This window comes from Longibaculum muris, from assembly GCF_004343035.1.
Taxonomy (GTDB): domain Bacteria; phylum Bacillota_I; class Bacilli_A; order Erysipelotrichales; family Coprobacillaceae; genus Longibaculum; species Longibaculum muris.
Map to the genome: position 1 here is coordinate 1 of NZ_SMCQ01000019.1, position 57,671 is coordinate 57,671.

Consider the following 57,671-nt stretch of genomic DNA (forward strand, 5'->3'; position numbering starts at 1 on the left):
TGCATATCAAAAAAGGGAAAACACCTTATATAATCAAGGTTTTTCCCTTTTATAGTACTCATTTATTCAATATATCTGCTTCGAAAGTCAAGATTCTTTACACTTTTAATATACCGTGTCAATATGAACCATGTATGAACATTATTTGTAATTGTTGTGAACTTATAATGAAATATCAATCCCTTTTTGGTGAAGATTGTCTAAACATTCTTTAAGATAAGCTTCGTTATGTTCTGGATATATAGGTGAAGATACTTGGATATCTTGACAGAAAGTCATTTCAGAAACTTCGTATCCTAGCTGTATCCCTCTATAACAAGGATCTTTCCACAATGGATTAACCTGATAGCCTCTTTTTTCCATTTCTTGAATAACTAACAAATGAAATTGATATAAATATTGATAAGGATGGGTATAAACATAATCAACAGTTTGATGTTTTCTTTTCCATCCCTTTCCTCGCATTGCACATATTTCTCGATGTTGTCCTAATAATTGTTGATATGGTAAATATGCAATTAAATCTTGATGCCAAAGGCGCATAAACAGTTCCCCCTCTTTTTTCTTATTCTATACGTTTTTTCTTAAAAAAATACGCGAAAAAGAAAAAAGTCCTCAAGGACTTTAAAAAAAGTGAAAGAGATGCTTTGGGGAAACATCTCTTTCTTAGGGATATATGATAGATTTGAGGGGAATCAATACTATCGTATTTGTCTTTCGACATCTAATAATATAACCTAGAAATATGTCTTTTTTGTGAACTTTTAAAATTTATGTGGTTTATTTAAAATTTCATGACAATGACGACACCTTGGCTCATAGTGTTCAACAGCTCCAACTAAAACAATTGGATCTTCAAAGGATGCTGGTTTACCATCTACAAGTCTTTGTGTACGGGTTGCAGGAGCACCACATTTTGCACAAACAGCAGTTAATTTTGTAACAAATTCAGCACGTGTTAAAAGTTCAGGTAAAACCCCAAATGGTTCACCTCTAAAGTCTTTATCCAACCCCGCTACCATGACACGCAATCCACGATCAGCTAAATATTCACAAACATCAACAATATCATGATCAAAGAATTGTACTTCATCCACTGCCACAACATCTGTATCTGGTTTAACATATTTTAAAATTTCTTTAGAATCATTAACCACAATACAAGGAACTCTTGTTCCAGCATGTGAAACAATTTCTGTTTCCGAATAACGATTATCAATTTTTGGTTTAAAAACAATAATATTCTTTTTAGCAAAGGATAATACATTAATACGTCTGATGAGTTCTTCTGTCTTTCCCGCAAACATACACCCACATATGACTTCAAGCCATCCTTCACGATATTGATTATACATATGATATCAACCTCCACGATATCTTATTATACTATAAAAGAAATCATAATTGTACATATTTCATTCATAATTCATCTCTATAATGAATTCAGGTGATAAAAATGAAATGGTTGAGAAATTTTATGTATGGTAGATATGGTGTTGACCAGTTGGGAAATTTTTTATTTATTCTCTATATTATTTTAGCGGTGATTTCTTTTGTATATCCTCCGGTTATATTTATTTGTTATCCAATTATTATTTATACATTGTTTAGAATGTTCTCTAAACAATATTATAAACGTCGTGCAGAAAATGATTGGTATTTACAAAAAACAGCAGGAATAAGAAAATTCTTTAAACGTCAACAAAATAAATGGAAATATAGAAAAACGCATAAGTATTTAAAATGCCCACACTGTCATCAATACCTTAGAGTTCCTAGAGGTAAAGGTGAAATTACAGTAACTTGTCCATCATGCCATCAACAATTTGATCAAAGAACTTAAAAAGACTGTAGTGAAATAACTTTTAGAAGTTATTTTACTATAGTCTTTTCATTATGTTCTTAAATCTTTTGTTGGTTCTAATGGATTGACTTGCTGATCACTTCTTGCAGGATTAGCAAATTTACTATACTGTTTCAAGAAAACAAGACGAATATCAGCTAATGCCCCATTACGGTGCTTAGCAACAATAATATCTGTAGCGCCTTGAGTTTCTGCTTCCTTTTTAGGATCTTGATAATCTTCACGATGAATAAATGAAACAATATCAGCATCTTGTTCAATCGCCCCAGATTCTCTTAAGTCAGATAAAACTGGTCGTTTATTATCACGCTTTTCTACTGAACGTGATAACTGACTTAAAGCAATAACTGGAACTTCTAACTCTCTGGCAATCATCTTTAATTGACGTGAGATATCAGAAACTTCCTGTTGACGTGATTCACGACTATTTGCTGGTCCTGAAATTAATTGTAAATAGTCAATAATGATCATTTTCAAGCCTTGTTCACGTTTTAAACGACGACACTTAGCAGCTATTTCACCAACTCTAATTCCTGGTGTATCATCTATATAAAGATTACATTTAGAAACTTTATCAGCCGCAGCATAGTATCTTTCGTTATTTTCTTTCAAAATACTTCCTGAACGCAATGATTCAGCATTTAAACTTCCAGCCGAACAAATAATACGTTGAATTAATTGTTCAGCAGGCATTTCTAATGAAAATACAGCAACTGCTTCATCTGATTTATAAGCAACATTATAAGCCACATTTAAGGCAAAAGCTGTTTTTCCAACAGAAGGTCTTGCTGCTAAAATAATCAAATCACCTTTTTGAAAGCCTGATGTTAATCGATCTAGATCATAATATCCCGTCTTAACACCAGAAATTTTTCCATCAGCCTTTTGTAACATAACCAAGCGATCTGTTACTTTTTGAATAACTGATTTAACATCTTGAAATTCACCAGCATTACGATCTCTTGTTACATTTAAAAAATTCTTCTCTGCTTCACCAATAAAATCATTAATATTTCCAATATCACCATAAGCATGTTCAATAATCTCAGTTGACTCTTGAATCAATCTTCTTAATAATGATTTTTCATTTAATATCTTTAAATAATACTCACTATGAGCAGTTGTTGGAACAGATTCACTTAATTGTAATAAATACTCAACCCCACCAATTTTATCCAATAACTTCTTATCAATTAAATAAGATGTTACTGTTGTGACATCAACAGGATTATTTTGACTATCAATAGATTGCATAGCCTCAAAAAGAATGCGATGGCTATCCAAATAGAAATCATCTTTTGTTGCTAGGCTTAATATATTTTGACAAGCGTCACTTGATATCAGCATAGAACCTAATAAAGATCTTTCTGCTTCTATATCATGGGGATATTCTCTGGCCATCTTGCTCACTCCTTATTTTTCTTGTAAATGCACTTTAATTGTTGCAATAACATCCTTATACAATTCAATTTCTAATCTTGTATATCCTAATGCTTGAATTGGTCTTGCATTAATAAATTTTCTTTTATCAATCTTAATATCATGTTTTTTCAATAATTCTTCAGCAATATTCTTTGTTGAAACACTACCAAAAGTCTTTCCATCTTTACCTGAAGATAAATAAAACTCCAATGTAATTCCTTCTAAAACAGCTTTTAATTCTTCAGCTTTCTTTTTATTTTCTAAATCTTGTAAACGTTCTTGTTCCTTATTTTGAGCAACAATTTCCTTACCATGTGCAGTTGCTAAAACAGCCAACTTATTTTTAATTAAAAAGTTTTGCCCATAACCATCAGCAACATTCACAATTTCGCCTTTCTTTCCTACTTTCTTTACATCTTGAGTCAAAATAACTTTCATTATACTTCACCTCTATCATCTAAATATTCTTTAATTTTTTCTTCTAATAAAACTCTTACTTCTTCAATACTTTGATTTTCAAATTGTGCAGCAGCCATACTAAAATGACCACCACCACCCATATTCTCCATAATAATTTGGACATTAATATCCTTAGCACTTCTTGCACTTAACGCTACCATTGTCTTAGAAACACGACCAATGGTAAAAGAAGCCTTAATGCTGCTTACTTCAAGCATAGAATTACTTGCTTTAGCTAACATCGTACGTGAATATTCTTGATTTTCTTGACCACATGCTATCAATATATAGTCATTATATTGATATGCTTCTTGAGTAATTGATAATTTCTTTAAAGTATCTTCATAAGAATCTTCTAAGAATTCATAAGCTTGAGTTACATTAGCTTGTAATTCTTTTAACTGCGCAGCTGACTGGAATGTACGAACGCCTACTCTTTGTTTAAAGTTGTTCGTATCAACCAACATACCTGCATACATAATAGTAGCATCTAATTCATTAATATTCAAATCCACATTTTGGTAATCACACAATTCAACAACCAGTTCAACAGTACTTGAAGCCGCTGGCTCTAAATAAGTTAAAACTGGTGCTTCAATAAATTCTTCACCACGACGATGATGATCAATAATCACTTTATTTCTAACACGCTCTAACAAAGCACTTGAAATAGCTAAACTTGGTTTATGATTATCCACAATAATCAATAAAGTATTCTTGTTGATACGCTCCATTGCTTCCGTATAAGTCACTATCAAACCTTTATAACGTTCATCTGATTTAACAATCGTCACAACATCTTTGGTTTTTTTCTCAATTGAATCTAAATCAACAACAATATTTGTTTTCTTCCCATAAGCCTTAGCAATCTTAGCAACACCTAAAGACGCTCCAAATGAATCCAAATCCGAATTTTTATGTCCCATAATCAGAACTTGACTCGAATTTTTTATCAATCCAGCTAACGATTGTGCAATAACTCTGGCACGAACTTTACTACTCTTTTCAAAAGTATCACTATTGCCACCAAAGAATTTTACATTATCATCACCTGATTTTACAGCAACTTGATCTCCCCCACGAGAATAAGTTAAGTTCAAAGCTGCCGATGCCATATCATCAAGTTCTCTTAATACTCTTGAATCACGGCCAATTCCAATACTTAAAGTCATAACTTCATCTAATTCTCTAGACATCTCTTTAAAAGTATCTAATATTGCAAATTTATTTTCTACTTGTTTTTTATAAATTCTTTCATTAAAGAAAGCTAAATAACCACCTGATTTAAACCGCCTAATAATAATCCCATTAGAATAAGCCCAATCAACAATAACCTGTCTTGATTTTGCTTGAATCATCGCCATCTTCGGTTCATCAGCATTTTCCAAAGTTTCTTCATAATTGTCAATTGTAATATAAGCCATACAAACTTGCTGATCTAAATAATCTTGTTGTAAAGATAAAAACTGTGTGACATCTTTTAGATAAATAAGTTTTGTTTCTTTACTGTTATAAGCTTCAAACTTCTTACCTTTAATATCTACAACCTTAATATCCTCATCTTCAAAAAGTGAAGCCAAATGAGGTTGCCATTCTAATAACTTAACTCCAACAATATTAATATTCATTTCTTTAAACAAATCACTTGTCCAAACAACATTTCTTGTTTCATCATATTGAATCAAAGCAATACCACCAAAAATCAAAGCATTCTTAGCATCAACATCTAATGCATCAGCAACACTCATATTATTTGTTTCCACAAGATACGTGAGATAAGCCAAGACAATGAATAGGAAGATATTCTTAATTAAGGCATAAACTGCAAATGCAAATAACATTGGTCCATTTAACAAAAGATATAAACCAAATAACAAAACACATTCTCCAATTAATAATGCTAGTATAATATTTCTAGCTTGAAGAATCTTTCTTGCCATTATTCATCCCTCCTTTAATCATTGCTATGTCTATTATACAATATATTTTCTCTTAAATCACTAAATATATCAACGATTCCAATAACCACATAAAAAGTATTAACCATTGGAATAAATAAACCCAACAACACAAACATCATAAATTTAGCTTTTTCCTTCACAATCAACAACCAAGATAAAAAAGCCAATCCTTGTAAAGCTAAAACCACAACACAAATTGTATATAGATAAGTTAAATAAATACTATCAACATAACCAAATTTTACTAACCCATAAGAAACCACGAGACCAATTGATAAAATCAATCCCACAGGTTTACTTAAATGCATATTTGCAATATGAAATGAACCCGGAAATTGAATATTTAAACGCATTAAAATAATCTGACACATTAAAACAATCACATACATTTCCATGACTGATACCATTAATAGAAAAAGTGGTGCCAAAGCTATAAAAAACTCTAATGATATTCTATTTGATAAAGCTGATATAGGTTGAATCATGGTTATATACATATCTCTCATCTCAGCAATGAGATCAACCCCTAATAATCCTGAAAAAACTTCATAAATCAAAATATTATTAAGGAAAGTCACTGCTAATGTTCCAAATAAAATTGTTTCTTTCTTAGCTTTACGTTTTAAAGCCTCACCAATAAATAAACCAGCTAAACATGACTCAATTGATGAAATAACAAAGAAAGGCAATCCCATCATAGCAATAACAAACATTGAAACAACACAGACAATGATATTATCTTTTAAAGAATAAGTATAACCATACCAAACAAGAGGAACACTCATCACATAACAAATCAACACATCAAACATACTTCCAGTATATGTATTAAACAACGATAACGCTCCAAAGATTGCTGCTATCATTGCTCCTTGTACCATTTTCTTTGTATTTGTTCTACCCATAATATCGCCCTTTCTCAACATATAAAGTATAGCATATTATAGCACAATTTAAGAAAATTGATACTCCTTATTAACATAAAGAAAAAAAGGAATATTTCTATTCCTTATGAGCACCTTGTTCTTGTTGATAAGCTTCTTTATCAGCCATTTTTACCCATGGCATCCATAAGAAGTAAGGTAATATAATATTAACAACAATAGCTAATGCTAAAACTTTCCATCCACCTTCTAAAAAGGCTCCTATTCCAAATGGTAACCCAAAGACAAACGTTGTACCATTGAGATGTGGTACCAGACCACTCGCAATTGCTAGATAGGCAACTGCTAACATCAAAACCCCATTAGTTAAGAAAGGAACAATAAATTTAAAGTTTAAGATCAATGGCATCCCAAAGTTTAAAGGTTCACCAATCCCAAAGATTGCTGGTCCAATTCCCAATTTACCAAATTCTCTAAATTGTTTAGATCTTGCACGTAATAACAATAAACATAAAGCAATCTGATATCCACCAAAACAGAAGATATTGTAAAAAGCATTTCCAACAATATTAGGTCCTGCTACTCCAGTTGAATAAGCTGCAAGATTTGCTGCATCTAAAGCTAACCAAATTGGATTATAAAATGGTGATAAAACATTTTGACCATGAATTCCAAAGAACCATAATACTTGAGCAAAGAAAGCAATAAATAAAACCGCCCAAATACTTCCTCCTAATGATTGCATAGGAACTTGTAATAATGTATAAACAGCTTGATGTAAACATTCAACACTTGTCAAAGAGAAAGCATAATTCACACCCATAAATAAAACCGCAACAATCACAAAAGGAATAATTCCTTCAAAAACATTAGATACCATTGGTGGAACACCTTCAGGCATTTTAATTGTTAAATGATGAACCTTACAATAACGATAAATAGCAACACTCACACTCGCAACAATAATAGCTGTAAATGCACCTTGAGCACCTAGCCAAGTTGTTGGAATCGCTGTAACTTCATCAGCAGTTGCCCCTAATGGTGTTACAATCAAAAAACTTAAAAATGCAATGGCCGCAGCAGTCATTCCATCATCATTCTTTAAATATTGATTTGCTAAGTTTTTAGCAATGAAAAAGACCATATAAACAGCTAATAAACCCATTGTATAAGTATAAACAGTATTAAAGACTTTAGATAGACCTGAATTTTGAATAAATGTAGAAATTGGTCCTAAAGGAACAACAACTAATAATAAAGCAAATGAACCAACAACCGTAATTGGTAATGTTGCCATCATTCCCCCAGATAGTCCTTGTAAAAATCGATTGGTTGAAATCTTATTAATCATTGGACTAATCTTTTCAAAAAAACTCTCAAACTTTTCCTTCATATTTTTTCTCCTCAAATATAATATTAGTAAACACCATCTAGAATCTGTCTACTTTAGAAACGTTCTACAAGTATTATAAGTGAAAATAATACAACTTACTTGTTCATTTGAGATGTAAAAATATAACAAATTTGATTTTTTCTCTCATATTCAACTCTTTTTTACTGATTTTGACATCAAATATCTTTGTTCCTTTTCATAATTTTCTAAAAGGACTTTACGATATTGCTTAGGTGACATACTTTTTATTTCTTTAAACTTCTTAATAAAATAACTACAACTATCAAAACCACATTCAACACTAATACTTAATATAGATAAATCCATATCAAAAAGTAATTCACAAGCTTTTTCTATACGATAATGATTAATATATTCAATTGGTGTATAACCTGTATTTTCTTTAAAGTATCTTGAAAAATATTGATGGTTATAATTGACAAGTTGGGCTAAAGATTGACTGGTAATTTTTTCCTGATAATTCTTTTCTATATATTGTAAGACTTTTTCTACAGCTAATAAATTATGTTTGTTTTGTTCTAGAGGAATTAAATAATTATTTTCGATAAGATCTTGAAAAATATATAATAAGTTGAGTTTAATGCTTAATTGAGAACTGATTTGTTGATTTTTGTATTCATTTAAAATATTGAAAAAGGTGTTTTGAATCCGTAAATCAGAACAGATAACTGGATTCTTAATTGTTAATTTTCCTTCAATAAAAGGATTAATATATTGACAAGATACATAATCAGCTAAAGCAAACTCTAATAAATGGCGGTCAAATACACATGTCAAATAACGACTTTTTTCAATCGCAATCATATAGTGAAGAATATGCGGTTCTAAAGCATACATTTCCCCAGCATTGATGATATGTGATATTCCATCTACAAATATATTAATTTTTCCTTCACAGACATAAAGCCACTCTATTTCATCATGCCAATGTAAAAAACAGACTTGCTCATTAACCTCGCCACTTTGATCAAAAAATTCAAAGGGAAACAATCTGTCACCATGACTATGTTTTTCTCTAAAACTTTTCATAATAAACCTCCAAATCAAATTTGTTATATTTTTCTGTATAATATATGCAAGAATATTTATATTTTTTATTATATTATTTTATTACAAATTAGCAAAGGAGAAAATAAAAATGATAAAAAGATATAGATATGGTCAACCAATATCTACTGATACTATTGTTAAATCAATTCCTATTTGTGATGAAAACATTGCATTTTTTCAATTGGAAAACAAGGAAAAAATGACTTTTACTTATACAATGGATGATAATGATATTATCTATGGATTAGGTGAAAATATGCGGGGAATTAATAAGCGTGGTTTTACTTATATTTCTAGATGTATGGATGGTGCTAAACATACTGAAGATCGTAATAGTTTATATGCTGCGCATAACTTCTTTATTATTGATGGAAAAAAACAATTAGGGGTCTTTTTTGATGCTGCTGGAATTGTTAGTTATGATATTGGAGAAACTGAAATTGATCAATTGATTATTACTTGTGATGATAATGATTTTGATATTTATTTAATTGAAGGAGATAATCTTAAAGATATAGCTAAACAATTTCGTCAATTAATTGGACAAAGTTATATTCCACCAAAATGGGCATTAGGTTATCATCAAAGTCGTTGGATGTATAAAACAGAAGATGATTTTAGAAATATTGTTAAGCAATATCAAGAAAATCAGATTCCATTAGATGCTATTTATTTAGATATTGATTATATGGAAGATTATGAAAGTTTTACAATTAATCGTGAGAATCTGCCTCATTTTGAAGAACTTGTTCAAGAATTTAAAGAACAAGGTGTTCATATGGTTCCAATTATTGATGCTGGAATTAAGGTGAAAGAAGGATATCATGTTTATGATGAAGGGGTTAAACAAAATCGTTTTTGTAAGGATAAAGATGGTAAGAACTTTAAATGTGGTGTATGGCCTGGTTATTGTCATTTTGTTGATGTATTGAATGAAGATAATCGTCATTGGTTTGGAGACCAATATCAATTCTTATTAGATAAAGGGATTGATGGGATATGGAATGATATGAATGAGCCTTCTATTTTTTATACTGATGAAAGATTGAATGAAGCATATAGTTTAGTTGATGAATTAAGAGATAGTGAATTAAACTTATTTACTTATTTTAAAATGCGTGGTCAGTTTTCTAAGTTATCTAGTAATCCAAAAGATTATCAATTGTTTTATCATGATATTAATGGTCAAAAAGTAAGACATGATAAGGTTCATAATCTTTATGGTTATAACTTAACAAGAGCAGCAGGTGAAGCTTTTGAAAGATTTTCACCAGAGAAAAGAATTTTATTGTTTTCACGTGGTTCAATGATTGGTATGCATAGATATAGTGGAATCTGGACTGGTGATAATCTTGCTTGGTGGTCACATTTAAAATTATGTATTCAACAAATGCCTAATATTAACTTGTGTGGTTTTCTTTATAGTGGTGGTGATTTAGGTGGCTTTGGTAGTGATACCAATGAAGAATTATTAATGCGTTGGGTACAATTTGGAATCTTTACGCCATTAATGAGAAATCATTCCCAAAGTCAACGTGCACAAGAACTTTATGCATTTAAACATACTGAAATATTTAAAAATATGATTGAAATAAGATATGCTTTTATTCCTTATTTATATAGTGAACTTGTGAAAGCAGCATTATCTGATGAAAGTTATTTTAGACCATTAGCTTTTGATTATGAAGATGACAAACAAGCAAGACTTATTGAAGATCAATTAATGGTTGGTGAAGCTATTATGATTGCTCCTATTTATGAACAAAATGGTCGTGGACGATTTGTTTATCTTCCTGAGAATATGAAGTTAATAAGAATGCGTTCATTAAGTGATTATGATGAAATTGAGTTAGAAAAAGGTAATCATTATATTCATGTAGGATTTAATGAAATGATTTTCTTTATTAAACCAAATCATATTGTTCCATTTGCAAAACCAGCTTTAACAACTCGTGATATGAACTTTGATGAATTATATGTACTAGGCTATGTTCAAGATGAAATTGAATACACTTTATATGACGATGATGGATATACAAGAGATATCAATCAACCTGAACATTTCCATAAGATTTATGCTTCAAAAGAATATTGTGACTGTAAAACTAAAAAAGTACAGTATAGATAAACCTCCCAAAAAACATCTTGATTTACAAGATGTTTTTTACCGTTTTAAACATAATACTAACTGACCTAACAAACTATAATCTCTTAATTGATGATTATTAATAAGCTCAATAGTTGGCATATATTCCTCTGGAATATAATGCATAACACTTTCTTTCAATTTCTTCATATCAGTAACTGCACGACAACATACAACAATTGTTTCTGGTGCAATGACACAACTCATAGATGCCATAACTTTACTTAAATGCTCAATGATTTCTTCTGGAGTTCTATTAACATGAATATCTACATTTTCAATATTATGAGGTAAGAATTTCACTTCCCCAGCAAAATTTTTATGACCTTTAATCAATTGACCATCTATAATTGTTCCAACTCCACAATCTAATCCTTGAGGATAGAATAATAAGGATACCAAGTTTCCTTGTTTCATTGAATAATAATATCCTGTTATTGCAGTATTAACATCATTACCAAAAATAATCTTTTGTTTGTAATGTGCTTTTATTGCTCCAATATCTAAATCATTTAAACCATTGATAACTGGTAATCGTATATAATTTTCTTGAATAATTCCTGGTGATGAAAATCCTATCTTTGTAATACTTGGATATAATGCTAGAATTGTATCAATAGTATTAAAGATATCATCCATTGTCATGATTTCTTTGACAATATCATTTTCCATAAGTATTTCATAGTTTGGAGCATAAACCCGATAAGCAATAACAATATTTTCTTTTGTCCGTATAATCGCAATTGATAGAATTGTTTCATAATATTCTATATCTGTTTTAAGTGATAATGCTTTTTTCTTTTGTTTTGCTTTTTTATTTGCTAGAGCATAGTCTATTTGATGAAAAATGGCTGCTACATCATATGTTCCAAATATTTTTGCTGGAATTGTTAAGACTATTTGTTGTTCTAGCATCTTTTGTATTTGAGGAAGCATATATGATATTTGTGGAGCTAATAATACCACATCATAATCGTCAGCTACTTCATATATTTTTGTATATGCTACAGCTTCAGCTTCATAATTAAAGTTCATAATATTAGAAGCTTCGTTAATTTTTTCAGCAAAGAACATCGTTGTTAATCCACCACTGCAACTTAATAATATTTTAATTTTTGGTTGATTCATAAGTTTTTCTATTGTATCAATGAGTTCATAAAACAAATCAATCGCATGTTTAAAGTTCTTCATTTGAAAATGAAGATATAATTCAATCTTTTGAGTACTTTTATGAATCACTGTTAATTCCATTATATTTAAAGGGTGAAACATAACAGAGCCTAACCCATATTCTGTTTCAATCATAACTTGGTCATCTGCTCGACTATAAATACGACACCCTTCTTTTTGATAATTCAAAATCCATAATTTATAAACTTGACAATATACCTCTTTAAAAAAATCATCTATCATGTGATTCACCATCCCTTGTCACCTCTATCTTAACATGAGATGAAAGAGAATAATTTTTATAAAGTTATTTAGAAAAGACTTCTTCAAAATCTATCAAGAATCTATTGATTTAATGAAAAAAATTTATCAAGAATTTTAAATTTTTTTGTAATAAAAGCCTTTGGATGAAATTACAGAGGTTTTGAATATTTTAATAAATATATTATCGTTACATTATGATTTCACAATTAATTTATTAAATTTATAAATAAAGTTAGTTCTTATTATAAATCATGCTGATTACTAATTAGCATCCCATATCACATTCCAGATTACAAGTATCATTTGTCATTCATTCTAAAATTTTGATGTTTTGTCTTTTAACAATAATGATAGCTTTGTTTCTGCCCTTTTTATATGAATATTGCATATATAACTGACATTTTTCATTTTAATATTTAAGCGAATTTTGAGTACCATTTATACAAAATAACACCACTCAAACAATATAAAATTTAAAAGCGTTCCTTGGAACGCTTTTGGAACGCTTTTTTAAAATATATTCCATATTGAATATTTATTTACAATAATAATATTTTTATTTCAATTGATTAATTTTAGTATTGTTACTTCTTGCTAGATTATTCCACTTATTTATAATTAATATCATATTCATACTAGTATCATTTAAATACAATTATCTTTATGAAAAAAGAAAAAACCCTTGAGTTATCAAGGATTTTAAATATCAATTATTCACCAACGTATGGTAATAATGCCATTTGTCTAGCACGTTTAATAGCAGTTGCTAATTGTCTTTGGTATTTAGCGCTTGTTCCAGTTACACGTCTAGGAATGATTTTACCATTAGCAGATACGAATCTTTTTAATAATTCAACATCTTTGTAATCGATGTAATCAATCTTATTTTTTGTAAAGTAGCAAACTTTCTTTCTACCCATTCTTTGTCTTTTGAATGCCATAAGTCTTATCCTCCTTAAAATTGTATATCGTCTTCCATGATATCAAATGAATCAAAAGAATTATCAAAATCTTTTTCTAAATCCACTGTTTTCATATCATAGAAATTATCTTGTGCGACTTGAGGTTGTTGCTGTTGTGCTTTTTCTCTGGCAGCTTTTGTTTCTAAAAACTGAACACTGTCACAAACAACTTCCACAACATATACCTTTTGCCCTTGTGCATTGTCATAACTACGAGAACGTAGTCTACCTTCAACACCAACTAAAGATCCTTTAGAACAATATCTTTCTACATTTTCAGCAACTTTGTTCCAAACAACACAGTTAATATAATCTGCTTGTTGACCATCTGCTGAATTATAGTTACGATTAAGTGCTAAAGTAAAACTTGTTACTGCAGCACCTGTATTTGTTCTTCTTAATTCAGGGTCTCTTGTCATTCTTCCAACGAGTACGACACGATTAATCATATCTACGCACCTTCTTAGTCTCTTCTAAGAGTTAAGTGACGTAATACATTCGCATTAATACGTGATAAACGTTCGAATTCAGCAATATTTGCAGGAGTAGTTGTTGTATCTACAACGACATAATATCCTTTAGTGTAATCTTTGATTTCATAAGCAAAATCACGTAATCCCCATTCGTTTACATTATCAACGCTACCTTCACCATTTGATAAAATGTTTTTGAAGTTTTCAATTAATTGATTTCTAGCATCTTCTTCAACGTCTGGTTTTACAATAAACATAATTTCGTATTTGTTCATTTTTTTACCTCCTCCTATGGTCTAATGGTCTATATCTTTCATATAGACAGGCAGTAAATAAATTTACATGCTTACAGATTATAGCATATCATTTTTAAAAATACAATGAATTTATCAATAAATTTTATATTTTTAAATCAAAATATCAACAGTCATTCTATAGAGATTATAGCACTCTTTTTTCAATCACATAATAATCATCAAAAATATTCAAAATCACATAAGTAAGTGGCAAAGAAAATCTTTTTCTTCCACAACTTCCTGGATTGATATATTGAACATTACTCTCTTTATAACATGCAAATTGATGAGAATGTCCATAAATATAAAAATCAACATCTTGCTTTTTACCCAATTGATGCACCATATAAAAGTGATAACCACCAATTTCAAAATACTTTTCCACATCAAGCTCAAGTTGATCATTATTCCCTTTAACAGCTATAACTGGTGCAATTTGTTGTAAAGCCTCTAATACTTCTACTTTCATGATATCCCCAGCATGTAAAATATAATCACAAGTTTTTAAATCATCAACAACTTCCGCTCTTAAGACATTATGGGTATCAGATATAATTCCTATTTTATATTTCATAATCATCATCCTTCCCTTATTATTTATTCATCTTAATAAAATATTAATTATTCATTCATCTTTTTCTGTTATAATGGATATCAATGAGGTGAAACTATGAAACGTAAGAAAAAGAAATTAAAAAAAGGGGTTATTGTTTTTTTAGGTCTTTTATTGTTGTGTGGTATGGTAGGATGTTATTTTATTGTTCAAACCCATAATGATATAGAAGAATATAATGTTGAAGGATTATCAATTCAGCATCAATTTTTAACTATCAACCCTTATTCAAGAAGTGGTAAATCCCTACATAAAGTTAATGGAATTGTCATTCATTATACCGCTAATCCTAACTCCACAGCACAAAATAATCATGATTACTTTGAAAGTCTTAAAACTAAAAAAACAGCTTCTGTCTCTAGTCATTTTATTATTGGACTAAAAGGTGAAATTATTCAATGTATTCCACTTAACGAAGTTTCCTATGCCTCTAACAATCGTAATCGAGATACAATTTCTATTGAATGTTGCCATAAAGATGAAAGTGGAAAATTTAATCAAGCGACTTATCAATCTTTACAAAAATTAGTCAAAGCTTTAATACAAACCTATCATTTAGATAAAGATGATGTGATTAGACATTATGATGTTACAGGAAAAATCTGTCCTAAATATTTTGTTGATCATCCTGATGCTTGGAAAAAATTTTTAAATTCTCTAGATAATTAAAATGAGATGAACGAATTCATCTCATTTTCTGCATCCACCTATTTCTCGACACCCAACTTGGGCGAAATAGGTTTTATGTCGGCTCCATGACATCATAACAGAAATAAAATAAATGTCAACTACGAATTATAGGGATGGACTCTTAAAAGTTCATCCATTTCTTTTATTGCTGCTTTTTTAGACAAAGATGAATAATTAAACAAACCAAATCCTTTATATCCATTTAAAGAAAGAATCTGAACCTGTTGAGAAATATTATCATCAGCTAGCTTCCAACCTTGATCAACATCATATTCATCACCAGCCCGATAAAGTGCAAGTCCTGCATAAAGAGCAACATCCTGACAACGTTTTAATCCTGCAAATTGCTTAGCGCGTTGACTAAACATTTTTGTTTGTGACTCACCATATTGGTCACTCCAATAAATTTGTGGCATAACATAGTCAACATAACCTTCTTCCTTAAGCCAAGTATCTACATCTGCCCCTTCATTTATACAATTTTCATAATTACCTTGAGGACTAATCCCAAACGTTACATCTTTATTTATTGCTTTAATACATTGATAAACATCACTTATCAATGTATTAACATTATCCAACCGTTGATTCTTAGTTGTTTTCCCATGGGTTCCCTCAATATAAAAATAATCATCAAAATGAATTCCATCTATCGCATAATTTTCAACAATTTCCTTGACTCCTGCAACAATATAATCTCTAACTTCTTGACTAGCTGGATTTAAAATATATTTAAAAGGTTCATAACCAATAGTTAACTTTGTATCTTTTAACCATGCACTTTTTGGTGATTGACTCATAAACTGTTGATATGTTGTTTGATTTAAAGAAATACGATAAGGATTAACCCACGCTTCAATCATTAATCCTTTTTGATGGGCAATCTTTGTCATTTCTTTTAAAGGATCAAAAGATAAAGATGTTTTTTGACAGATAACTTGAGATATAGGAAATAATTTTGATTGATAAAGAGCATCACTAAAAGGACGTACTTGTACAATAACAGTATTTATTTTATATTTTTCAACTCGATTAATAGCCGTCTGAAAATCTTTAGTAAAAGCTTTTTGAGAATCATAAGAAAACTTTGCTAAGTCTGAATAAGAAAACCAGATTGCTCGTTTATCAAAAGAAGATAAGGAACATGCTGGCTTTGGAAAGAATACATAAACAATGAGACATACACAAACAAGTACACTTATAACTAATAAACTATGTTTGTTCTTTTTCACAACACCACCCCTTTCATCATATTCAAGAAATATCCAATAAGTCCTCTGGGGTTGTTATTTTCTTATTTTCATAATCTCCTACAATAACATAAACACTCTCATCACTAAAATGCTCAACCATTTGGGCATCATCAGTTGCCTGATATCCTTCAAGCATTGCCTTTGTATAAGCATCTAAAATAACTTTTGTATCAAATGCTTGTGGTGTTTGTGCTTGCATTAATTGTGATCTTTGTAATGTTTCTACAACTTTTCCATTAATCACTTTTTTTATTGTATCTTTACAAGGAACCATTAACAAACAAGCTTTATGATATTTTAAACATTCTAACAATGAATCAATATATTCTTGTTTTACATAAGGTCTTGCTCCATCATGAATCAATACTTGATCATATTTCACCTTTTGTAAACCTTCAAATACACTATCTTGTCGTTCTTTTCCTCCATTAACAAATTCAATACGTGCATCATTAGATAACTTCATAAAATCTTTTCTTTCAAATGACTGTGTCACGACAATAATCTGACCACATTTTTTATCACTTGTAAAACGTTGTAAAGTCATTTCATAAACCGTTTGATTCCCAAAAGAAAATAACATCTTATTATAATCCAAACCAGTTCTTGTTCCTTTACCTGCACACAAAATAATCACACTATACATCATTCATCACCTTCTTTTCCATTATAACAAGAAAGACTTCGTTTGTCGAAGTCTATCAATCGATATTCATTTGTTTTTGATATTGATAATGATTAATGATAGCACAAAGCATTAAAGGAATCATAAATGTCAAAATCATAACAACCAAAATCATAAAATCCATTAACCCATGAAGATATAAAGATAATAAAATATTAAAAAGATAAAATAAGCCTAACAATAAAATCATTCCATACAACAAAATAATTTCTTTTCTTAAAATCTTCTTTAAAGCATCATTTTCATAACCAATTCTTTTTAAAGTCACAACAAGCTTTTCTCTTTCTATCATTTCTGTTGAAAAACGAAAAAGTATCGTTAATGACAAAAGACAATGTGTTGCTAAAAAAGAAACATATATCAAAATCATATACAATGTATTATCAATCCCCATAACAAATAACCCAATCATTAAAACATCACTTGCTATTTGAAAAACAATATGATTTTTCATAAAAATAATATCTCGTCTTAAAAAACCTAAATAAACTAAAGAAAGATAAGAATCTAATTTTTGTTGAATCCATTGATTCATATCAGGAATGATTACTTGACCTAAGAATTGATATAAACCTATCATCCCAATCATTGAAAATAAAATCGTTGAAGATGTTTCTTTTCCATAAATATATAATAAAACAATAGGTCCTACAAACATCACTAAAATAAGACCTTTTTTCATCTGTTTGCTAAAATGAAAAGGTAAAGAAAGTGGTTGCTTTAAAGAAGCTCTATCACCTTGAATAAGCATAACAATTGAGCTTCTATAAGCATAACCAAGATTTAATATTGTACACCAAAAGACTTCAAAAGCCATCATAGATAAAGTTACATTCATTCCTTCTTGAGAAAATGTTATAGTTAAAGGTAATAGCGATAATAAAAGATAAGAAAGCAAAAAAGCAATCGGAATAGCAAGACAAAATAAAATAACTGTCTGAGATAATAGAAAGACTGTTAATTGTCGAAAAGTTGCCCCACATACTAGTTGAATTGCAAGCTCCTTAGATTTTTTCTTAACATAAAAATCATTAGCAAAGAAAACACTTAGTAAACAAATAAAAATAACAAAAACACTTAAAGTTGTTACAATACTATTATGACTATCAATAAAAGTCATTCCAATTGAAGGAGAACAGGCTATTTGAAAAAAGACAAACATAAAAATTGTTGTTAAAACAAAGGTTAACCAATAAAATAATGAACGTTGAAAATCATCTTTAATAGATTGGAAAGCATTTTGAATCATTATTGAAAATGTCTCCTTGATTCAGCAGAATTTAATTCAACAATCTTTTGAAAATATTCATCTTGTGTAAGACTTTCACGTTTAATCATCTGTTCAATATAACCATCTTTAATATAGACTAATCTCGAAGAATAAGAAGCAATAAAAGGATCATGAGAGACCATAATAATTGTTGTTTGATAATCCTCATTGAGTTTCTTCAACAACATCAATAATTCATGAGAGTTTTCACTATCTAAATTACCAGTTGGTTCATCAGCAATAATAATTTGTGGCTGATTAATTAACGCTCTAGCAATCGCAGCACGTTGTCTTTGTCCCCCTGAACATTGGTAAGGGTATTTGTTTAAAAGTTGTTCAATATTTAATTGTTTAGCCATCGCTTGGACTCTTTGGATTATTTGTGTTCTATCGATATGTGCCAAGGATAGTGGCATCGCTATATTTTCAAAGAGTGTATGAGTATCTAATAGATTAAAGTCCTGAAAAACAAACCCTAAGTTTTGATAACGAAATTTACCTATTTCATGTGAGGACATTGTTCTTATATCAATATCATGAATCCTTACCCAACCAGAAGTTGGCATATCAATGGTTGAAATATTATTGATAAATGTAGACTTCCCACTTCCACTTGGTCCCATGATACAAATAAACTCACCACTTGTAACAGTAAAATCAATCCCATGTAATGCTTCAAATTCATTTTCACTATGTAATCCATAAATCTTTGTTAAATTCTTTGCTTGTAATATATATTCACTCATTTTATTCACCTAATTATAACTCTATCATAAGTTATAAAAGAACGAAAGAGTAATTTCCTTCGTTCTTTTATTTATCTATTTTTAGAAACAATATATTTCTTCATTTTTGCTAATAAGGCTCTTGCTCCAATGGAAGAATCATAATCTTCTAAAATATCATTAATCATCTTTTGGGATAATTCAATAGGTGAATTTTGAATTAAAATATCTTTTAAGTCTTTTTTCTTTAAAGGTTGATAATGAATGACTTCATCAATCCGATTTAAAAATTCTTGAGAAAATGATTCTTTTAATGTATTTTTAGACATCATTGCTTTTTTAAAACCAACTATGGATTGACTATTGGACATTACATTTGATGTCATAATAATGATTGTATCCTTAAAAGATATTTTATGATGATGATTATCTTTTAATAAGCCTTCATCAAAAACTTGTAGGAAAAGATGCATGACTTGGGGATGCGCCTTTTCTATTTCATCTAATAAAAGAATACTATTAGGATATAGGATAAGATCATGAAGCAATGAAGATTGATCATCATAACCAATATAGCCAGGTGGAGATCCAATAATTTTAGAAACACTGGCTGGTTCACTATATTCCGACATATCTAACTTTACAAAATGACGATGAAGTAAACGAGCTAATTCTCTAGCTGTTTGGGTTTTCCCTATTCCACTACTTCCTACTAATAAGTAAATGCCTTTAGGCTTGGTTGGATGGGGATATTTGGCAAGTGATTCTAATGATTCAACAAGTGTTTCAATTGCTTGATCTTGTCCTTTAATCACATTTTGCAATTGTGCTTGTAAATGTTGATAAGATAATTTAGTTAGTGTCATTCCTGTTATTTCTTCAATAACACATTCAATATGTTCTCTTTGTAACTCATTTTGTTTTAAAAATACGGCTTTAACACAAGCTAGATCTAAGACATCAATAGCTTTATCAGGGAAAACACGAGATATCAGATAGTCATCACATAAGTCAATGACATCATCGATGCATTGTTGAGAAATCTGGATATGATGATAATCAACATACTGTTGTTTTAATCCTTGTAAGATAGCTCTCGTTTCTTCTTTGGTATTCTCATTTAATTTAATGACTGCAAAACGACGATTCATAGCTTGATCTTTTTCAAAATACTTATAATATTCTTCTATTGTTGTGGCACCAATAATGGTTAAATCTCGTCTTGCTAGATAAGGTTTTAAAATATTAGAAGCATCAATAGCTCCCTCTGCTCCACCAGCCCCTATTAAATTATGAATTTCATCAATAAATAATATTGCATCCTTAGCTAAAATAACCTTATCAATAATCTTCTTAAACTTTTCTTCAAATTCACCACGATACTTTGTCCCAGCTACAATACTAGAAAGACTTAATTCATAAATCACTTTATTTTTCAAGGAATCTGGAACTTCATGATTATTAATCTTAATAGCTAATTTCTCAACTAAAGCGGTCTTTCCTACTCCTGCTTTACCAATTAATAAAGCATTGTTTTTCTCTTTTTTACAAAGAGTTAAAAAGAGTTGTTCTAACTCCTTGTCTCTACCTATCATTTGTCTTTCTTGTTTTTTTACTAATTGATTAAAGTTTGTTAATTCATGAATTAAATCTAATTCATGTAAAAGGGATTTTTCTTCACTTAATTCCTTTTTGACTTCATCAAAAGGAACATGATATTTATTAAGTAATTCAACGGCAACACTTTCTTTTTGCATCAGCATAGCAATACATAATGTATTTAAAGAAACTTTACTTTCTTTTTTCACTGTACTCATACTCATCGCATCTTCTAAAATCTTTTTGACGACTTCACTATACTCCATATAAAAAGGTTGTATATCTTTTTCACCAAACAACCTAACAATATCATCATAGATCATTTCATCAGTAACTTGATAGACTTTCAATATCTTTGAAAATGGGCAATCTTTCATTTTCAAAAGAGACAAAAGAAGATGTTCACTTCCAACACTACTATGTCCTAAATCAAAAGCAATACTTTCAGCAATCACAATTGCTTTCTGTGCTTTTTCATGAAATTGTGTGAGCATACTACACCTCTTTTCCTTTCTATCATATGAACTCTATTTGAAATTATTAACCATTTCCATCTATTTAATCAAATTATTCAAGAACCCAAGATAAAAAAATAAATCAAATATATTTTTTTATTTTTTTGTTAATTTTTTCCCCACTTTTATAAAAAATATGTCATAATATATATGTCAGGAAGATATATTTTAGCAGTTCAATAAAATATTAGTTTTTTGTTCTTTTAACATTAAATAGCGCGAGCTTTCCAATTTCCCAATTAAATATGTTAAAAGAATTTGAGACTCCTTTCTGAAAAGAAAAATCACCAATAACTCGGTGATTTTTTTATTGCTTAATATTTTCTTTAAATTGTCCATAGACAATATAACGATTATCTGTTCCATTATAACAAGTACTTAACATAATAAATGGTTTTTGTTTTTCACTTATTGGAGATTGAACAGAGGCAATCTTTTGAATCTCTTTTACATATTTAGGATAATCAATGCCTTTTTGATACATTGAACTTGTTGATTTAATAACAGCTGATGCCACGGCATCATAAACATTCACACTACCATCAGGTAAATAAATATATATAGTTGAATGCTTTTTATAATAATCTTCTTTGACAAAATATCTTAAGTCATGAAAACGAGATCCGTTTTTCATATTATGACCATAAATAATAGTATTATCATCACTAAAATCTTTCTTATTTATTTCATCTATAAAGACTGAACCAGCTTTATTTTTTTTCTTATATATATCTGTATAAAGATATGTATCATTTGTTTTTCCTTTAAGGATGGGTTCATCAATTTTTGTATCTGGTATATATAACCAACCAATAACATCTGGATTTGTTGCTTGTAATGCTTTAAAATTAACTGCTCTTTGAATTGGATTTTCTTCCTTTTCTACAACATATTCATCAATCAAATTTTCAGATTCTTTTTCAATAGAATAATATTCATAGAAAATCTTTCCTAATTGAAAAGCCGAATAAGCAAAAACACAGACACAAATAACAAGAATAACTTTTCTTATTTTATCTTTCATTAAACATTAAACTTAAAGAACATGATGTCTCCATCTTGCCCTACATATTGTTTCCCTTCTTGACGAATCTTACCTGCATCTCTTAAAGCATGTTCACTCTTAAATTCCATTAAATCATCATAGCTATATGTTTCAGCCTTAATAAATCCTTTTTGGAAATCAGTATGAATAATTCCTGCCATTTCTGGAGCTAACATACCTTTTTTAAAAGTCCAAGCACGAACTTCATCCGCTCCAACAGTAAAGAAAGTATTAAGTCCAAGTAAAGCATAAGCTTCTTTGATTAATTTATCCAAACCACTTTCATCAATACCTAAATCTTGCATAAACATAGCTTTTTCTTCTTTATCTAATCCAACTAATTCACTTTCAATCTTAGCACAAATAGGAACAACATCGCATCCTTCTTTTGTCGCATAATCTTTTAACTGTACATAATAAGGATTACTATCAGGATTTTCTAAATCTTCTTCACCTAAATTTGCTACATAGATAAGTGGTTTCATTGTTAATAAAGTATATTGTTTAACAATATCAATATCTTCTTTAGAAAAATTCATTGTTCTAGCTGGTTTCCCTGCATCTAAGATTTCTTTTAAAGGTTCTAAAACCGCCATTTCAGCTTTAGCTTCTTTATCACCAGATTTAGCTTTCTTTTCAATCTTTGCAATTCTCTTTTCAACTGTTTCAAGATCGGCAAAAATTAATTCTAGATTAATTGTTTCCACATCTCTAATTGGATCAACATCTCCATCAACATGTGTAATGTCTTTGTCTCTAAAACAACGAACAACTTCACATATTGCATCAGTTTCACGAATATTTGCTAAGAATTTATTTCCTAAACCTTCACCACGTGAAGCTCCTTTAACCAAACCAGCAATATCAGTAAATTCAAATGTTGTAGGAATTGTTTTTTTAGGATTAAAAATTCTTGTTAATTCATCTAAACGATGATCAGGAACTTCCACCACTCCGACGTTTGGATCAATAGTTGCAAATGGATAGTTTGCTGCTTCCACTTGCGCATTTGTAATTGCATTAAATAATGTAGACTTCCCAACATTTGGTAGTCCTACGATACCGGCTGTTAATGCCATAAATTATCACTCCTTAACTTCCTATACATTTTATCTAAAAACATGCTAAAATACAAGTTATTTCTATTTGTCTTAAAGGATTGTTTTGGTTATAATAGAAGCGAAAGGGTGATCATATGGAACAATTTTATCAAACAACATTGGATTATATCAGAAAACATCCTCAATTAAAAAAATCAGTCATCTTTATGACTCAATATTTCCCATATATCACTTTTTGTCTTTATCCTTGTGTCCTTGTTTATCTCTATTTAAACAAGAGTCCTTATTTGAGCGCTGCAATCTATAAACCATTAGGGGCTTTTCTTTTTGTGACCATTTTTAGAAAGCTCATAAATCGTCCACGTCCTTATGACTGCATGAATATTGAACCATTGGTTGGTCACAAACATGGTGAATCTTTTCCAAGTCGTCATACCTTAAGTGCTTTTATTATTGCTTTGATTTGTTTTTATGCCAATATATATGTTGGCATATTTGCTTTGATTGTGGCAATGATATTAAGTGGATGTCGTATTCTTGCTGGAGTTCATTTTATAAGTGATGTTTTGGCAGGAATTGTCATTGCGATTGTTTTTTTCATTATTTAATTCAAATTTTTTAATTATTTGATTGACAAAGTTTATTTTTATATTATACTGTACTTAAAATATTTTAAGTATCATCAAAGGAGGTGCAATATGTTAAGTAAAGAATTCCAATCTGTCTATAACATCTTTAAGATGAACTTCTATGCTTCAATGTGTGCTAATTCAAAAGAATTAACTATGCAGGAAGCATTTAGTTTGGATATCATTTATATGTTAGGTCATCCTACAATATTAGAATATGCGAAATATATGGGGATTTCTCAACCCAATGCAACATATAAAATCAATCAATTGATTGAAAAAGGATATTTGATTAAAGAAGTAAGTAAGGAAGATAAAAGATCTTATCGTTTACAAGTCACAAAGAAGTTTTTAGCTTTTTATCGTGATAATGATCGTTTTATAAAAAAAGTCCTTGGTGATATTGAAAATATTTTTACGTCTGATGAAGTAAAATTACTAGAAAAAATGTTACAAACAATTAAAGTGGAAATGACACAAGGAGAAAAAAATGATTAAGATTTTAACAGATTCTACATCTGATATTGATTTAAACCAAGCTAAAGAATTAGGAATAGACATTATTCCATTGAAAGTCATTATTAATGGTCAAGAATATAAAGACCGTATTGATTTACAACCCGATGAATTTTATCATCTTTTAACAACAAGTACGACTTTACCAACCACATCTCAACCATCCCCACAAGACTTCTTAACTCACTATGAGGAAGCTAAAAAACATGGGGATAGTGTTATTGTAATGACGCTATCAAGTGTTATTAGTGGAACTTATCAAAGTGCCAATATTGCGGCTGGGATTGCAAAATATGATGATATTTATGTTATTGATAGTTTAGCAACGACTCAAATGTTAAGATTACTTGTTTTAAAAGCTGTTACTTTACGTGATCAAAATATGGATGTTAAAGATATTGTCAAAACTTTAGAAGAATATAAACATCGTATTCGTATTTATGCTTTTGTTGATACTTTAGAATATTTATATAAAGGTGGACGTTTATCTAAGACAGCCGCTACTGCAGGAACATTGCTTAAATTTAAGCCAATTATTGGATTAAAAGATGGAAAATTAGAAATGTTTGCTAAGGCAAGAGGAACACAAAAAGCAACTGCTAAAATTATTGACTTGATTCATGAAGATGGAGACATTGATTTTGATGAACCTATCTGTGTTGGATTTACTGGTAATGATGATGGTTTAGATAAATTTGAACAAATTCTAAGAGATGAATTTGGTTTTGGAGAAGTTCTTCATGGTTGTGTTGGTCCAGTTATTGGGACACATGCTGGTCCAGGTGCACGTTTAATAAGTTATGTCAGAAAGGAAATTTAGTTTCCTTTTTTTATTTTCATTTTGTAAAAAAAGCGAATATTTTTTACAAAATTTGATATGATGTAAAACCGAGGTGGAATATATGTTAGATATTTTAATTAAAGCTTTTGGATTTATACTTATTATTGTGATTGGATTTTTATTAAAATCAAAGGGAATATGTAAAAGAGAACATGGACAATTTTTATCAACGATCATTATGAATATTACATTACCTTGTGCACTTTTATCTTCAATTAATAATTTAAAGATTACTCCTGTTTTATTGATTGCTTTAATCATTGGATTCATGGGTAATGTTATTACGAATATCATTGGTTATCTTTCATCAAATCATGAATCACCTATGAATAAAGCTCTATCAATGATTAATACTTCGGGATATAATATTGGAACATTTACTTTACCCTTTGTCCAAACATTCTTTCCAGCAAGTGCAATTGCTTATGTTTGTCTCTTTGATACTGGTAATGCTTTAATGTGTTTAGGAGGAACATTTACAGCCGCAAGTACTGTTGTTTCTTCTGATCAAAAACCCACTTTTTATAGTATTATTAAGAAATTATTTTCTTCTATTCCTTTTTGTACATATATTGTTTTATTCTTTTTATCTTTATTTCATATTTCAATTCCAACCCAAGTTTTAACGATTACCAGTATTGCGGGAAATGCCAATGCATTCTTAGCTATGTTAATGATTGGTATTCTTTTAGAAGTGAAACTTGATTTTTCACAAATGAAAACAATCTTAAAAATTCTTATCAATCGTTATACAATTTCAATTATTCTTTCATTGATTGTTTATTTTCTTTTACCTTTAGATAACATTGTTAGAAAAATGATTGTTTTATGTTTATTTGCTCCTATTTCAGCAGTTGCTCCTGTTTTTTCAACAAAACTTGGAAGTCATTCACCAGTTCCAGCAGCTGTTAATTCATTAAGTATTATGATAAGTATTCTTATTTTAACTTGTTTAATTGTTATTTTTGCTTAATAGATTATATATTTAAAAATGAGATAGGGACTATCTCATTTTTGATATTTCATATGTCTAATATACCATTCTTTTAATAACGTATTTAACATATCATTTAATTGGATTTGTTCTTCAGTTGATAACATATCAAACATATCTTCATCATTTGTTTTTTTATTGGTTATTTTCTCATAACCTTTTTTTGTAAGAGAAATAATGTATCTTCGTTTATCACGTTCATCTTTATAACGCTTTATATATTCTCTTTGTTCAAGCTTGGCAATAATTTCACTCATTGAACCAGCTTCTATATCAAGAATTTCTTGTAATTCTCGTTGGGATATTTCTTTATGTTTTAATAGAATTTCTAATATGTTCTCTTGACTTCTTTTTTTACCTGTTTTATGGGTTAAGATATGTCCACATTTAATGAGTTTATTGGTTAAATCTTGTTGAAAATATTTTTGTCCTTTTTCACATTGTAAGTTAGATAATAAACAGTTTTTTGAACATATTGGACATTGATTATTCATAAATCTGGACTCCCAATTGTTTCATTTCTTTTTGAATTAAGAACATAGTGATTAAAAAAGCCACCAAATCAGCAATCGGTACAGCAATAAAGACTCCATATAATCCAAAAATCAATGAAAGAATTAAAATAAATGGAATCAATAATAAGCATTGTCTTAATAAATTTAAAAAGCTAGATTGTTTAACCATCCCAATAGCTTGAAAGAAATTGGCACACATTGTTTGACAACCAACAATAGGTAAACAAATAAACCATATTCTTAAAGCTGTACTTCCTAGTTTAATAATTTCTGGTTCTTGATTAAACATTGAAATAATCATACCTGGGAAAAATTGAATAGCTAAAAAACCTACTACTGAAATTATACTTGAAGCAATAATTGTATATTTTAATGTTTCTTTCACACGATCAACTCTTTTAGCACCAAAATTATAACTAATGATAGGTTGCTGTCCTTGGGTCATACCAATTAAAGGCATCAACATTAAAGTTTGAACACTGGTAATAATACCTACTGTAGAAATTGCTGTATCTCCACCATATTTCCCTAATGTTCCATTAATCACAATATTTAATAAACTCGTAGAAAGCTGCATCAAAAAGGCAGGTAAGCCAGTTTTAAGAATCATATATGTTAAATGTTTCTTGAGTTTTAAATGCGCTAAACGACATTGAATCATACTACGCTTACCAAATAGGAAAGTGAGTTGCCAAACCATACTTAAAAATTGTCCACCAATCGTTGCTAGAGCAGCACCTTCCATCCCCATATGACATTTCACAATGAAAATATAATCAAACACAATATTAAATCCTGCTCCTAACAATTGTGAAACCATTGCATTTCTAGCATTTCCCTGTGCTCTTGAGAAGTTATTTCCACAAATCGCCACACACTGAAAAACTGCTCCATATAAGATAATACTTAAATATGCTCGTGCATGTGGTAAAACAGCCTCACTCGCTCCTAATAATATCAAAATAGGATTCATAAAAAGATTCCCAAAAACCATAAAAATAAGACCAAAAAGAACTGTAATCATCAAGGCATTTCCTTGATAATACTGAGCTTCATCATCTTCCTTAGCACCTAAAGCAATTGAAAAACGAGTTGCTCCACCAACTCCAGCCATTAAACTCAATGCCATTAAAATAAGCGTTACAGGATAAGATATTGTTATTCCAGCAAGTCCAAGTGAACCCAATTGTGGTGCATTTCCAATAAACATTCTATCAACAATATTATAAATAGCATTAACAATCATTCCTATCATTGCTGGAATCGAAAGTTCTATTAACAAAGGTAAAACTTTGCCATTTTCCATTTTATCTTTATTCATATAATCATCTCCTACATCAGCGTTATCTTAAACTTTCTTTAAATATTTGTCAAGGTACCTTACTATTAACTAAAGAAAAAAGACAAATCTTGTCTTTTTAACCTTCTAAAACTTTAACATAATATGTTCTATTTCTAGGACCATCAAATTCACACAAATAAATTCCCTGCCATGTTCCTAAAATTATTTTTCCTTCACTAACAATAAATGTCTGACTTGCATTAAAAATAGTTGACTTCATATGTGCATGTGAATTTCCTTCAAAATGATGATAATCAGGATGATTAGTTGGAAAGGCTCTTTCAAAGCCATTCAACATATCTCTCACAACATCTGGATCAGCATTTTCATTGATTGTAATACCGGCAGTGGTATGTGGTGTATATACCACAATAATCCCATCTTTTATTTGTGATTTTTTTAAATCTTCTTGAATTTGTTGAGTGATATCATGCATTTGCATTCTTTTAGAGAATTGATATTGATGTTTAAATAACATAGTCTATCCAATCTCCTTTGCATACCATCGATCACAGGCATAATGTGGACCTTCAGTAATTGGGACAGCTAATGGAACAAAACCATTTTTAACATAAAATTTATTGGCTGCAACCATGTTGGCAAATGTTTCTAAATAAATCAATGTATAGTGTTTTTTAGCAAATTCTATTGATAAATCAAGTAGTTGTTGAGCAATTCCTGTTCCTCTTATTTCTTTTCGACAATACATTTTTTGTAGTTCACAAACATCATAGTAGCCATCAACCGGACCAATTCCACATCCCCCAACAACATGACCATCTTTTTCTACAACTAGATATTGATAAAAATGAGAGCTATATGTTTCATAAAATTTGTCAAGGTTAGGATCTTCCCAGGCACATCCAGGTTTATCGGCACCAAATTCAATTAAACAATCTCTAATAAGTTTTTCTACTTCTGCATTGTCTTTAGGTTCTATTTTTCTAATTTTCATCTGCTGGAATCACCTTTTTTAAACGTTTTTCAAAATCTCGACGAGAGAACATAATAATTGCTCCACAACCTAAACACTTGATTTTAATATCAGCACCCATTCGAATAATTTTCCATTGATTAGATTTCTTACATGGATGTTGCTTTTTCATTTCAACAATATCATTTAAATTATATTCCATAGATATTTACTCCTCTCTATTATAATAAGCTTTTAATGTATTCTCCAATAACATAGCTATAGTCATAGGTCCTATTCCACCTGGAACAGGTGTTATGTATGAAACAATATCTTTAACATCTTGATAATCGACATCACCACAAAGTTTATCATTCTCATCACGATCCATTCCTACATCTAAAACCACTGCCCCTGGTTTGACATAATCCTTAGTAAAGAATTTTGCTTGCCCAATTGCGGCAATTAAAACATCCGCACGTTGACAGACTTCCTTTAAATTTTCAGTACGTGAATGAGCAATTGTAACTGTTGCATTTCTTTGTAAGCAAAGTAAAGAAACTGGTTTCCCTACAATATTACTTCTTCCTACAACTACCACTTCTTTACCTGTTAAATCATAATGAATCTCATCTAATAAAACCATCATCCCCTGTGGTGTACAAGGTACCAGTCCATCTTGTCCCAAGAATAATTTTGCAACATTGATTGGATGAAAACCATCGACATCTTTTTTAGGATCAATTAAATCTAAGATTTTTTCTTCATGAATATGTTGAGGTAATGGCAATTGAACTAAAATTCCATCAACTGTTTCATCATGATTTAATCTTTCTATTACTTGAATAAGTTCATCTTCTAAAACAGATTCATCTAATCTCATTATTTCTGATAACATGCCTACATAAGCACAAGCTTTTTCTTTATTACGTACATAGACTTGACTTGCTTGATTATTTCCTACTAATATAACAACTAATTTAGGAATTCTTTTTCCTTCATTTTGTAACTGTTGTATTTTTTGTTTAATTTCATCTTTACGCTTTAATGATACATTTTTTCCATCAATATTCATTCAGAACCCCTCCTTCTGATTGACATTATTATAATTGAAATTCACTTTATTGTAAACCAAAATAGAACATCCCTAAGATTCCATGAACACATTTTCTTTATAACCATAAATTATAAGAGGAAGTGATCTTATGAATTATAAAGAAACAGTCTATCGTGTTTCTTTTTTAACCATGATAGTTAATTTTATTTTATCAGTATTTAAATTCCTTGCTGGTCTTTATGGTCATTCGCATGCAATGATCAGTGACTCTATTCATTCATTAAGTGATGTTATGACGACTATCGTTGTAATGATTGGTGTTCATTTCTCAAGTATGCCTTCTGATCATGAACATCCTTATGGACATGAACGAATGGAATGTATTGCAGCCATGATTTTATCTATTTTACTTATTTTTACTGGTTTACAAATTGGTTACAATAGTTTCCTATCCATCATTCATCCCCAAGCATTAACTCCTAGTTTCATTGCACTGATTGCTGCATTTATCTCTATTTTCACCAAAGAAATCATGTACTGGTATACGCGTTATTATGCCAAACGAATCCACTCTCCGTCATTAATGGCTGATGCCTATCATCATCGTAGTGATGCTTTATCTTCTATTGGTAGTTTGATTGGGATTAGTGGTGCTATGCTAGGTGTTCAATGGTTGGATCCATTAGCGGGAGTTTGTATTAGTTTATGTGTTTTAAAACCTGGTATTTCGATTTTTTATGACGCTACTGTGAAAATGGTGGATCATAGTTGTGATGATATTGTTTATAATCAATTAATTGATTTTATTTTAAAACAAAAGAATGTTATTTCAATTGATTCATTAAAGACAAGGTTGTTTAGTGAAAAATATTATGTTGATTTAGAAATTGGGGTTGATGAAAACTTCTCATTAAAAAAAGCTCATCAAATTGCTCATGAAGTCCATGATGCCCTAGAAAAAGCGTTTCCTGATATTAAACATTGTATGATTCATGTAAATCCAAAAGCAAAGTGACATTTTTCTACTATTTCTTATGACTTATGATAAAATGGAATTAAGAGGTGATGGTCATGAAAAAACTACTTATTTTTTTAACTTGCTTATTAATGTTTTGTCCCTCTCGTGTATTTGCGGATACAGGCCCAAAGCCTAGTGTTAAAATAACAATCCATGGCTTACAAGAAAAAGCCTATGTGACACTTCTTTCAAAAGAAGCAAGTTCTGGACCTTTTGGTGTTTATGAGAATGATGAAGAAACTGATCATTTTAACAATGAATTTGGTCCTGATGAAGTTTGGAAAGCCTTTATTAATTATCAGGATAAAGATGGTTTTTACTTTATTTCTTATTTTCAAGAATGCACGGATACATTTCAATGGAATTACTATCCACCAAATGAATTTAAAGTGCTTATTTATTTTCCTGAATCTCAAAGTTTTATAACCAGTTCAAAATCATATGAACGTTATGCATTTGAAAGTTTTTACACCATTTCATTAGATCAACAAGCATCCTTCCCGACACAAAAAGGTATTCATGAAATTGATATGGATATCAAAAAAGAAATCTTCTTTAATGAAGTCACATATCATTTTATAGAACGTGTTGTTGTAACTATTCTTATTGAATTACTGATTGCGCTTTGTTTCCAAATCAAGAAAAAAAGAGAATTAAAGATTATTGTGTTAACCAATATAGCGACACAGATATTACTCAATTTTATGTTACAAATGTTAAGTGTCTATTATATATCAGTCTTTGCTTTTCTATGTTATACACTTTTAGAGATTGCGGTTATTTATATCGAAGCCAAAATTTATCAAAAATATATGAAAGACCATAGTAAAGGTGAACTCATAGGTTATGCTACTGTTGCTAATATTCTTTCCTTGTTGATTGGATTTGCTATATAAAAAAGCCAAGATATGTCTGTTTAAAGATATATCTTGGTTTTTATGTAATTTATTTTATTCTTTTAATAATATCTCTTGCGATTAAGATACCATTAGCCCCTGCTTGAGCAAGTCCTCTGGTTAATCCAGCACCATCTCCGCCAACATATAATCCATCAATTTCACTTTCAAAACCTTCTCTCACTTTTGGTCTTGCTGAATAGAATTTTGCTTCTACACCATAAAGTAAAGTATGTTCATTGGCAATTCCTGGAGTGACATGATCAAGTGCTTCAATCATTTCAATAATTGATTTCATTGTATTGTATGGAAGAACCAATCCTAAGTCTCCTGGTACAGCCTCAGGTAATGTTGGAATTGTATAACCTTCTTTTAAACGTTTTTCAGTTGTACGTCTCCCTCTTTTGATATCACCATATCTTTGTACAATAATACTTCCATGTGATAACATATTGGCAAGTCTTGCAACTTCATGAGCAAATTCATTTGGTTCATTAAATGGTTCACTAAAAACATGAGAAACAAGTAATGCAAAGTTTGTATTAGGACTTCCTAATTTTGGATCATGATAAGCATGTCCATTTGCTAACATTGTTCCTGAATGATTTTCCACAACCACATGTCCACTTGGATTTGAACAGAAAGTACGTACTTTTGTTCCTACAGATGCATTGTATACAAATTTACCTTCATATAAATTCTTATTAATTTCATCCATAACAATATTGTTTGTTTCTACACGTACACCAATATCAACTTGATTATTATATAAATCCAATCCTTGATTCTTTAAAACTTTTGTTAACCAAGTTGAACCATCTCTACCTGGTGCTAACACAACATAAGATGCTTTAATTTCTTCACCATTTTCTAATACAATCCCTTGTACACGATTGTTTTCTACAATAATATCTTTAACAGCTGTTTTAAAAGCCATATCAATATGTTCTTTTAATTCATTAGACATTTCTGTCATAATTCTTAAGTTTTCTTCTGTTCCAAGGTGTCTTACTTTTGCACGAAGAAGCTTTAATCCAACTGCATATCCACGTCTTTCAATATCTTTAATCTTATCTGTTGTAGGATCAGTGATTTCATGAGTTGCTCCATGTTTTAAATACAATTCATCAACATATTGAATCACTTCTTCTACTTCTTGGTTATCTAAGTAATCCGTTAACCAACCACCAAATTCACTAGTAATATTGAATTTTCCATCTGAATATGCTCCTGCTCCACCAAAACCTGAAGTTATTGAACATGCTGGTAAACATCCTGGTTCATGTTCTTTAATTTGTGGACAGCTTTTAATTTTCTTGTCTTTTATCGGACAATGACGATACATAACATCATGACCTTTATCAACTAAAAGAACTTTTAAGTCTGGATTTTTCAAATACAATTCATAACTTGTCATAATTCCTGCTGGTCCAGCTCCAACAATAATAACATCATAACTTTTTTGCATAAAAAAACGCCTCATTTCTGGGCATAAAATGAATTATCCTTACTTATTATATTCATATTTTGAAACAATTGTCAACGAAAACAAGTTTCGACTTCTGATAACTTGTTTTCGTTAACTTTTATTGAAATTGCTTAGCCAATTGCTGATAAGCTGCATTATATTTTCGTTTCTGTAACATCGTAAAGAAATACTTATCAAACAATAAATCAAGCTTCTCACGAAGCATCTGCATAAATTCCTTCATTGGCATTTGTGCTTGTTCAACACCATTTACATAAAAATAAATAATATTATTTATAATCTTTGCAGATTTCACATCATGATTATCTTGATAACTCCAACCATCTAAAAGTGATGCTAATAAACTTCTGATTCTTGATTCATAAACAGCTCTCATCAAAAACGCATGTTCATCTTTTCCATCAGTAAAATCATCATAGAAAATATAATGTTTTATCCATTCTTCTTGAAGATGAGAATAATTGTTTTGATAAAATTCATATTCTTGAGATAATAAATCTGTTAAATCTAATGAACTTAAAATTTTATGATGAAAATCATGAACCAAATAATATTTTTTAGATTTCTTCCCTTTCATAAGCAAACCAGCTTTTTCAATTCCCATTTTTCCAATAACTTCATAAGATTCATCTATTGAGATTGCTTGATCCTCCATAGCAAAATATTGAGGATTTTTTTGTACAAATTCTGAATCATTCAAGTACAAATAAAAATTAACATCTTTATTTGTAATAATAGTAGGCATAGGCATATCTTGACAAGATAAAAATTCTAACAAATATTTATTTCTTTGTTGAACAGATTGTTTTAACCAATTTGATAGATTTGGCATATCAATTAAATGATTTAAAAAGTTAAGAAAATCTTCGGTTTGTTGTTTGATAATATGTATGTTCCAATTCTTTGCATAGTCTAGTTGAATAAGTTCATGATATTGATTTTCATCAACTGATATGTTTAGTTTAGTCAATTGGCTTAAAGGACTCCAATCTTGAATAGGACAATTATAGATAATTAATTCAGTTAATTGATGAAGCCAAGAAAGTTGACTTATATCAGTTAAAGGATTTTCACTTATATCTAAACTTTTTAATTGTTGGAGGTCTAAAAGAAATGATATGTCTTTTAATTGTGTATTTGCCAGAACAAGTTTTTTTAAAGATTGACAATAAGTTAATGGAGAGAAATCTTGTATGGTAGAGTAATGAGTTGCATTGAGATTTGTTAAATTTGAAGCATAGGACAAAACATCAATTGAATCTATTATACTAAAGTCATGAGAATAGTATGGACAATATTTTGTAAAATCTAAGACTTTGATTTTTTGCATATCTTCAATTGTAATAGGTGAAAGAGAAGAACGTGAAAAACAATTATTGATATAGTAACGTAAACGATTGTTTTTTATAAATAGTTTTTGTCTTAAATCTTGTTTATCGATATTTTCATAAAGATATTGTTTATATTTTTGTGGATCTTGACTTAAAATAGTTCTGACACATTCACGAATATCTTGATTTTGATGATTTTTAAAAGCAAGTATTTCATCCAAGTTTTCATCTAAATAATAAGATAAGATAGATAATGAACGAAGGATTATTGGAATATTATTTAATGATAATAGAGTTTTGATTTCTGTCTTATAATGCATGATTGAATCTTTTTGATAGGTTTCAATAATTTCTAGCCAATATAAATACATTTCATAATCATCAATATTTAAGAATAATTGATGAAGCATATTTTCACATTGTTCATCCCCTTGATAACAAAATAAAGCAGCTAAATTCAATTGTTGTGCTTGATTAGCATTCGTATAATATTCATGTAATTGATTGAATGAAATTTGTGATAATCCTTTAAATTTATAGAGTGAGTATAATGTTTTATCAAAGTCATCAGATAAATGTGCAAGAACATTCTCTTGATTTCCTAAGAATTGAATCCCAAAATACTGTGTATCATATCCACTCAATGTTTCCTTCAAGAAAGCTCTATACCATTCATCAAAGGAAGCATAGAACTGTGGTAAATAATCTAGATGATCCAAATCAATACTTACCATTTGTCCATAATATTCACCTTGACAATATAACCCATGTAAAACATGGCAATCAGCTACCAACAATAATAAACCATTTCCATAATCATACCCTTGTTTAATCATATTTTGCCATTCTTGAATTGTTGTATAGGGCGTTAAGCTTGGCTCTTTATCATTATAATAATAAAAAGCAATTTCTAATGGCTGTAAACCACTTGATGGACCAAAACCTCCATCACCAAAATGCATTAAGAATTGTTGATATTCTAAAGGAATTTGAACTTGATATTGATGTTCATATTTACGAATATCATGTTGTGTGAGTGCTTGATAAAAAGATACATCTATTCCTTGTGATAATAATTCATTTATTTTTGATTGCATGATAAACACCTCTTTTTTTATTATGTATCAAATAAAAAGAAAAAGCCAGTATTCGTACTGGCTAAACAAGAAATAATGCAACAATCAGAGGAATCGTAACAACAGATAATAATGTTGTCATAAAAACAGTTTTTGCTGCTAAAGAAATATCCCCATCATATTCAGTTGCAAACAATACAGCACTATTGGCAACTGGCATTGATATCATAATTAAAGTAATACCTAATATTAATGGATCACTAATAAACATATTTAAAATTGGATAAGCAATAATAGGGACAATAACCTGTTTAATAATTGTATAAGGATATATACGTAATTCACTAAAAACTTCTTTTAATGGAATATTGGCAAGTGTTGAGCCAATCAGAAGCATTGCCATTGGTGTTGTAATATCTCCTACCATTGTTATTGTGGAGGCTAAAACATGAGGAACATGAATACCTGTAAAATATATTAGTAAAGCAACCAATGAAGCAACAACTCCAGGTGATAATAAATTTTTTGGATCAAGTTTCACTTTTTGCCCTGTTCCATAATTCATAATCATAACGCCACCAGTAAAAACAAATAAATTAAATATCATATTAAATATTGCAGTAAAAAAAACTGCTTCATTTCCAAATATTGCTTTCATTACAGGAAATCCCATAAACCCAATATTAGAAAACACTGTCATAAATATGTATAACCCTTGTTGTGGTAAAGGGACTCTCATAATCTTAACAATGATATAACCTAAAATTGGCATAATTAAATAAACAGCAAAACCAACTAAAAATACAAATAAAATATCATTAAGTCCTTGTGTCACAGTTGTGGACAAAACAGATGAAACAATCATTGCTGGTGTTGTTACTGATAGTAACAATGTTGTAAGTTTTTTATTTAAATCAACATCTAATAACTTAATCTTAAATAAGAAATACCCCAAAGCAATAACTAAAAACAATTGTATCATCTGCATTAATATAACCCGAATATCCACAACTTATCCCCCTAACCTTTTAATCCATTTGCTTGTCTTTCCATATTTTCTACTACAACATCATAGATTTCTCCAAGTGTCGCAGCATATTCTAAAACCTTCCAAGGTTCATTAGTATGATAATGAATCTTAATTAATTCATCATCACCTACAGCCAATAAACAATCTCCTTGAAAATTTTCAGTAATATAATCATTAATTTCATCTTCATTTAAGTTTTGACCTTCAATTAATAATTGTGTGTCAAATTTATATTCTAACATTATTCTTCTCCTTCAAATAAGCAAGCCCCATTCGTTTCAATCACATGCTTATACCAATCAAATGATTTCTTCTTATATCGTTTATATGTTCCATTTCCTTCATCATCACAATCTACATAAATGAAACCATAACGTTTACTCATTTGTTTTGTTGATTCACTGACAATATCAATACATCCCCAAGATGTATATCCCATTAAATCAACTCCATCTATTTCTATAGCATTTAACATTTCTCTAAAATGAGCATCAAAGTAATCAATACGATATTGATCATCTACTGTTCCATTGACTAATTCATCTTTTGCTCCTAATCCATTTTCAACAATAAATAATGGTTTTCTATAACGATCATATAAATCTACTAATGAAATTCTAAGTCCAATTGGATCAATTTGCCATCCCCAATCAGAACTTGGGATGTGTGGATTTTTAATCGCAATCATAGTATTAGCAGCAGTTGTCTTTAAGCCATCAGCATTCTTAGCCACACAGCTACTAGAATAATAACTAAATGAAACAAAGTCAACAGGATATTGTTTCATGATATCCAAATCTCCTTCTTCCATCTTGATATGGATACCTTCGTTTTTGAATTTGGCAAGCAAATATGCAGGATATTCTCCAAACACTTGTGTATCACTATAACAGTATGTGCTTCGCATATCTTGTTGAGCTTGTAAGACATCTTCTGGTTTACAAGTATAAGGATAATATGTTAATTTTGTTAACATGCATCCTACTTTTGATCCTGGAATCTTTTCATGACAGATTTTTGTAGCTAAAGCACTTGCTACGAATTGATGATGCATTGCTTGGAATATCACTTCTTGGAAGTTTCTTCCTGGGAATCTATCTTCGACTAATCCTCCTGTTGTATAAGGATGTCTAATCATTGAGTCAACTTCATTAAATGTTAACCAATATTTGACCTTATTCTTATATCTTTCACAGATAACTTCAACATATCTTACAAACATATCAATGACTTCTCTTGAAGCCCAACCATCATAATTTAAGACAAGATTAATTGGTGGTTCGTAATGTGACATAGTGACTAATGGTTCAATGCCATATTTTAAACATTCATCAAAAACATCATCATAGAACTTCAAACCTTCTTCATTAGGTTCCTTATCATCCCCGTTAGGGAAAATACGAGTCCATGCGATAGACATACGATAAACCTTAAATCCCATTTCAGCATACATCTTGATATCTTCTTTATAATGATGATATCCATCACTGGCATGTCTTTTTGGATATAAAGAATCATCAGTTGATTTCAAAGCATCTTCAATATCTTTTGTTGTGATAGAATTGTGTGCTTTATAATCTTGAACATCTACATCTAAATGATGTCTAGCACAATCTGAAACACTGATTCCTTTACCTCCTTCATTCCATCCTCCTTCATATTGGTTGGCAGCAGTAGCTCCACCCCATAAAAAACCTTCTGGAAATTTTCTTACCATAATTCTTCCTCCTCATCTTTAAGTTTATTATAATCAAACCAAATATCCCTGCACATTATTTTCAAAAGATGAAACAACTTTACAATATTAAACCCTTCTTTATTTATTAATTCAACGAATATCAAATAAAATCTAACGGATTTCTAATAGATTATATAAATCTCTATTTTATTATTTACGAATAATCAGAAATTTCATCTCATTTCACTTTCAAATCGAGGACGATTTGCAGGAATCGGGGACGTTTTGTACTTGATATACTATTTTATTTCCTAATTTCCTAAATTAATATATTAAGACTATTCTTTTAATTCAGATTCAACGGATTTCAAATAAAAAAAGGACCTAAGTCCTTAAATTAAATGATTACTTTTAAGTTGTTCTTCAATGATATGTTCATCAATAATACAACGACATTCCCCTAATTCAATAGCTGGTTTTGTCTTTCCATGATAATCACTACCACAAGTTGTCATAATATTGTACTCTTGTCCTTTTTGATAGAAGTATTCTACTGTTTCAGGACTATGATAGTTGCTAAAGCATTCAACACCATCATAACCAAGTTTCATCATATCATCAAACACTTCAAATTGACCCTTTAAATTGTTACCAGGATGTGCTAAAACAGCTTTTCCCCCATGTTTATGAATTAATTCAATCGTTTCTTTTAATGATGGATATTTAATTTCTGTATAACATGGTTTCCCTTGAGCATAAAAATCCCAATAGAAATTAACAAAAGGATTATCACTACGACTTCCACCTTCACGATATGGTTTTAATAGTTCATGATCTTTATATTCTTCTTTGCCTAACAAAACTTCTCCAAACATTTCACCTGTATAAACTCCATTATCTGACAATGCATCTAAATCTTCTTTTGTTAATTGGAATCCTAAAGCATTTGTTAATTCTAATTTCTTTAATGAACATGCTAATTCTTGATTTAAAACATTATCTTCAAGTTTTACAAAATCTTCATCATGATAATCAATACCATATCCTAAAACATGTAAATTAATGCCTTCATAAGTACAATCAATTTCTACTGCTGGAATATATAATATTCCCTTTTCTTTAGCTACACTTTTTGCTTCATCAATAGCTTTTACACTATTATGATCTGCAATTGCCATAATACGTATTCCGGCATCATAACATTTTTCTACTAATTGTGTTGGGGTAAATTCCCCATCATCACTATAAAGTGAATGCATGTGTAAATCAATAAATTTTTCCATTGTTTCTTCCTCCTCTTAAAAATTCATGACCTAATTCTAATAATCCCAAATTCATATATTTTAGAATATCTTCAACAACGACAATATGAGGTAACACTTCTTTTGATAACATTGTTTTTTGTAGATTTTCTTCAATCTTTTGACTTTCTTCTATCCACGGACAACTAATAACAATTGTTTCTGGATCAACAGTGACTAGTAATGTCAAAATAAATATTGTTAATAATTGCAATGTTCCTTCCTTTGTTTTTAAGTATTCAAATTGTTGTTGTTTTGATAATCCTGGTAAAAATGAAAGTTCTCCAGCCATCCCATGATGTCCACTATGAATATGTCCACCTTGTAAAATACCTACTCCAGATAATTCCTTAAGAGGTTGATAAATCATAGCTAAATCTTTATATTCTTGATGTTTAGAATAATATCCCTTAGTAGCAATATTAACATCATTATCAATAATAACTGGAACATGAAATTGAGCTTGTATTTCTTGTTGTATTTGACGATTTTTTAAATCTTCTAATCCTCTTACCAAGAAAGATTCATCTAAATAGCCTTGTTCATTTAATATAGCCGGGATAGCTATCATAATGACTTGTATATTTTGATATTTTTCAAACATACTATGTATGTTATTTAATAATTCTTGAAAGTTTAATTTCTTTGGTTGTGATTTTTTTTCTTCCAATAAATGATTTTGATAATCATAAACTTTCATAATATTATAAATATCATCATATTCTCTAAAGAACGAAATTGTAAGTAACTGACAATAATCAGGATTTAATTCATAACACTTGGCTTTTCTTCCACCTGTTGATGCAAATTTACTATTCATAACAACTTCTTTAGATTCTATAAGCTCTTGTAAAATATTATGACAAGTCCCCGAACTTAAAGAAGTCAGTTCAACAATTTGACTTTTTTGACATTGCCCTAATTCATATAATACTTTTAATACTTTTTCTTTATTTGTTTTCCTTAAATTTTGAATTGATTTTTGCATCAGTTCACCAACTTTCATCAACTATTGACGAAAGAATTATAACCTATTTTAATGCTTATGAATAGTTGTTTTCACATTATGAAAAAAATAATGAAAATTTCTTGACTTTCCTACCCTTTTAAAACATACTTTGTATATGTAAGAAAGGATGTGAGATTATGGATAAAGGCAAGCCCAAACCGAATCATTATGATCTCACATTAGTGAGATCTTCTTAAAAAGGAGGTCAATCATGGAAAATAAAACACAAATTCAATTAGAAAAATTATTACAAGCCCTAGTTAAACATGATACTAAGGAAATTGATGATATTTATGAACATGTACAAACAATTGACTTAGCGCAAGAGATTGAAGAATTAGAGGATAATCAGTTAGAATATTTATGTAATCATATTGATGATGAAAAACTAGCTGAAATTTTAGAAGAATCTGATGAAGAATTACAAGCTGATATTATTGATTGTTTGCATAATCAACGTATTTTAAGATTATTTAATTTTATTCCTAAAGATACTATTGTTGATATTTTAGGAGAATTACCTATTGGGAAACGTAAACAATTAATAACATTAATGAAAGCTGATGATCAAAGAGTCATTGAACAATTATTAGGCTATGAAGATGATAGTGCTGGTGGTTTAATGACCACGGAGTATATTGCTTTAAATGCCCAATTAACAGTTGTCAATGCATTAATGAAAATTAAAGAGATTGGTCCTAAGACTGAAGTTATTGAAACAATTTTTGTTTTAAATCATAAAAAACAATTGATTGGGACAGCAGACTTAAGAGATATCTTGGTTTCTGAAGAAAATACAACTTTAGAAGATATTATGGATGATCAAGTGATTTATGTTTATCCTGAAACTGACCAGGAAGAAGTTTCTTTGTTAGTGTCTAAATATGACTTAACAACTATTCCGGTTGTCAGTAAGACGAAAGCTATGTTAGGAATTATCACTGTTGATGATATCATTGACGTTATTCAAGAAGAACATACTGAAGATATGTTACAAATGCATGGTGTAAGTAAAGAAGAATCATTAGACTCAACTTTATTTGAATCAATTAAAATGCGTTTACCTTGGCTCATTGTTAATCTTGTAACAGCATTTTTAGCATCATTTACTGTTAAAATGTTTGAAAGTACTATTGAACAAATAGTTGCATTGTCTGCCACTATGACAATTGTAACCGGAATGGGCGGGAATGCTGGTAGTCAAACTTTATCTATTATGATTAGAAGTATTGCCTTAGGTGAAGTTCATTTTAAAGATTGTTTGCCTGCGCTTATTAAAGAAATCTTTTTAGGTGTGATTAATGGTTTTGTGACTGGAGCTATTACTGGTGTTATTGTTTATATTTTATATGGTAATTTCTATTTAGGTATTATTATATGTATTGCAATGGTTGGAAATTTAGTGGTTTCTGGATTCTTTGGTTTCTTGATTCCTGTTGCTTTAAAAGCTGTTCATGCTGATCCAGCACTTGCTTCATCAATCTTTTTAACAACTGCAACTGATGTTTTAGGATTCTTTATATTTCTAGAACTGGCAAATATCTTTTTACCCGTTTTACTATAAATCAAAAGCGACATGACGTCGCTTTTTTTATAATTCTTTATCATATCCTTCTAAAATAGCAAATGAACTACTTGTTCCAATTCTTTGAGCACCTGCTTCAATCATTTTCTTGCATAATTGCCAATCCCTAATACCACCAGCAGCCTTCACTTTTACACTATCCCCTACTACACTTTTCATAAGTTTCACATCTTCTACCATCGCTCCACTAATACCAAAGCCTGTACTTGTCTTAATATAATCAGGTCGAACTTCCTTAGCAATCATAGCTAATTGACGAATTTCATCTTTTTCTAAATAACAATTTTCAAAGATAACCTTAGAAATAACATTATTTTCTTTACAGATAGATACAATACTTTCCATTTCTTTTTTAATATAATCCCAATCATGCATTCTTGCTTTTCCAATATTAATAACATAATCAATTTCATCAGCACCATCTTCAATTGCTTGCTTTGTTTCCGCTAACTTAATATCTAAAGTTGTTTGTCCTAATGGAAATGAAATAGCTGCACCCACATGAATATCAGTTCCTTCTAATTGTTGTTTACAAAACTTTACAGCAACACTATTAATTGCTACCATTGCTGCTCCTAATTCTTTTGCTTCATCACATAATTTAATAAAATCTTCTTTTGTTGCATATGGTTTTAATAAAGTATGATCAAACATTTTTGCAAGTTCTTTTCTTGTTATCATTTTATATCTCCTTTACATGCCTGTATTTATATTATCTATTTTACATAATTTTTATCATATTTAAAAGTGATTAACACTAAACATGAAAACTTTTTAAGAATCAATAATTTAATCATTTTATAGAATTATGCTTTATTTTTAAGAATTGATTCGTTATCATATACTTATAAGATTATCATTATTTTTTATCTAAAGGAGGAATGAAAATATGGATAAAGAAAAAATGCAACCTACAATGTTAACATACATCAAGGAAACCCCAGCTCAATTAGCTTATAATAATGAGCATTCTAAAGAAATTACAAAACAGCTAGTTGATTTATATTTAAAGAAAGATTATCAAACTATTTGGATTATTGCTTGTGGTTCTAGTTTTAATGGTGCCCAATGTGCAAAACCATTTATCATGAAATATTTAAATTGTGATGTAAAAATTGTTCCACCTAATAGTTTTGTTTATCATGATCATCATTTAAATGAAAATGATCTTGCTTTTGTGGTTTCACAAAGTGGATGTTCAACAAATTCAATTGAAGCTTTAAAGAAACTTAAAGAATTGGGGCATTTAGCTATTGGATTAACAGGTAATATCAATTCTGATTTTAAGGATTGGAGTGATTTGCTTATTGATTATAGTGTTGGTAAAGAAACGGTTGGTTATGTGACAAAAGGGGTAGCTACCCTTGCTCAATTTTTAATGTTATTTGCTTTAGAAGCTGCTTTAGCTAAACAAAAGATTTCTATCGAGGATTATGAAAAAGTCATGAAGGAATTGCATGAAGTTCCTGCTCGTCATGAAACCATTCAAAAAGAAACTTTTGATTTTTATCAGCGTAATAAAGCTGCACTCACATCAATGAGTGTTTCTTATACTTGTGGTTTTATTCAAGGATATGGTATCGCTTGTGAGGGGGCCCTTAAAATTGGTGAGACTGTTCAAATTCCTAGTTTTGCCTATGAAGCTGAGGAATTTATTCATGGACCTAATCTACAACTCACTCCTAACTATACGCTTTATTTCATTGATGACTTTGCTTGTGGTAGTGAAAGGTTGCTGCAGATTTATCAGGCTGCTCATAGTGTAAGTGAAAGAGTATTCGCCATAACAAATAGTCCAATTGTTGATGATCAACACGCTATTCGTTTACCTTTTGATATCCAAGAACCTCTTTTAACACCTTTATATGTACTTCCATTTTTCCAAATCATTGCTTATCAAGTGACATCAGATTTAAACAAATGGAATAAACATCCAATGTTTGCTGATTTTAAAAAATATGCTGACTCTAAAACTAAGACAATTAAAAGTATTATGGTTGATTAAAATACAAAAAGTGATATGTTTTGTCGACTATTTAAAATTTCACGTGGTTTGAATTGACTACGCATTATTGCGTGGTCTTTTTCTATTCCTTTAAATTCTTGCTTTAAATATTTATGGGGTATCTGTAAGTTCTTGAATTATTATGATATTGTATAGATAAGACTATTTAGAAAGAAAAAAGATAGTAACCTCACCGACCAAAGTTAGTTTACCATCTGCTTTCTCATCTCTTGGATTATAATCTATTTCAACTATTCTATGTACTCATTGTTTTAAACAAGTAGAATTTATGTAAATGAATCAATACAAACTTACTTAATCATACGCATAAAGTTCACCAGTTGCATTAGTCTTTTTATCAATAACACCTGTAACTTGTAACTCATATCTTCTTAGATTAGAAGCATTATACGAATGATATGTTTCTGTATCTCCAATACCAACACTCATTGTTTTTTGAACATAGCCAGAGACTATGCACCTTCCATAACTACCACAGTTCGTCCCTGTGGTAGTTACTTCAAAGCGTCCAGTTTTATATGGATTACTTGTTTCACCTGTACTAGCTTTACTCATACCCCCACTTAGTGTACAACTTAATCTAGATGTGGCTGCACTTACATTGACAATTGTAAATGCACATATAACCGCAATTAAACATGCAAATAATTTTTCTTTCATCCTCTTTTCTTAATTATTTAGATTTTTTTCATTACTTCTACCAATAATTAAACAACTAACCAAAACAACAGTCCATTTTAGATAGTAATCAACTCCAATTAAATTTACACCATTTGTCATAATAAATAAAGATAAGGGGTTTTCGATATTAGTAAAAATAAGAATATAACAAATCATTATTCCAAAACTCACAATAGACATTTTTGAAACAACTAAGGTAGAATAGAATATACTTGTTAAAACAACTGATTGAAACATGAGTACAAGAATAATATCAATCATATAAACATTATTTATTGAAATATAGATATAAATTGGTAAAGTTATTATATGAAATAATATGCACACTAGATAAAGAAAGTACCATTTTGGCCTATGGTTTAAAATACAATTTAATTCTCTCATATTCGATTGAATAGTTTTTTGGGACATGAAATATTCTAAAATAATCATAATAACAAATAATATTTTTTGTAACATTTCAAATATACTTGACTTCAAATCATAATTTAAATATACAAAATCCATAATCTTATATATAAAAAATGGAAAAACTAAAAAATAAAGAATACCTAGAATTACAATATATACCCACTTGTCCTTTTTTAAATTAAAAGATATAAGTTCTATGTCTTTTTTCATGAGTTTAAATAAACATATGCATCATCTAATGTGGGTTCTTCTTTAGTAAGAAAATCATATTTTAGTACAGTCTTTGAAACTATTCTAAAAATATTATTCTGATTAAACACTACATATATTTCCTCTTTAATATTATCAATATTTGAAGAATGACAAGAATAAACTTTATTATCCAATAATTGTAATAAATCATTAACTAATCCACTATAAATTAATTTCCCATCTTTTAAAAATAAAATATATGAACATTGTTTATAAATATCGTCAACAATATGCGTAGAAATGATAATTGGAATATCAAAATCTAATTGATTAATAATCTCTCTAAACTTTAAACGTTCTTGTGGATCTAATCCTGCAGTTGGTTCATCAAAAACGAGTATATCCGGTTCCCCCATTAGTGCTTGAGCAATTCCAAGTCTTCTAATCATCCCACCAGAAAGTTCTTTACATTTTTTATCTCTATCATTTGATAAATGTGTTAGCTTTAAAACCTTATCAATTTCTTTATTTCTATCTTGCTTGGGAATCTCTTTAAGAATCGCAAAATATTTCATTTGTTCATATAAAGTTAAATCTTTAAAAGCATCAAATGATTGAGGAAGATATCCAATATTAAATTTCATATTATCACTAATACATTCATCATCAGCTAAATACTGAATACTTCCACTCGTCACTTTATAGATCCCTAAAATCATTCTAATCAAAGTTGTTTTCCCACTACCATTCGCTCCCATCAATCCATAAATATGATTGCTAATTTTACAGTTAAAATTCCTTATAATTTCTTTCTTATTTAAAGTAATACAAGCATTTTCCACTATCACCTCCATTATTCCATCTCCATTTCTTTAGCGATTTTTTTCATATACTGTTCTACTCCCAATTCATTTAAGTCTTTATCAAACTGTTTTTTAAATTCTACAACTTGGCGATATCTCTCTTTTAAATTTTCATCAACATTTTCCTCATTATAAGGCCTTGTTATATATTCAGAAAGAAAATCATTTACTTGTTTTATAAATTCTTCATCTGAACACTGTATAAAACTTTCCAATATAAGCATATCTCTTAAAACAGAATTAATATGATCATTTTGTGTTAAATAATAAGAGAGATATTCATCGGTAGAAATATATCCATGATTACTTACTAAGATATAATTATCAAATTCACAATAACCACCTAAATTAGTAACTTGAATTAAAGACATAGGGAAAATAATAATAGGTTTGCTTTTTAACGATACTTGTTCTTTATCAAAAAGATTACTCATATATTCAGTAAGTTGTTCCTTATGTTCATAGATATCTTTAATATAATCATTATAAGAATTATTTTGTAAACTCAGTGGATAATAATTCTTAAATTGAGAATCAATTGTTTTTTTTATATTTCCTCCAATAAGTGTAAAACTATCACTTTCTCCAACATAATGTGATTCACTCTTCTGACTAAGATTAGTAATTATTGGATATAATGCATCAATTTCAACATCGAATTTTGCATTAACTCTGTTATAAGGATTAAACCCAATGAAACTTGTACAAGGATTTTGAATCTTTACAAAGATTTGTTTTTTTCCTTCCATAGGATACCATGGAAAATAGCCAGGGAGCTGTGTTGCCTGATGGTTGGAATAAAGTCTTGGGTGATATCCAGTATAAGTAATTTTTAATTTCAATTGATCAACTGGATTAGCTAAACTTAAATAAATGTAATCACCCTCCTGGGTAAATTCTATTTTTTGATTACTCGTTAAAGTCTTAATATGATAGCCATGGTAAAGTGTTAAGACATAGTCACTTCTTTTATGTTCAGAACTGATTAAAATTTCTCCACTAGCTTCCAATTGTCTTCTTATTTTTACTTTAAGTTGATAGTTAGATATATGATAATCGATCTGATTCTCTTTTATATATATATTTTTACCTTGAGAAATTTGATAATAATTCATATCATTATATGAATATCTCCATGAATCATCCGCACGATACATACTTTGTGGGATATTAACAGCAACTAATGATAAACATATTAATACTATTTGTAATCCTTTTTTTATATGAGATAGTTTACTCTTATATGCAATATAAACTGCAACTAATATCCAAAATATGAATATATATATTTTAAATACCTCATTTTGAAATCCATATAGTTCATCTACAGCATAAACTCCATACTGGTAAAAATAAGAAAATGGTCTAATTATAATTTGTATGAAGTTATCTAATAGATCAATAGTTTGTGGTTTATTTATTGATGTAAAAAGATTTATAAATGGACTTGATAAAAAAATGGTAACTACTAAAAAAGGTAGTGCAACTTTAAAACTTCTTATCCTAGATATTAGGCCGATAATAAGAGTAAAACATATTTGTGGCAAAAGGATGTTCATTAAGTAGTAATTTGCTATAAAATTCATTAACAAAGCATATTCATTAGTAATAATTGAAGCAATAAACATTCCTACTATGATTACTATATTATAAATGATAAATAGAATACAAATAATTAAAACATAATAGAAATACCATCCCTTTTTAACATGTATACAATTTAACACTTCATCGACTTTTTCATTCCTTGCCATAGTCAAATATACATACGTTATACTAATAAACATTAAGTTAATATAAAATATATTTTTTACAAATGTATCAAACATATATAGACCATTTAATGAGATTTGTAAGTAAATAGGGAAAACAAGACAAATAAAACACAGTAATAAATATATATATTTCAGTATTTTATTAGCAAAGAACAATTCTAGATGTAAGTTTATTTTTTCTATCATATTTCATCAGTACCTTTCTGAGAGACGGTATATCATAATTCGGTTCTATATTAGGATGCTTATAAATTCAATACAAAATAATATATTATCTTTGAATTATTGAATTGATATAGAATACAATTCATTTAAGATCTTTTTAAATGATGCTTATTTATACCCAGTTAAATACAATATCTTGTTCTAAGTGAGTTCTTTTTATGTAATATTAAATTCTTATTTTACTATTAAACCATAGAAAAATGATTGATCCAATATTTTTAGATCTTAAACAAACAATTTGTGAACAACAACTACTAAATTTTTTTCATTTTCTTTAAAACTTCTGGTTCTTTTCCGTGGTATGAACCAGATCTAGAAGCTCCACTAATCGCTCCTGCCGCCATAAACACAGACAACAGTGAGATAAATCTTAATAGTTTAACTTTCATGGTTTCTGATACAAGCAATAATAAGTATACTGACTATTAAAATAACATATGTAAGAATATTTGCATAATGACTTATATAAGAGAATGTTATAATTCCTATGAGAATGATGAGTGATAGAATTTTATATTTTCTAATTTTCTATTTCTTACTGGACTGAATATTATAAATACAAGTATTGCAAATATTTGAATATATAACATGTAAGACTGGAAAAACAACATCCTGTTGTTTAAGTAATCCATAAATATCTTGAATGGGTTCCGAATTGTCTAACCATGTCTCTTTTGCAAGATCTTCTTGGTTTTGATCGAGAAGATACCAATTTCCTTAAAGGTGGTAATCCTAGAACGGGAATATCCACCTTTATAACTTATTCAATTGTTTGGGGTGTTACTTACCCCACGATAATCTAGACCCCCAACAACTGGAGAGCATACGTTATTCTAGATTACCGTTTTGTCATATCACTTTTTTATGTGGTCTACAATATGCACAATAAATCTTTTTATTATCTTCTTCTCCATAATAGGTAATATACTCATTCATCATGAAAACTTCTCCATCCTTACTCACACAAGGATAATTAATATTTGTATAATCTCCCCATTCTTCATAATTTAAGAAGAATTGTTTGATTCTCTTTCTATCAAATTCAAGAATAAGTTCTATTCCTTTACCATTATGCACAATTTCTTCAAATTCTTTCTTTGTATAACGATACATAAAATCTAATCCATAATTTAAGACACGGCTAGTAAGTCCATCTTCAGTAATAATATATTCAACAATATTACCTGGAACTGTATCTAAAACAATCTGTATCTCTCTTTCTCTTTGCATTTGTTTTGTATAATCACTAACTGCTCCATAGAATACACGTTTATTGTGCTCCTTATGCAAGAAGAAAGCATTCAAATGCATCCACATCATTTCACCACTTAATCGATATCTTCTAAATGTTCCACTTGCACCCAAATGTCCTGCTTTTTCTGCACGATTAAAAATATCTAAAACAAGTGCTTGATCATCTTTATGAACCTGATTGATAATCACTGAACATTTTTGTTTTAAATCAACTGAATTACAACCCGTAATGTTATAATATCCATCATTAACTGTCTTAATAACAATATTATTATTTTCATCAACTTCGTAAATCGCAATTCCACCTAAAATATTATTAAGCATTGATTCACTTGTCACATCTTTATGAAATAAATCCTCCACCTGTAAAACAGGTAAATTATCAACCATAACATCTCTTGTATCAACAAGTTCATGATTTACAAGTAATTCATCAAAATATTTAGCAGACATTGGACGATAGAAATAAAAGCCCTGCATGAATTCACAATTCATATTCAAAAGATGTTTCACTTGTTCTTCCGTTTCTACACCCTCAGCAATGAGTCCCATCTTTAGCCACTTAGCCATTAAGATTGAAGATTCCAAAACACTTAATCCCTTATTTAAACTTGTTTCATCCATATCAAGAAACTTCATATCTAATTTCAAAGTATCGACTTCAATATCTTTTAGCATATTTAATGCTGAATAACCACTACCAAAATCATCCATTAAGATTCTAAATCCTGATCCTCTTAATTGTGATATTGTTTCAACCAATTGAACAAAGTTTTCACTATAAGCACTCTCAGTAATTTCAATTTCTAAATATTTTTTTGGAACTTGATATTTTTTACATAGATCATTAAAAACTTTTACTAGATTATATTGATAAATATCTAATCTTGATACATTGACTGAAAGAGGAACAATAATTTCATGATTCATCATTCTTTGATGAATATATTCACATGTTTTTTCCCATACATAATAATCTAACTTATATATAAATCCACTACTCTCTAAAATAGGAATAAATGAATTAGGCATTAATAGTCCTTGAGTAGGATGATTCCATCTCACAAGAACTTCTGCACCTATAATTTTTCTTGTTCTGGCACTACATTGAGGTTGAAAATAAATCTCAAATTCATTATTTTCTAATCCTTTTTTAACTCCAAATAAAATTTCTTGTTCATTTTCTAATTTCAGTTTCATAGTTTCTTTATAAACAGAAACACGATTTAAAAAATTTCCTTTAACTGAATTCGCTGCCATAATTGTTCGATCACACATTAATGTAACTGGAAGTTTTCGATCACTTATTTGATATATCCCTGCAGCTGGCAAGAATTTATATTCAATATTATAATTTTGAATCCAATTCACTAATTCATTTTCGACATTTTCCTTATGACAATATTTGTAAGGTAAAAAGCATATAAAATCATCATTACCAATACGTGATGCATAGCCATCTTTTCCACTCATATAATTTTGAATACAATTTGCTACATATTTTAATAAACGATCTCCTTCTTCAGTTCCATACCATTCATTAAATAATTTAAAATGTTCAATATCAATAGAAATCATTCCATATGATGTTTTCTTATCATTTTGTAATCTTTCTTTAACGAGTTTATTAAATGTATCTTGATTATAAAGATAAGTTAAAGTATCAACTTGTGCGGCATAATTATTATCAAAATGCATTTTATTACCATGATATCTATCATCGACATTAACTGCATAACATAAATAACAAATATTATCTTTACTCTTTTCAACTGGTTGTAAATAAAGTGAAAAATAATGATATTCACTATCTGATCTTAATACTCGAAAATCTTCAACAACATGTCCCATATTTTCTGTTCGATAAGCAAGTGTATTAATATCAAAAAAAGCTTTAAAATTTAAAGTATCATCAGGATAAACATATTTTAAACTGAAATTATTAATTAAGGATTCTATCGTTCCTTCTTCTGGTAAATCTATTTCATCATGATTGACATAAAGATAATGATATCTTTTGGTATTTAAATCAAGTTCAAGCAATTCATCGTAATGTTGATTTTGATTGATATTTAAAAAGACTTTTCGATTTTCATCATTAATAGGATGGACTGCTACTAAAATACAATCACCTTCATTTGGCCATTTTAATTTTAAGATTGTATAATTATTCCAAACTTGATCATTTTTATTATAACGTAGAAAATGAAAAATCGACGTATCATTTTCTTCAAGTTGTTTTAAAGGACAATCTAAACAAGGTTGGCATTCATGAGATAATAGCTCATAACATAAGGCATTATCTTGAAAATGAGGGTATTTTTCTTTAAATGCATCATCAATATAAACGATTTGATACTTTTCATTAACAACATAAACGCTATTTAATTCTTTATTATTTTTCTCTCTCATTATAACACCTTCTGTTTTCTAAATTATCTGTTCATATATATGATAACATTTATATTTCAAATAACAAAGAAAAAAGGTCTTTTTAAAATATTTACTTGAATCCAATTGAAAAAAAGCTTGAAAAAAAGAGGAGATTTAACTCTCCTCGTTCACTACATCCAATCCGTTCCATCTTCTCTTTTTAAAATATAACGAATCATTTCAAATATTTCTTCTTGTGTACGTGCTTTAACAATAAAGACATGATTTCCCATTGCTGCAGCTAAAGCTTCAGGAACATCAGTTTCTAAGGCTACCTGATTGCCATATTTTTCTCTTATTTGATCATAGTTATGCATATACCAAATACCATCACGTCTACCAGTATATGCTACCCAATATTGACGTTTAATATCATAGAAACATTTATTATATTTCACCATATCTGCCCAAATAGTATAAACATCAACATTATATGCAAAATTCATCATATCTGGCATATAAGCTCCTGGAGCACGCATATTGACTTCTAAACCAACAATATCTCCCTTTTTCCCTAATCCTTCTTTATCTTCATCTAATCTAAAGAATTCAAAATGGAAGAAACGGCTTCGCGTATCAAAAGCCTCTACAGCTTTTTTACCAATATCGTATAAATCTAATCCTTCTACTGGTTGTGAATAAAATGCTGTATCGCTTGCTTCATTGACATTATCCATAATAGAATTAAGCATAACATGACTTGTTGCAATTAAGATGTTTTTATCTTTATCAGTAATACCATCAAATGTTTCAACATGTCCTGGTACCATTTCTTCAATAATAAAATGAATATGCGAATCTTTTGTTGCAAAGAAATAATCAAGTTCATCATCATTTGATAGCTTATATGTTGAAGTTGCTCCAACGCCATTATCAGGTTTAACAATCACTGGATATCCTACTCTATTTGCAAAAGCCTTAGTTGCTAGGTAATCATCAACTTGACGATATCGTGCTGTTGGAATACCAGCTGCTTTATAAACATCTTTCATTTTTGATTTGTATTTCATAGGTGCAAGATGTTGAATCTTAGGTCCTGTTGTGACATTAAATTCATTACGTAAAGTTGCTTCTAATTCTAACCAATATTCGTTTTGTGATTCAATCCAATCAATATGTCCATAATGCCAAGTAAAATAAGCACATGCACGATAAATACTTTCATAATCTTCTAAATCATCAACACGATAATATTCTGTTAATGCATTTTTTGTATGTTCAGGTAATTCTTCATAACTTGTATCTCCAATTCCTAAAACATTGACTTCACGTTTTTTTAAACGATCACAGAAATTATAGAAATATAAAGGAAAATGAGGTGAAATAAAAACTAAATTCATACTATATCATCCTCTCTATAAAATATGGGAATTGCACTTGCCACCAGTTCCAATCATGATTAACATCATAACCCCAAAAATCAATCCATGCTGGAATATCCTTATAATCTAATAGTTCTTTCATTCTTGTAGTACTTCTAATCATATCATCTTCCCATGCACCTTGCCCACAACATAAAACAATTTGACAATGACGATACATTTCTACATAAGGATGATCATAACTCATTCCTTGTAAATATTGAATTGGTGAATTGCGATATAAAATATCATCATGATAATCACCAAAGAATAAATCACTATCATAATATCCACTTAAAGCAATTGTTCCACTAAAAATATCAGGACGTCTAAACATAAAATTCACAGCATGTGTTGCGCCCATTGAACAACCAGTTGTAATAATTCCATCATGATTATATCCATTATTTCCTTGTGCATTGATTTCAAAAATTCTAGGAACCAATTCATTGACAATATAATAATACCATTGTTCCATCATAAATGTTCTGTATCCATTATCCAATCCTTCACCAGACCAAGACTCAGGATCAATACTATCACAACAAAATAATTGAATTTGTCCATTATTAATATAATGTTCTACAGTATTGACCATCCCAAAGTTTTCAAAATCAAAGAAACGTCCATTTTGTGCAGGAAAAACCAAAATAGGTCTTCCCGCATGTCCATAAACCTTAAATTCCATATCTCTATCTAAACAATGACTATACTCTTTAAACCATTCTATCTTCATATCAATTCCTCCCTCTATCCCAAAACATAATCAACAAATGCATTCACTTCATCCATTGTTTCAAAACGTGCTGTATATGTAAAGTTACCCATTGCTCCACTCAATATATCCGGCATTCTTTCACACATCACTAAATCAAACTGATATTTTGTTGCAATTTCATTATGGGTATGTTTATAAAGCACATGATCTCTACGTCCACAATAAACACAATGATAAGGTCTATGATGATCATATTCACTATATCCCTTAGTTACCATATCTGCATAAATTGAATAAACATCTATTTCATTAGCATAATTCATCATATCTGGAGTATAACCTCCAGGTGTTCTTAAATTAACCTCTAACCCTACAATATCTCCTTTTTTTCCTAAACCTTTCTTATCCTCTAATAGTCTAAAAAATTCCATATGGAAACATCTTCCAGCCGTATAAAAGGCTTTAACACAAGCTTGTCCTGCTTGCTTTAAATCATAAGGTAATTCTTTTAATGAATAATAATACATACTGCTTGCATCATTAACTACATCCATAATTGGATTAGGAAAAACATGTGAAGTTTCAAATAATATATCTTTATCTAGATTAGCAATTCCATCATAAGAAATAATTAAACCATTCACAAATTCTTCCATAATATATTGAGTAGGATGTTCTTCTAAATAAAAAGCCTCTAGTTCTTCTTGATTAGAAATTTTATAAGTCTTTGCTGCCCCTACTCCATTATCAGGTTTCACAACAACAGGATAACCAACTTCCTTAATAAATGCCAAACCTTCTTTTAAGTTAGTCACTAAATGATATCTAGCTGTCTTAACTCCTGCTTCTTCATAAAATTTCTTCATCTTCGATTTACATTTAATATCTTCAATGTGGTTTGTATGAATACCTGTTGTAATATTAAAATCTGTTCTTAAACGTGCATCTTGTTCTAACCAATATTCATTGTTTGATTCTAACCAATCAATATGGCCATAGTTAAAAATAAAATATCCCATTGCTCTTACCATCTCATCATAATTTTCCATATTATAAACTTGATAGTAATCATCAATTGAATTCTTTAATTCATCTGTTAATTGATCGTATGGTGTATCCCCAATTGCCAGCACTGTTACACCTCTTTCTTTTAATCGATCACAAAAATTATAAAAATTTTTGGGAAATGCTGGCGATATATATACAAAGTTCATAATTCTTCCCCTTTCTTTTTTTCTATTATAACATAGATAGTTCTTTTGTAAGTCAAAATTTTTAATAATTTTTTCTAAATTTTAAACAAAAAAGATAGTCATTTCGACTATCCCTAATTTTTGCATCTATTTCCGTGTTTAAAAATTCCATATATCATCAAAGCAATCGCAAAACAATACCCCATCAAACGTGCCCAATCAGGAATCATTTGAGCTTCTCTTAAAAAATAAAATGTTGTACTGATTAACATCCCAATCGCAATATAATAATTAGGTTGTTTTCGATTTCTACACATAGTACTAACCTCCTTAATATTTTTTAGAATAATAAATTTTAAAAATCAATGTTATGAATAAAATACCATAAATGACACATATCAATGTCTTTGTCACAAGCATATTCATATAAGCACTCACACAAGTTATTATAGCTAAAGATAAAACAATCGTTATTAATGAAGATTGTCCGACTTTTTGCTTAATCATCATTTTTCTTTCATCATGTTCTTCTATATAAAGTTTTTTTAACATTTGTTCATCTTTAAGTGCTTTTGAATATTTGTAGATTCCTAATAATCCTAAGAAAAGTATTCCTATACAAATTCCTAGTTGAAAACTGATACCAATTTCATAAGTTTTTTCAAATGGTATTACATAAAACATAATACTTAAAATAATACATACCAAAATAGATCCTTTTAAAATAAGATTTCTTTTTTGAATAATTCTCTTAAATTCTTCCATTATTGAATCCCCTCCACATCTGAAAAATCAAAAACATCTTCGATACTCAAATCAAAATATTTTGCTATTTTATATGCTAATACTAATGAAGCAACATATTTTTCTTTTTCTAAAGAAATGATAGTCTGTCTAGTTACTCCTACTGCTAAAGCTAATTCATCTTGCGATATTTTATTGGCTTTTCTTAACTCTTTTATTTTTGTTTTCATCTCATCACTTCCTACCAATAGTATAGTACGCTTTACATATTTTGTAAAGCTTATTTTACATTTTAAATAAATATAATGAAAACTATTTTCTTTTTTTGAAAGTCAAAGCGTTTTCAAAAAGTTTCATATATAATAAGAAAATGTGGGAGGATGAATTATGAAAGATAAAAATATTATTAAGTTTCAAGCCTTCTACTTTTTACTAATTGGAGCAGTTGGTTGTTTTACACCTTATATTAATGTCTATTTAGAAAAAAGTATTGGTTTAGAGGGCTCACAAATTGGTTTAATTACTGCCATATCGCTTATTCTAGGGGTTTGTGTTATTCCTATTTGGGGTGTTATCGGAGATAAAACAAGAAAATATAATCTCTTGTTAATGACTTCTTTAGCTCTCAGTATTGTTGTTTTGTATTTTTATTCTAAACAAACTGTTTATCTAGGATGTATTGTATTTGCCTTATTATTAGAAGTTGTTAGATTAGGATCAACACCAATGGCAGATACGATTACGATGAACTATA

General features: G+C 29.3%; 57 protein-coding genes (1 of these 57 running past the window's edge). 12 read left to right on the forward strand and 45 right to left on the reverse strand.

What is annotated here, in order from left to right; all coding sequences use genetic code 11:
* Positions 1–162 precede the first annotated feature (162 nt).
* Positions 163–543: a TIGR02328 family protein gene (locus EDD60_RS11565; RefSeq protein WP_066445116.1), complete on the reverse strand. Its 381-nt coding sequence runs from the start codon at positions 541–543 to the stop codon at positions 163–165.
* A 221-nt stretch (positions 544–764) separates the two neighbouring features.
* Entirely contained in the window at positions 765–1,355 is a 591-nt protein-coding gene (locus EDD60_RS11570; protein ID WP_066445114.1) for a thymidine kinase, read from the reverse strand.
* A 101-nt stretch (positions 1,356–1,456) separates the two neighbouring features.
* Between EDD60_RS11570 and EDD60_RS11575 the strand changes: the two genes are divergently transcribed.
* The gene (locus tag EDD60_RS11575) at positions 1,457–1,843 is read left to right on the forward strand and encodes a hypothetical protein (protein WP_066445112.1); all 387 of its coding nucleotides are present in this window, start codon (positions 1,457–1,459) and stop codon (positions 1,841–1,843) included.
* Between the two features lie 51 nt (positions 1,844–1,894).
* Here EDD60_RS11575 and dnaB read toward each other — a convergent pair whose 3' ends face one another.
* From dnaB to EDD60_RS11605, 6 genes are all read right to left on the reverse strand, one after another.
* The gene (gene dnaB / locus EDD60_RS11580) at positions 1,895–3,265 is read right to left on the reverse strand and encodes a replicative DNA helicase (protein ID WP_066445110.1); all 1,371 of its coding nucleotides are present in this window, start codon (positions 3,263–3,265) and stop codon (positions 1,895–1,897) included.
* Between the two features lie 12 nt (positions 3,266–3,277).
* A complete protein-coding gene (gene rplI / locus EDD60_RS11585) occupies positions 3,278–3,724 on the reverse strand; it encodes a 50S ribosomal protein L9 (RefSeq protein WP_066445108.1) in 447 nt (148 codons plus the stop codon).
* A complete protein-coding gene (locus EDD60_RS11590; RefSeq protein WP_066445105.1) occupies positions 3,724–5,685 on the reverse strand; it encodes a GGDEF domain-containing protein in 1,962 nt (653 codons plus the stop codon). The genes rplI and EDD60_RS11590 overlap by 1 nt, the downstream gene beginning before the upstream one ends.
* 14 nt (positions 5,686–5,699) lie before the next feature.
* Complete coding sequence (locus EDD60_RS11595) at positions 5,700–6,611, reverse strand: DUF2232 domain-containing protein (RefSeq protein WP_066445100.1); 912 nt, start codon at positions 6,609–6,611, stop codon at positions 5,700–5,702.
* A 97-nt stretch (positions 6,612–6,708) separates the two neighbouring features.
* Entirely contained in the window at positions 6,709–7,983 is a 1,275-nt protein-coding gene (locus EDD60_RS11600; protein WP_066445098.1) for a PTS sugar transporter subunit IIC, read from the reverse strand.
* A 150-nt stretch (positions 7,984–8,133) separates the two neighbouring features.
* Positions 8,134–9,033 (reverse strand): helix-turn-helix domain-containing protein, encoded by a 900-nt coding sequence (locus tag EDD60_RS11605; protein WP_066445096.1) that lies wholly within the window; start codon positions 9,031–9,033, stop codon positions 8,134–8,136.
* Positions 9,034–9,142: 109 nt separating this feature from the next.
* Between EDD60_RS11605 and EDD60_RS11610 the strand changes: the two genes are divergently transcribed.
* A complete protein-coding gene (locus tag EDD60_RS11610; protein WP_066445094.1) occupies positions 9,143–11,182 on the forward strand; it encodes a glycoside hydrolase family 31 protein in 2,040 nt (679 codons plus the stop codon).
* 36 nt (positions 11,183–11,218) lie between these two features.
* Here EDD60_RS11610 and EDD60_RS11615 read toward each other — a convergent pair whose 3' ends face one another.
* From EDD60_RS11615 to EDD60_RS11635, 5 genes are all read right to left on the reverse strand, one after another.
* Positions 11,219–12,613, reverse strand: coding sequence for an ROK family protein (locus EDD60_RS11615; RefSeq protein ID WP_165973148.1), 1,395 nt, complete (start codon positions 12,611–12,613; stop codon positions 11,219–11,221).
* Between the two features lie 731 nt (positions 12,614–13,344).
* Complete coding sequence (gene rpsR, locus EDD60_RS11620) at positions 13,345–13,575, reverse strand: 30S ribosomal protein S18 (protein ID WP_066445088.1); 231 nt, start codon at positions 13,573–13,575, stop codon at positions 13,345–13,347.
* A gap of 14 nt (positions 13,576–13,589) precedes the next feature.
* The gene (gene ssb, locus EDD60_RS11625; protein ID WP_066445085.1) at positions 13,590–14,045 is read right to left on the reverse strand and encodes a single-stranded DNA-binding protein; all 456 of its coding nucleotides are present in this window, start codon (positions 14,043–14,045) and stop codon (positions 13,590–13,592) included.
* 14 nt (positions 14,046–14,059) lie between these two features.
* Positions 14,060–14,344 (reverse strand): 30S ribosomal protein S6, encoded by a 285-nt coding sequence (gene rpsF / locus EDD60_RS11630; RefSeq protein ID WP_066445083.1) that lies wholly within the window; start codon positions 14,342–14,344, stop codon positions 14,060–14,062.
* Positions 14,345–14,510: 166 nt separating this feature from the next.
* A complete protein-coding gene (locus tag EDD60_RS11635) occupies positions 14,511–14,939 on the reverse strand; it encodes a metallophosphoesterase family protein (protein WP_066445081.1) in 429 nt (142 codons plus the stop codon).
* Between the two features lie 96 nt (positions 14,940–15,035).
* Here EDD60_RS11635 and EDD60_RS11640 point away from each other — a divergent pair, with 96 nt between their 5' ends.
* Positions 15,036–15,647 (forward strand): peptidoglycan recognition protein family protein, encoded by a 612-nt coding sequence (locus EDD60_RS11640; protein ID WP_066445080.1) that lies wholly within the window; start codon positions 15,036–15,038, stop codon positions 15,645–15,647.
* 119 nt (positions 15,648–15,766) lie between these two features.
* On the opposite strand, the gene EDD60_RS11645 is transcribed toward EDD60_RS11640, so the two are convergent.
* From EDD60_RS11645 to ychF, 7 genes are all read right to left on the reverse strand, one after another.
* A complete protein-coding gene (locus tag EDD60_RS11645) occupies positions 15,767–16,900 on the reverse strand; it encodes a glycoside hydrolase family 10 protein (RefSeq protein ID WP_066445075.1) in 1,134 nt (377 codons plus the stop codon).
* Between the two features lie 22 nt (positions 16,901–16,922).
* Positions 16,923–17,570 carry a 2-C-methyl-D-erythritol 4-phosphate cytidylyltransferase gene (gene ispD, locus EDD60_RS11650; RefSeq protein ID WP_207905323.1) on the reverse strand — a complete coding sequence of 216 codons (648 nt, stop codon included), beginning with the start codon at positions 17,568–17,570 and terminating at the stop codon, positions 16,923–16,925.
* A 52-nt stretch (positions 17,571–17,622) separates the two neighbouring features.
* On the reverse strand, positions 17,623–18,855 hold the full coding sequence (locus EDD60_RS11655; RefSeq protein ID WP_132226422.1) for an FtsX-like permease family protein: 1,233 nt from the start codon (positions 18,853–18,855) through the stop codon (positions 17,623–17,625).
* Positions 18,855–19,622, reverse strand: coding sequence for an ABC transporter ATP-binding protein (locus tag EDD60_RS11660; RefSeq protein ID WP_066445067.1), 768 nt, complete (start codon positions 19,620–19,622; stop codon positions 18,855–18,857). Before EDD60_RS11660 ends, EDD60_RS11655 begins: the two co-directional genes overlap by 1 nt.
* A 71-nt stretch (positions 19,623–19,693) precedes the next feature.
* Positions 19,694–21,694 carry an AAA family ATPase gene (locus tag EDD60_RS11665; protein WP_066445064.1) on the reverse strand — a complete coding sequence of 667 codons (2,001 nt, stop codon included), beginning with the start codon at positions 21,692–21,694 and terminating at the stop codon, positions 19,694–19,696.
* Positions 21,695–22,022: 328 nt separating this feature from the next.
* The gene (srtB, locus tag EDD60_RS11670; protein ID WP_066445062.1) at positions 22,023–22,739 is read right to left on the reverse strand and encodes a class B sortase; all 717 of its coding nucleotides are present in this window, start codon (positions 22,737–22,739) and stop codon (positions 22,023–22,025) included.
* On the reverse strand, positions 22,739–23,839 hold the full coding sequence (gene ychF / locus EDD60_RS11675; RefSeq protein ID WP_066445059.1) for a redox-regulated ATPase YchF: 1,101 nt from the start codon (positions 23,837–23,839) through the stop codon (positions 22,739–22,741). The genes srtB and ychF overlap by 1 nt, the downstream gene beginning before the upstream one ends.
* Positions 23,840–23,955: 116 nt before the next feature.
* Between ychF and EDD60_RS11680 the strand changes: the two genes are divergently transcribed.
* The 4 genes from EDD60_RS11680 (at position 23,956) to EDD60_RS11695 (ending at position 26,780) form a co-directional block, all read left to right on the forward strand.
* Positions 23,956–24,429 carry a phosphatase PAP2 family protein gene (locus EDD60_RS11680; protein ID WP_066445056.1) on the forward strand — a complete coding sequence of 158 codons (474 nt, stop codon included), beginning with the start codon at positions 23,956–23,958 and terminating at the stop codon, positions 24,427–24,429.
* Between the two features lie 90 nt (positions 24,430–24,519).
* Complete coding sequence (locus tag EDD60_RS11685; RefSeq protein ID WP_066445052.1) at positions 24,520–24,948, forward strand: MarR family transcriptional regulator; 429 nt, start codon at positions 24,520–24,522, stop codon at positions 24,946–24,948.
* Positions 24,941–25,786 carry a DegV family protein gene (locus EDD60_RS11690; RefSeq protein ID WP_066445049.1) on the forward strand — a complete coding sequence of 282 codons (846 nt, stop codon included), beginning with the start codon at positions 24,941–24,943 and terminating at the stop codon, positions 25,784–25,786. Before EDD60_RS11685 ends, EDD60_RS11690 begins: the two co-directional genes overlap by 8 nt.
* 82 nt (positions 25,787–25,868) lie before the next feature.
* Positions 25,869–26,780: an AEC family transporter gene (locus tag EDD60_RS11695; RefSeq protein ID WP_066445046.1), complete on the forward strand. Its 912-nt coding sequence runs from the start codon at positions 25,869–25,871 to the stop codon at positions 26,778–26,780.
* Positions 26,781–26,815: 35 nt separating this feature from the next.
* On the opposite strand, the gene EDD60_RS11700 is transcribed toward EDD60_RS11695, so the two are convergent.
* From EDD60_RS11700 to folD, 6 genes are all read right to left on the reverse strand, one after another.
* Positions 26,816–27,295, reverse strand: a complete 480-nt coding sequence (locus tag EDD60_RS11700) for a MarR family winged helix-turn-helix transcriptional regulator (protein ID WP_066445043.1) — start codon at positions 27,293–27,295, stop codon at positions 26,816–26,818.
* Positions 27,288–28,637, reverse strand: coding sequence for an MATE family efflux transporter (locus EDD60_RS11705; protein WP_066445040.1), 1,350 nt, complete (start codon positions 28,635–28,637; stop codon positions 27,288–27,290). The genes EDD60_RS11700 and EDD60_RS11705 overlap by 8 nt, the downstream gene beginning before the upstream one ends.
* 97 nt (positions 28,638–28,734) lie before the next feature.
* On the reverse strand, positions 28,735–29,136 hold the full coding sequence (locus EDD60_RS11710; RefSeq protein WP_066445037.1) for a secondary thiamine-phosphate synthase enzyme YjbQ: 402 nt from the start codon (positions 29,134–29,136) through the stop codon (positions 28,735–28,737).
* Between the two features lie 3 nt (positions 29,137–29,139).
* Positions 29,140–29,613: a GNAT family N-acetyltransferase gene (locus EDD60_RS11715; protein WP_066445034.1), complete on the reverse strand. Its 474-nt coding sequence runs from the start codon at positions 29,611–29,613 to the stop codon at positions 29,140–29,142.
* Positions 29,603–29,794 carry a DUF951 domain-containing protein gene (locus tag EDD60_RS11720; RefSeq protein WP_066445031.1) on the reverse strand — a complete coding sequence of 64 codons (192 nt, stop codon included), beginning with the start codon at positions 29,792–29,794 and terminating at the stop codon, positions 29,603–29,605. Before EDD60_RS11720 ends, EDD60_RS11715 begins: the two co-directional genes overlap by 11 nt.
* 6 nt (positions 29,795–29,800) lie before the next feature.
* The gene (gene folD / locus EDD60_RS11725) at positions 29,801–30,646 is read right to left on the reverse strand and encodes a bifunctional methylenetetrahydrofolate dehydrogenase/methenyltetrahydrofolate cyclohydrolase FolD (RefSeq protein WP_066445023.1); all 846 of its coding nucleotides are present in this window, start codon (positions 30,644–30,646) and stop codon (positions 29,801–29,803) included.
* A gap of 130 nt (positions 30,647–30,776) precedes the next feature.
* Here folD and EDD60_RS11730 point away from each other — a divergent pair, with 130 nt between their 5' ends.
* Both EDD60_RS11730 and EDD60_RS11735 read left to right on the forward strand, forming a co-directional pair.
* Positions 30,777–31,643: a cation diffusion facilitator family transporter gene (locus tag EDD60_RS11730; protein ID WP_082787344.1), complete on the forward strand. Its 867-nt coding sequence runs from the start codon at positions 30,777–30,779 to the stop codon at positions 31,641–31,643.
* Between the two features lie 56 nt (positions 31,644–31,699).
* Complete coding sequence (locus EDD60_RS11735; RefSeq protein WP_066445021.1) at positions 31,700–32,542, forward strand: hypothetical protein; 843 nt, start codon at positions 31,700–31,702, stop codon at positions 32,540–32,542.
* A gap of 49 nt (positions 32,543–32,591) precedes the next feature.
* Here EDD60_RS11735 and EDD60_RS11740 read toward each other — a convergent pair whose 3' ends face one another.
* The 7 genes from EDD60_RS11740 to EDD60_RS11770 all read right to left on the reverse strand — a co-directional run bounded on the left by EDD60_RS11740 (position 32,592) and on the right by EDD60_RS11770 (position 41,435).
* On the reverse strand, positions 32,592–34,010 hold the full coding sequence (locus EDD60_RS11740; protein ID WP_066445018.1) for an NAD(P)/FAD-dependent oxidoreductase: 1,419 nt from the start codon (positions 34,008–34,010) through the stop codon (positions 32,592–32,594).
* A 118-nt stretch (positions 34,011–34,128) separates the two neighbouring features.
* Positions 34,129–36,459, reverse strand: coding sequence for a leucine-rich repeat domain-containing protein (locus tag EDD60_RS11745; protein ID WP_066445015.1), 2,331 nt, complete (start codon positions 36,457–36,459; stop codon positions 34,129–34,131).
* Positions 36,460–36,520: 61 nt separating this feature from the next.
* A complete protein-coding gene (locus EDD60_RS11750; RefSeq protein WP_066445013.1) occupies positions 36,521–37,447 on the reverse strand; it encodes an AEC family transporter in 927 nt (308 codons plus the stop codon).
* 11 nt (positions 37,448–37,458) lie between these two features.
* Complete coding sequence (locus tag EDD60_RS11755) at positions 37,459–37,710, reverse strand: kinase to dihydroxyacetone kinase (RefSeq protein ID WP_066445010.1); 252 nt, start codon at positions 37,708–37,710, stop codon at positions 37,459–37,461.
* Positions 37,710–39,185 carry a glycoside hydrolase family 1 protein gene (locus EDD60_RS11760; protein WP_132226423.1) on the reverse strand — a complete coding sequence of 492 codons (1,476 nt, stop codon included), beginning with the start codon at positions 39,183–39,185 and terminating at the stop codon, positions 37,710–37,712. The genes EDD60_RS11755 and EDD60_RS11760 overlap by 1 nt, the downstream gene beginning before the upstream one ends.
* A 353-nt stretch (positions 39,186–39,538) precedes the next feature.
* Positions 39,539–40,429 carry a PHP domain-containing protein gene (locus tag EDD60_RS11765; RefSeq protein ID WP_066445001.1) on the reverse strand — a complete coding sequence of 297 codons (891 nt, stop codon included), beginning with the start codon at positions 40,427–40,429 and terminating at the stop codon, positions 39,539–39,541.
* Positions 40,413–41,435, reverse strand: a complete 1,023-nt coding sequence (locus EDD60_RS11770) for an ROK family protein (RefSeq protein WP_165973149.1) — start codon at positions 41,433–41,435, stop codon at positions 40,413–40,415. Before EDD60_RS11770 ends, EDD60_RS11765 begins: the two co-directional genes overlap by 17 nt.
* A gap of 232 nt (positions 41,436–41,667) precedes the next feature.
* Between EDD60_RS11770 and mgtE the strand changes: the two genes are divergently transcribed.
* Positions 41,668–43,020 (forward strand): magnesium transporter, encoded by a 1,353-nt coding sequence (gene mgtE, locus EDD60_RS11775; RefSeq protein WP_066444996.1) that lies wholly within the window; start codon positions 41,668–41,670, stop codon positions 43,018–43,020.
* Between the two features lie 27 nt (positions 43,021–43,047).
* Here mgtE and deoC read toward each other — a convergent pair whose 3' ends face one another.
* On the reverse strand, positions 43,048–43,722 hold the full coding sequence (gene deoC / locus EDD60_RS11780) for a deoxyribose-phosphate aldolase (RefSeq protein WP_066444993.1): 675 nt from the start codon (positions 43,720–43,722) through the stop codon (positions 43,048–43,050).
* Between the two features lie 208 nt (positions 43,723–43,930).
* Here deoC and EDD60_RS11785 point away from each other — a divergent pair, with 208 nt between their 5' ends.
* The gene (locus EDD60_RS11785; RefSeq protein WP_207905327.1) at positions 43,931–45,046 is read left to right on the forward strand and encodes an SIS domain-containing protein; all 1,116 of its coding nucleotides are present in this window, start codon (positions 43,931–43,933) and stop codon (positions 45,044–45,046) included.
* 315 nt (positions 45,047–45,361) lie between these two features.
* On the opposite strand, the gene EDD60_RS11790 is transcribed toward EDD60_RS11785, so the two are convergent.
* The 11 genes from EDD60_RS11790 to EDD60_RS11840 form a co-directional block, all read right to left on the reverse strand.
* Positions 45,362–45,727 (reverse strand): hypothetical protein, encoded by a 366-nt coding sequence (locus EDD60_RS11790; protein ID WP_066444990.1) that lies wholly within the window; start codon positions 45,725–45,727, stop codon positions 45,362–45,364.
* A gap of 9 nt (positions 45,728–45,736) precedes the next feature.
* Positions 45,737–46,009: a hypothetical protein gene (locus EDD60_RS11795; protein WP_132226425.1), complete on the reverse strand. Its 273-nt coding sequence runs from the start codon at positions 46,007–46,009 to the stop codon at positions 45,737–45,739.
* 356 nt (positions 46,010–46,365) lie between these two features.
* Positions 46,366–47,205 (reverse strand): ATP-binding cassette domain-containing protein, encoded by an 840-nt coding sequence (locus tag EDD60_RS11800; RefSeq protein ID WP_066444983.1) that lies wholly within the window; start codon positions 47,203–47,205, stop codon positions 46,366–46,368.
* Positions 47,205–48,968, reverse strand: a complete 1,764-nt coding sequence (locus EDD60_RS11805) for an MFS transporter (RefSeq protein WP_132226426.1) — start codon at positions 48,966–48,968, stop codon at positions 47,205–47,207. The genes EDD60_RS11800 and EDD60_RS11805 overlap by 1 nt, the downstream gene beginning before the upstream one ends.
* 1,095 nt (positions 48,969–50,063) lie before the next feature.
* Complete coding sequence (locus EDD60_RS11810; RefSeq protein ID WP_066444977.1) at positions 50,064–52,880, reverse strand: EAL domain-containing protein; 2,817 nt, start codon at positions 52,878–52,880, stop codon at positions 50,064–50,066.
* 152 nt (positions 52,881–53,032) lie between these two features.
* Positions 53,033–54,241 (reverse strand): ATP-grasp domain-containing protein, encoded by a 1,209-nt coding sequence (locus EDD60_RS11815; RefSeq protein ID WP_066444972.1) that lies wholly within the window; start codon positions 54,239–54,241, stop codon positions 53,033–53,035.
* A 1-nt stretch (position 54,242) separates the two neighbouring features.
* Positions 54,243–54,998, reverse strand: a complete 756-nt coding sequence (locus EDD60_RS11820; protein ID WP_066444970.1) for an esterase family protein — start codon at positions 54,996–54,998, stop codon at positions 54,243–54,245.
* Positions 54,999–55,012: 14 nt separating this feature from the next.
* Positions 55,013–56,194: an ATP-grasp domain-containing protein gene (locus EDD60_RS11825; RefSeq protein WP_066444967.1), complete on the reverse strand. Its 1,182-nt coding sequence runs from the start codon at positions 56,192–56,194 to the stop codon at positions 55,013–55,015.
* A 113-nt stretch (positions 56,195–56,307) separates the two neighbouring features.
* Positions 56,308–56,490 carry a hypothetical protein gene (locus tag EDD60_RS11830; protein WP_066444964.1) on the reverse strand — a complete coding sequence of 61 codons (183 nt, stop codon included), beginning with the start codon at positions 56,488–56,490 and terminating at the stop codon, positions 56,308–56,310.
* A gap of 13 nt (positions 56,491–56,503) precedes the next feature.
* Positions 56,504–56,938 (reverse strand): hypothetical protein, encoded by a 435-nt coding sequence (locus EDD60_RS11835; RefSeq protein ID WP_066444962.1) that lies wholly within the window; start codon positions 56,936–56,938, stop codon positions 56,504–56,506.
* A complete protein-coding gene (locus tag EDD60_RS11840) occupies positions 56,938–57,147 on the reverse strand; it encodes a helix-turn-helix transcriptional regulator (RefSeq protein ID WP_066444959.1) in 210 nt (69 codons plus the stop codon). Before EDD60_RS11840 ends, EDD60_RS11835 begins: the two co-directional genes overlap by 1 nt.
* Positions 57,148–57,304: 157 nt before the next feature.
* Between EDD60_RS11840 and EDD60_RS11845 the strand changes: the two genes are divergently transcribed.
* Positions 57,305–57,671 carry the 5' end (the start) of an MFS transporter gene (locus EDD60_RS11845; protein ID WP_066444957.1) on the forward strand. Its footprint extends 818 nt past the window's final position, so only the first 367 of its 1,185 coding nucleotides appear in the window; its start codon is at positions 57,305–57,307; the stop codon falls past the right edge of the window.

What these genes read in the sequence shown, in the direction of transcription:
- EDD60_RS11565 (WP_066445116.1), bottom strand. Translation starts at nt 543, where the DNA reads ATGCGCCTTTGGCATCAAGATTTAATTGCATATTTACCATATCAACAA.
- EDD60_RS11570 (WP_066445114.1), bottom strand. Translation starts at nt 1,355, where the DNA reads ATGTATAATCAATATCGTGAAGGATGGCTTGAAGTCATATGTGGGTGT.
- EDD60_RS11575 (WP_066445112.1), top strand. Translation starts at nt 1,457, where the DNA reads ATGAAATGGTTGAGAAATTTTATGTATGGTAGATATGGTGTTGACCAG.
- dnaB (WP_066445110.1), bottom strand. Translation starts at nt 3,265, where the DNA reads ATGGCCAGAGAATATCCCCATGATATAGAAGCAGAAAGATCTTTATTA.
- rplI (WP_066445108.1), bottom strand. Translation starts at nt 3,724, where the DNA reads ATGAAAGTTATTTTGACTCAAGATGTAAAGAAAGTAGGAAAGAAAGGC.
- EDD60_RS11590 (WP_066445105.1), bottom strand. Translation starts at nt 5,685, where the DNA reads ATGGCAAGAAAGATTCTTCAAGCTAGAAATATTATACTAGCATTATTA.
- EDD60_RS11595 (WP_066445100.1), bottom strand. Translation starts at nt 6,611, where the DNA reads ATGGGTAGAACAAATACAAAGAAAATGGTACAAGGAGCAATGATAGCA.
- EDD60_RS11600 (WP_066445098.1), bottom strand. Translation starts at nt 7,983, where the DNA reads ATGAAGGAAAAGTTTGAGAGTTTTTTTGAAAAGATTAGTCCAATGATT.
- EDD60_RS11605 (WP_066445096.1), bottom strand. Translation starts at nt 9,033, where the DNA reads ATGAAAAGTTTTAGAGAAAAACATAGTCATGGTGACAGATTGTTTCCC.
- EDD60_RS11610 (WP_066445094.1), top strand. Translation starts at nt 9,143, where the DNA reads ATGATAAAAAGATATAGATATGGTCAACCAATATCTACTGATACTATT.
- EDD60_RS11615 (WP_165973148.1), bottom strand. Translation starts at nt 12,613, where the DNA reads ATGATAGATGATTTTTTTAAAGAGGTATATTGTCAAGTTTATAAATTA.
- rpsR (WP_066445088.1), bottom strand. Translation starts at nt 13,575, where the DNA reads ATGGCATTCAAAAGACAAAGAATGGGTAGAAAGAAAGTTTGCTACTTT.
- ssb (WP_066445085.1), bottom strand. Translation starts at nt 14,045, where the DNA reads ATGATTAATCGTGTCGTACTCGTTGGAAGAATGACAAGAGACCCTGAA.
- rpsF (WP_066445083.1), bottom strand. Translation starts at nt 14,344, where the DNA reads ATGAACAAATACGAAATTATGTTTATTGTAAAACCAGACGTTGAAGAA.
- EDD60_RS11635 (WP_066445081.1), bottom strand. Translation starts at nt 14,939, where the DNA reads ATGAAATATAAAATAGGAATTATATCTGATACCCATAATGTCTTAAGA.
- EDD60_RS11640 (WP_066445080.1), top strand. Translation starts at nt 15,036, where the DNA reads ATGAAACGTAAGAAAAAGAAATTAAAAAAAGGGGTTATTGTTTTTTTA.
- ispD (WP_207905323.1), bottom strand. Translation starts at nt 17,570, where the DNA reads ATGATGTATAGTGTGATTATTTTGTGTGCAGGTAAAGGAACAAGAACT.
- EDD60_RS11655 (WP_132226422.1), bottom strand. Translation starts at nt 18,855, where the DNA reads ATGATTCAAAATGCTTTCCAATCTATTAAAGATGATTTTCAACGTTCA.
- EDD60_RS11660 (WP_066445067.1), bottom strand. Translation starts at nt 19,622, where the DNA reads ATGAGTGAATATATATTACAAGCAAAGAATTTAACAAAGATTTATGGA.
- EDD60_RS11665 (WP_066445064.1), bottom strand. Translation starts at nt 21,694, where the DNA reads ATGCTCACACAATTTCATGAAAAAGCACAGAAAGCAATTGTGATTGCT.
- srtB (WP_066445062.1), bottom strand. Translation starts at nt 22,739, where the DNA reads ATGAAAGATAAAATAAGAAAAGTTATTCTTGTTATTTGTGTCTGTGTT.
- ychF (WP_066445059.1), bottom strand. Translation starts at nt 23,839, where the DNA reads ATGGCATTAACAGCCGGTATCGTAGGACTACCAAATGTTGGGAAGTCT.
- EDD60_RS11680 (WP_066445056.1), top strand. Translation starts at nt 23,956, where the DNA reads ATGGAACAATTTTATCAAACAACATTGGATTATATCAGAAAACATCCT.
- EDD60_RS11685 (WP_066445052.1), top strand. Translation starts at nt 24,520, where the DNA reads ATGTTAAGTAAAGAATTCCAATCTGTCTATAACATCTTTAAGATGAAC.
- EDD60_RS11690 (WP_066445049.1), top strand. Translation starts at nt 24,941, where the DNA reads ATGATTAAGATTTTAACAGATTCTACATCTGATATTGATTTAAACCAA.
- EDD60_RS11695 (WP_066445046.1), top strand. Translation starts at nt 25,869, where the DNA reads ATGTTAGATATTTTAATTAAAGCTTTTGGATTTATACTTATTATTGTG.
- EDD60_RS11700 (WP_066445043.1), bottom strand. Translation starts at nt 27,295, where the DNA reads ATGAATAATCAATGTCCAATATGTTCAAAAAACTGTTTATTATCTAAC.
- EDD60_RS11705 (WP_066445040.1), bottom strand. Translation starts at nt 28,637, where the DNA reads ATGAATAAAGATAAAATGGAAAATGGCAAAGTTTTACCTTTGTTAATA.
- EDD60_RS11710 (WP_066445037.1), bottom strand. Translation starts at nt 29,136, where the DNA reads ATGTTATTTAAACATCAATATCAATTCTCTAAAAGAATGCAAATGCAT.
- EDD60_RS11715 (WP_066445034.1), bottom strand. Translation starts at nt 29,613, where the DNA reads ATGAAAATTAGAAAAATAGAACCTAAAGACAATGCAGAAGTAGAAAAA.
- EDD60_RS11720 (WP_066445031.1), bottom strand. Translation starts at nt 29,794, where the DNA reads ATGGAATATAATTTAAATGATATTGTTGAAATGAAAAAGCAACATCCA.
- folD (WP_066445023.1), bottom strand. Translation starts at nt 30,646, where the DNA reads ATGAATATTGATGGAAAAAATGTATCATTAAAGCGTAAAGATGAAATT.
- EDD60_RS11730 (WP_082787344.1), top strand. Translation starts at nt 30,777, where the DNA reads ATGAATTATAAAGAAACAGTCTATCGTGTTTCTTTTTTAACCATGATA.
- EDD60_RS11735 (WP_066445021.1), top strand. Translation starts at nt 31,700, where the DNA reads ATGAAAAAACTACTTATTTTTTTAACTTGCTTATTAATGTTTTGTCCC.
- EDD60_RS11740 (WP_066445018.1), bottom strand. Translation starts at nt 34,010, where the DNA reads ATGCAAAAAAGTTATGATGTTATTATTGTTGGAGCTGGACCAGCAGGA.
- EDD60_RS11745 (WP_066445015.1), bottom strand. Translation starts at nt 36,459, where the DNA reads ATGCAATCAAAAATAAATGAATTATTATCACAAGGAATAGATGTATCT.
- EDD60_RS11755 (WP_066445010.1), bottom strand. Translation starts at nt 37,710, where the DNA reads ATGTTAGAATATAAATTTGACACACAATTATTAATTGAAGGTCAAAAC.
- EDD60_RS11760 (WP_132226423.1), bottom strand. Translation starts at nt 39,185, where the DNA reads ATGGTAAGAAAATTTCCAGAAGGTTTTTTATGGGGTGGAGCTACTGCT.
- EDD60_RS11765 (WP_066445001.1), bottom strand. Translation starts at nt 40,429, where the DNA reads ATGGAAAAATTTATTGATTTACACATGCATTCACTTTATAGTGATGAT.
- EDD60_RS11770 (WP_165973149.1), bottom strand. Translation starts at nt 41,435, where the DNA reads ATGCAAAAATCAATTCAAAATTTAAGGAAAACAAATAAAGAAAAAGTA.
- mgtE (WP_066444996.1), top strand. Translation starts at nt 41,668, where the DNA reads ATGGAAAATAAAACACAAATTCAATTAGAAAAATTATTACAAGCCCTA.
- deoC (WP_066444993.1), bottom strand. Translation starts at nt 43,722, where the DNA reads ATGATAACAAGAAAAGAACTTGCAAAAATGTTTGATCATACTTTATTA.
- EDD60_RS11785 (WP_207905327.1), top strand. Translation starts at nt 43,931, where the DNA reads ATGGATAAAGAAAAAATGCAACCTACAATGTTAACATACATCAAGGAA.
- EDD60_RS11790 (WP_066444990.1), bottom strand. Translation starts at nt 45,727, where the DNA reads ATGAAAGAAAAATTATTTGCATGTTTAATTGCGGTTATATGTGCATTT.
- EDD60_RS11795 (WP_132226425.1), bottom strand. Translation starts at nt 46,009, where the DNA reads ATGATTGATATTATTCTTGTACTCATGTTTCAATCAGTTGTTTTAACA.
- EDD60_RS11800 (WP_066444983.1), bottom strand. Translation starts at nt 47,205, where the DNA reads ATGGAGGTGATAGTGGAAAATGCTTGTATTACTTTAAATAAGAAAGAA.
- EDD60_RS11805 (WP_132226426.1), bottom strand. Translation starts at nt 48,968, where the DNA reads ATGGCAAGGAATGAAAAAGTCGATGAAGTGTTAAATTGTATACATGTT.
- EDD60_RS11810 (WP_066444977.1), bottom strand. Translation starts at nt 52,880, where the DNA reads ATGAGAGAGAAAAATAATAAAGAATTAAATAGCGTTTATGTTGTTAAT.
- EDD60_RS11815 (WP_066444972.1), bottom strand. Translation starts at nt 54,241, where the DNA reads ATGAATTTAGTTTTTATTTCACCTCATTTTCCTTTATATTTCTATAAT.
- EDD60_RS11820 (WP_066444970.1), bottom strand. Translation starts at nt 54,998, where the DNA reads ATGAAGATAGAATGGTTTAAAGAGTATAGTCATTGTTTAGATAGAGAT.
- EDD60_RS11825 (WP_066444967.1), bottom strand. Translation starts at nt 56,194, where the DNA reads ATGAACTTTGTATATATATCGCCAGCATTTCCCAAAAATTTTTATAAT.
- EDD60_RS11830 (WP_066444964.1), bottom strand. Translation starts at nt 56,490, where the DNA reads ATGTGTAGAAATCGAAAACAACCTAATTATTATATTGCGATTGGGATG.
- EDD60_RS11835 (WP_066444962.1), bottom strand. Translation starts at nt 56,938, where the DNA reads ATGGAAGAATTTAAGAGAATTATTCAAAAAAGAAATCTTATTTTAAAA.
- EDD60_RS11840 (WP_066444959.1), bottom strand. Translation starts at nt 57,147, where the DNA reads ATGAAAACAAAAATAAAAGAGTTAAGAAAAGCCAATAAAATATCGCAA.